The organism is Caulobacter sp. GW821-FHT11E11 (assembly GCF_058808315.1).
The window spans coordinates 607,098-662,208 of the sequence record NZ_JBXARO010000001.1 but is presented as its reverse complement, the minus strand read 5'-3'; the positions used below and the strand labels follow the sequence as shown (position 1 = coordinate 662,208).

54 protein-coding genes and 2 pseudogenes (1 of these 56 running past the window's edge) are annotated in these 55,111 nt (G+C 68.6%); 34 read left to right on the top strand and 22 right to left on the bottom strand.

Annotated features, from left to right (window positions below; all coding sequences use genetic code 11):
* From AC1RR5_RS03365 to AC1RR5_RS03345, 5 genes are all read left to right on the top strand, one after another.
* A protein-coding gene (locus AC1RR5_RS03365) for a M14 family metallopeptidase (RefSeq protein ID WP_492919673.1) crosses the window boundary here: on the top strand, positions 1 to 1,571 show its 3' portion. 259 nt of this gene lie to the left of the window's left edge; the window shows 1,571 of its 1,830 coding nt (coding positions 260–1,830); the start codon falls outside the window, past its left edge; the stop codon is at positions 1,569 to 1,571.
* An 86-nt stretch (positions 1,572 to 1,657) separates the two neighbouring features.
* Positions 1,658 to 2,059, top strand: coding sequence for an MAPEG family protein (locus AC1RR5_RS03360; protein WP_492919672.1), 402 nt, complete (start codon positions 1,658 to 1,660; stop codon positions 2,057 to 2,059).
* Positions 2,060 to 2,097: 38 nt separating this feature from the next.
* Positions 2,098 to 3,429, top strand: coding sequence for a TldD/PmbA family protein (locus AC1RR5_RS03355; protein WP_492919671.1), 1,332 nt, complete (start codon positions 2,098 to 2,100; stop codon positions 3,427 to 3,429).
* Complete coding sequence (locus AC1RR5_RS03350) at positions 3,426 to 4,205, top strand: 3'(2'),5'-bisphosphate nucleotidase CysQ (RefSeq protein WP_492919670.1); 780 nt, start codon at positions 3,426 to 3,428, stop codon at positions 4,203 to 4,205. Before AC1RR5_RS03355 ends, AC1RR5_RS03350 begins: the two co-directional genes overlap by 4 nt.
* 20 nt (positions 4,206 to 4,225) lie before the next feature.
* Positions 4,226 to 4,462, top strand: a complete 237-nt coding sequence (locus AC1RR5_RS03345; protein WP_291871969.1) for a DUF4170 domain-containing protein — start codon at positions 4,226 to 4,228, stop codon at positions 4,460 to 4,462.
* Between the two features lie 26 nt (positions 4,463 to 4,488).
* Here AC1RR5_RS03345 and AC1RR5_RS03340 read toward each other — a convergent pair whose 3' ends face one another.
* Entirely contained in the window at positions 4,489 to 5,154 is a 666-nt protein-coding gene (locus tag AC1RR5_RS03340; RefSeq protein ID WP_492919669.1) for a fused DSP-PTPase phosphatase/NAD kinase-like protein, read from the bottom strand.
* A gap of 144 nt (positions 5,155 to 5,298) precedes the next feature.
* Between AC1RR5_RS03340 and AC1RR5_RS03335 the strand changes: the two genes are divergently transcribed.
* Genes AC1RR5_RS03335 through lpxK form a run of 5 tightly spaced genes read left to right on the top strand, consistent with a single transcriptional unit; the run spans position 5,299 to position 11,083 of the window.
* Positions 5,299 to 7,104, top strand: coding sequence for an ABC transporter ATP-binding protein (locus tag AC1RR5_RS03335; protein ID WP_492919668.1), 1,806 nt, complete (start codon positions 5,299 to 5,301; stop codon positions 7,102 to 7,104).
* Positions 7,101 to 7,802 carry a lysophospholipid acyltransferase family protein gene (locus AC1RR5_RS03330; protein WP_492919667.1) on the top strand — a complete coding sequence of 234 codons (702 nt, stop codon included), beginning with the start codon at positions 7,101 to 7,103 and terminating at the stop codon, positions 7,800 to 7,802. Before AC1RR5_RS03335 ends, AC1RR5_RS03330 begins: the two co-directional genes overlap by 4 nt.
* A 31-nt stretch (positions 7,803 to 7,833) precedes the next feature.
* Positions 7,834 to 8,844 (top strand): cation diffusion facilitator family transporter, encoded by a 1,011-nt coding sequence (locus tag AC1RR5_RS03325; RefSeq protein WP_492919666.1) that lies wholly within the window; start codon positions 7,834 to 7,836, stop codon positions 8,842 to 8,844.
* Positions 8,841 to 10,079, top strand: coding sequence for a 3-deoxy-D-manno-octulosonic acid transferase (locus tag AC1RR5_RS03320; protein WP_492919665.1), 1,239 nt, complete (start codon positions 8,841 to 8,843; stop codon positions 10,077 to 10,079). The genes AC1RR5_RS03325 and AC1RR5_RS03320 overlap by 4 nt, the downstream gene beginning before the upstream one ends.
* Positions 10,076 to 11,083 carry a tetraacyldisaccharide 4'-kinase gene (gene lpxK / locus AC1RR5_RS03315; protein ID WP_492919664.1) on the top strand — a complete coding sequence of 336 codons (1,008 nt, stop codon included), beginning with the start codon at positions 10,076 to 10,078 and terminating at the stop codon, positions 11,081 to 11,083. Before AC1RR5_RS03320 ends, lpxK begins: the two co-directional genes overlap by 4 nt.
* Positions 11,084 to 11,087: 4 nt before the next feature.
* Here lpxK and AC1RR5_RS03310 read toward each other — a convergent pair whose 3' ends face one another.
* The gene (locus tag AC1RR5_RS03310) at positions 11,088 to 12,374 is read right to left on the bottom strand and encodes a metal-dependent hydrolase family protein (protein WP_492919663.1); all 1,287 of its coding nucleotides are present in this window, start codon (positions 12,372 to 12,374) and stop codon (positions 11,088 to 11,090) included.
* 7 nt (positions 12,375 to 12,381) lie between these two features.
* Positions 12,382 to 13,464 (bottom strand): phosphotransferase family protein, encoded by a 1,083-nt coding sequence (locus tag AC1RR5_RS03305; RefSeq protein WP_492919662.1) that lies wholly within the window; start codon positions 13,462 to 13,464, stop codon positions 12,382 to 12,384.
* A gap of 261 nt (positions 13,465 to 13,725) precedes the next feature.
* Here AC1RR5_RS03305 and AC1RR5_RS03300 point away from each other — a divergent pair.
* Positions 13,726 to 14,101: pseudogene (locus tag AC1RR5_RS03300) on the top strand (VOC family protein).
* Positions 14,102 to 14,123: 22 nt separating this feature from the next.
* Here the strand turns inward: AC1RR5_RS03300 and purD are convergent.
* On the bottom strand, positions 14,124 to 15,404 hold the full coding sequence (gene purD, locus AC1RR5_RS03295; RefSeq protein ID WP_492919661.1) for a phosphoribosylamine--glycine ligase: 1,281 nt from the start codon (positions 15,402 to 15,404) through the stop codon (positions 14,124 to 14,126).
* Between the two features lie 112 nt (positions 15,405 to 15,516).
* Between purD and AC1RR5_RS03290 the strand changes: the two genes are divergently transcribed.
* The 5 genes from AC1RR5_RS03290 (at position 15,517) to AC1RR5_RS03270 (ending at position 19,598) form a co-directional block, all read left to right on the top strand.
* Positions 15,517 to 16,191, top strand: a complete 675-nt coding sequence (locus AC1RR5_RS03290; protein WP_492919660.1) for a DUF2306 domain-containing protein — start codon at positions 15,517 to 15,519, stop codon at positions 16,189 to 16,191.
* Complete coding sequence (locus tag AC1RR5_RS03285; RefSeq protein WP_492919659.1) at positions 16,188 to 17,000, top strand: LytTR family DNA-binding domain-containing protein; 813 nt, start codon at positions 16,188 to 16,190, stop codon at positions 16,998 to 17,000. The genes AC1RR5_RS03290 and AC1RR5_RS03285 overlap by 4 nt, the downstream gene beginning before the upstream one ends.
* A gap of 143 nt (positions 17,001 to 17,143) precedes the next feature.
* Entirely contained in the window at positions 17,144 to 18,763 is a 1,620-nt protein-coding gene (locus AC1RR5_RS03280) for an ATP-binding protein (protein WP_492919658.1), read from the top strand.
* Between the two features lie 25 nt (positions 18,764 to 18,788).
* Positions 18,789 to 18,938 (top strand): hypothetical protein, encoded by a 150-nt coding sequence (locus AC1RR5_RS03275; RefSeq protein ID WP_492919657.1) that lies wholly within the window; start codon positions 18,789 to 18,791, stop codon positions 18,936 to 18,938.
* A 15-nt stretch (positions 18,939 to 18,953) separates the two neighbouring features.
* Positions 18,954 to 19,598: an ankyrin repeat domain-containing protein gene (locus AC1RR5_RS03270; protein WP_492919656.1), complete on the top strand. Its 645-nt coding sequence runs from the start codon at positions 18,954 to 18,956 to the stop codon at positions 19,596 to 19,598.
* On the opposite strand, the gene phoB is transcribed toward AC1RR5_RS03270, so the two are convergent.
* Genes phoB through pstC form a run of 5 tightly spaced genes read right to left on the bottom strand, consistent with a single transcriptional unit; the run spans position 19,595 to position 24,648 of the window.
* Positions 19,595 to 20,287 (bottom strand): phosphate regulon transcriptional regulator PhoB, encoded by a 693-nt coding sequence (phoB, locus tag AC1RR5_RS03265; protein WP_492919655.1) that lies wholly within the window; start codon positions 20,285 to 20,287, stop codon positions 19,595 to 19,597. The genes AC1RR5_RS03270 and phoB overlap by 4 nt on opposite strands.
* Positions 20,288 to 20,306: 19 nt before the next feature.
* Entirely contained in the window at positions 20,307 to 20,999 is a 693-nt protein-coding gene (gene phoU / locus AC1RR5_RS03260; protein ID WP_492919654.1) for a phosphate signaling complex protein PhoU, read from the bottom strand.
* Between the two features lie 23 nt (positions 21,000 to 21,022).
* Positions 21,023 to 21,865 carry a phosphate ABC transporter ATP-binding protein PstB gene (pstB, locus tag AC1RR5_RS03255; RefSeq protein WP_492919802.1) on the bottom strand — a complete coding sequence of 281 codons (843 nt, stop codon included), beginning with the start codon at positions 21,863 to 21,865 and terminating at the stop codon, positions 21,023 to 21,025.
* A 58-nt stretch (positions 21,866 to 21,923) separates the two neighbouring features.
* Complete coding sequence (pstA, locus tag AC1RR5_RS03250) at positions 21,924 to 23,222, bottom strand: phosphate ABC transporter permease PstA (protein WP_492919653.1); 1,299 nt, start codon at positions 23,220 to 23,222, stop codon at positions 21,924 to 21,926.
* Positions 23,215 to 24,648 carry a phosphate ABC transporter permease subunit PstC gene (pstC, locus tag AC1RR5_RS03245; RefSeq protein WP_492919652.1) on the bottom strand — a complete coding sequence of 478 codons (1,434 nt, stop codon included), beginning with the start codon at positions 24,646 to 24,648 and terminating at the stop codon, positions 23,215 to 23,217. The genes pstA and pstC overlap by 8 nt, the downstream gene beginning before the upstream one ends.
* A 397-nt stretch (positions 24,649 to 25,045) precedes the next feature.
* Between pstC and AC1RR5_RS03240 the strand changes: the two genes are divergently transcribed.
* Complete coding sequence (locus AC1RR5_RS03240; protein ID WP_492919651.1) at positions 25,046 to 26,800, top strand: methyl-accepting chemotaxis protein; 1,755 nt, start codon at positions 25,046 to 25,048, stop codon at positions 26,798 to 26,800.
* A gap of 4 nt (positions 26,801 to 26,804) precedes the next feature.
* Here AC1RR5_RS03240 and AC1RR5_RS03235 read toward each other — a convergent pair whose 3' ends face one another.
* Entirely contained in the window at positions 26,805 to 28,217 is a 1,413-nt protein-coding gene (locus tag AC1RR5_RS03235; protein ID WP_492919650.1) for a sensor histidine kinase, read from the bottom strand.
* 163 nt (positions 28,218 to 28,380) lie between these two features.
* On the opposite strand from AC1RR5_RS03235, the gene AC1RR5_RS03230 reads away from it, so the two are divergent.
* The 11 genes and pseudogenes from AC1RR5_RS03230 to AC1RR5_RS03180 all read left to right on the top strand — a co-directional run bounded on the left by AC1RR5_RS03230 (position 28,381) and on the right by AC1RR5_RS03180 (position 40,186).
* Positions 28,381 to 31,638, top strand: coding sequence for an autotransporter outer membrane beta-barrel domain-containing protein (locus AC1RR5_RS03230; RefSeq protein ID WP_492919649.1), 3,258 nt, complete (start codon positions 28,381 to 28,383; stop codon positions 31,636 to 31,638).
* 277 nt (positions 31,639 to 31,915) lie between these two features.
* Positions 31,916 to 33,376, top strand: a complete 1,461-nt coding sequence (locus tag AC1RR5_RS03225) for an OprO/OprP family phosphate-selective porin (RefSeq protein ID WP_492919648.1) — start codon at positions 31,916 to 31,918, stop codon at positions 33,374 to 33,376.
* A gap of 11 nt (positions 33,377 to 33,387) precedes the next feature.
* Positions 33,388 to 34,437: a sulfate ABC transporter substrate-binding protein gene (locus tag AC1RR5_RS03220; RefSeq protein ID WP_492919647.1), complete on the top strand. Its 1,050-nt coding sequence runs from the start codon at positions 33,388 to 33,390 to the stop codon at positions 34,435 to 34,437.
* 64 nt (positions 34,438 to 34,501) lie between these two features.
* A complete protein-coding gene (locus AC1RR5_RS03215; protein WP_492919646.1) occupies positions 34,502 to 35,551 on the top strand; it encodes a sulfate ABC transporter substrate-binding protein in 1,050 nt (349 codons plus the stop codon).
* Between the two features lie 248 nt (positions 35,552 to 35,799).
* Positions 35,800 to 36,435 (top strand): annotated as a pseudogene (gene lovK, locus AC1RR5_RS03210) (photosensory histidine protein kinase LovK); the annotation flags it as partial.
* A gap of 18 nt (positions 36,436 to 36,453) precedes the next feature.
* Entirely contained in the window at positions 36,454 to 36,921 is a 468-nt protein-coding gene (locus AC1RR5_RS03205) for a response regulator (protein ID WP_492919645.1), read from the top strand.
* Positions 36,921 to 37,193: a SemiSWEET family sugar transporter gene (locus tag AC1RR5_RS03200; protein ID WP_492919644.1), complete on the top strand. Its 273-nt coding sequence runs from the start codon at positions 36,921 to 36,923 to the stop codon at positions 37,191 to 37,193. The genes AC1RR5_RS03205 and AC1RR5_RS03200 overlap by 1 nt, the downstream gene beginning before the upstream one ends.
* Positions 37,194 to 37,269: 76 nt before the next feature.
* Positions 37,270 to 38,187 carry an acetylglutamate kinase gene (argB, locus tag AC1RR5_RS03195; RefSeq protein WP_492919643.1) on the top strand — a complete coding sequence of 306 codons (918 nt, stop codon included), beginning with the start codon at positions 37,270 to 37,272 and terminating at the stop codon, positions 38,185 to 38,187.
* Complete coding sequence (locus AC1RR5_RS03190; protein WP_492919642.1) at positions 38,184 to 38,849, top strand: pyrimidine 5'-nucleotidase; 666 nt, start codon at positions 38,184 to 38,186, stop codon at positions 38,847 to 38,849. The genes argB and AC1RR5_RS03190 overlap by 4 nt, the downstream gene beginning before the upstream one ends.
* A complete protein-coding gene (gene dapD / locus AC1RR5_RS03185) occupies positions 38,846 to 39,694 on the top strand; it encodes a 2,3,4,5-tetrahydropyridine-2,6-dicarboxylate N-succinyltransferase (RefSeq protein ID WP_492919641.1) in 849 nt (282 codons plus the stop codon). The genes AC1RR5_RS03190 and dapD overlap by 4 nt, the downstream gene beginning before the upstream one ends.
* A 51-nt stretch (positions 39,695 to 39,745) precedes the next feature.
* Positions 39,746 to 40,186 carry a DUF805 domain-containing protein gene (locus AC1RR5_RS03180; RefSeq protein ID WP_492919640.1) on the top strand — a complete coding sequence of 147 codons (441 nt, stop codon included), beginning with the start codon at positions 39,746 to 39,748 and terminating at the stop codon, positions 40,184 to 40,186.
* Here the strand turns inward: AC1RR5_RS03180 and AC1RR5_RS03175 are convergent.
* The gene (locus AC1RR5_RS03175; RefSeq protein ID WP_492919639.1) at positions 40,183 to 40,542 is read right to left on the bottom strand and encodes a cell surface protein; all 360 of its coding nucleotides are present in this window, start codon (positions 40,540 to 40,542) and stop codon (positions 40,183 to 40,185) included. The two genes, AC1RR5_RS03180 and AC1RR5_RS03175, sit on opposite strands and share 4 nt — an antisense overlap.
* 98 nt (positions 40,543 to 40,640) lie before the next feature.
* Here AC1RR5_RS03175 and fmt point away from each other — a divergent pair, with 98 nt between their 5' ends.
* A complete protein-coding gene (gene fmt / locus AC1RR5_RS03170) occupies positions 40,641 to 41,567 on the top strand; it encodes a methionyl-tRNA formyltransferase (protein WP_492919638.1) in 927 nt (308 codons plus the stop codon).
* Positions 41,567 to 42,310: a tRNA pseudouridine(38-40) synthase TruA gene (gene truA, locus AC1RR5_RS03165; RefSeq protein ID WP_492919637.1), complete on the top strand. Its 744-nt coding sequence runs from the start codon at positions 41,567 to 41,569 to the stop codon at positions 42,308 to 42,310. Before fmt ends, truA begins: the two co-directional genes overlap by 1 nt.
* Here truA and AC1RR5_RS03160 read toward each other — a convergent pair.
* From AC1RR5_RS03160 to dapE, 3 genes are read right to left on the bottom strand one after another with little or no spacing between them, the layout of a single operon-like run.
* Positions 42,307 to 42,705 carry a DUF3597 domain-containing protein gene (locus AC1RR5_RS03160; protein WP_492919636.1) on the bottom strand — a complete coding sequence of 133 codons (399 nt, stop codon included), beginning with the start codon at positions 42,703 to 42,705 and terminating at the stop codon, positions 42,307 to 42,309. The two genes, truA and AC1RR5_RS03160, sit on opposite strands and share 4 nt — an antisense overlap.
* Before the next feature lie 56 nt (positions 42,706 to 42,761).
* Positions 42,762 to 43,682 (bottom strand): glutaminase, encoded by a 921-nt coding sequence (locus AC1RR5_RS03155; RefSeq protein WP_492919635.1) that lies wholly within the window; start codon positions 43,680 to 43,682, stop codon positions 42,762 to 42,764.
* 17 nt (positions 43,683 to 43,699) lie between these two features.
* Positions 43,700 to 44,848: a succinyl-diaminopimelate desuccinylase gene (dapE, locus tag AC1RR5_RS03150; protein WP_492919634.1), complete on the bottom strand. Its 1,149-nt coding sequence runs from the start codon at positions 44,846 to 44,848 to the stop codon at positions 43,700 to 43,702.
* 107 nt (positions 44,849 to 44,955) lie between these two features.
* Here dapE and AC1RR5_RS03145 point away from each other — a divergent pair, with 107 nt between their 5' ends.
* From AC1RR5_RS03145 to AC1RR5_RS03135, 3 genes are read left to right on the top strand one after another with little or no spacing between them, the layout of a single operon-like run.
* On the top strand, positions 44,956 to 46,521 hold the full coding sequence (locus tag AC1RR5_RS03145) for a peroxidase family protein (RefSeq protein ID WP_492919633.1): 1,566 nt from the start codon (positions 44,956 to 44,958) through the stop codon (positions 46,519 to 46,521).
* Between the two features lie 60 nt (positions 46,522 to 46,581).
* Positions 46,582 to 47,061: a cupin domain-containing protein gene (locus tag AC1RR5_RS03140; RefSeq protein ID WP_492919632.1), complete on the top strand. Its 480-nt coding sequence runs from the start codon at positions 46,582 to 46,584 to the stop codon at positions 47,059 to 47,061.
* Positions 47,058 to 47,435, top strand: coding sequence for a VOC family protein (locus tag AC1RR5_RS03135; RefSeq protein WP_492919631.1), 378 nt, complete (start codon positions 47,058 to 47,060; stop codon positions 47,433 to 47,435). Before AC1RR5_RS03140 ends, AC1RR5_RS03135 begins: the two co-directional genes overlap by 4 nt.
* Here AC1RR5_RS03135 and AC1RR5_RS03130 read toward each other — a convergent pair.
* Positions 47,432 to 48,331, bottom strand: coding sequence for a LysR substrate-binding domain-containing protein (locus AC1RR5_RS03130; RefSeq protein WP_492919630.1), 900 nt, complete (start codon positions 48,329 to 48,331; stop codon positions 47,432 to 47,434). The genes AC1RR5_RS03135 and AC1RR5_RS03130 overlap by 4 nt on opposite strands.
* An 85-nt stretch (positions 48,332 to 48,416) precedes the next feature.
* Here AC1RR5_RS03130 and AC1RR5_RS03125 point away from each other — a divergent pair, with 85 nt between their 5' ends.
* Positions 48,417 to 49,115: an FMN-dependent NADH-azoreductase gene (locus AC1RR5_RS03125; protein ID WP_492919629.1), complete on the top strand. Its 699-nt coding sequence runs from the start codon at positions 48,417 to 48,419 to the stop codon at positions 49,113 to 49,115.
* Between the two features lie 2 nt (positions 49,116 to 49,117).
* Here AC1RR5_RS03125 and AC1RR5_RS03120 read toward each other — a convergent pair whose 3' ends face one another.
* The 7 genes from AC1RR5_RS03120 to AC1RR5_RS03090 all read right to left on the bottom strand — a co-directional run bounded on the left by AC1RR5_RS03120 (position 49,118) and on the right by AC1RR5_RS03090 (position 55,023).
* Positions 49,118 to 50,002: an AraC family transcriptional regulator gene (locus tag AC1RR5_RS03120; RefSeq protein ID WP_492919628.1), complete on the bottom strand. Its 885-nt coding sequence runs from the start codon at positions 50,000 to 50,002 to the stop codon at positions 49,118 to 49,120.
* Between the two features lie 89 nt (positions 50,003 to 50,091).
* The gene (def, locus tag AC1RR5_RS03115) at positions 50,092 to 50,613 is read right to left on the bottom strand and encodes a peptide deformylase (protein WP_492919627.1); all 522 of its coding nucleotides are present in this window, start codon (positions 50,611 to 50,613) and stop codon (positions 50,092 to 50,094) included.
* Between the two features lie 8 nt (positions 50,614 to 50,621).
* Positions 50,622 to 51,908 carry a DNA recombination protein RmuC gene (locus AC1RR5_RS03110; RefSeq protein ID WP_492919626.1) on the bottom strand — a complete coding sequence of 429 codons (1,287 nt, stop codon included), beginning with the start codon at positions 51,906 to 51,908 and terminating at the stop codon, positions 50,622 to 50,624.
* Between the two features lie 54 nt (positions 51,909 to 51,962).
* Positions 51,963 to 52,115 (bottom strand): hypothetical protein, encoded by a 153-nt coding sequence (locus AC1RR5_RS03105; protein ID WP_492919625.1) that lies wholly within the window; start codon positions 52,113 to 52,115, stop codon positions 51,963 to 51,965.
* A 111-nt stretch (positions 52,116 to 52,226) separates the two neighbouring features.
* The gene (recR, locus tag AC1RR5_RS03100) at positions 52,227 to 52,829 is read right to left on the bottom strand and encodes a recombination mediator RecR (RefSeq protein WP_492919624.1); all 603 of its coding nucleotides are present in this window, start codon (positions 52,827 to 52,829) and stop codon (positions 52,227 to 52,229) included.
* A gap of 4 nt (positions 52,830 to 52,833) precedes the next feature.
* The gene (locus AC1RR5_RS03095) at positions 52,834 to 53,163 is read right to left on the bottom strand and encodes a YbaB/EbfC family nucleoid-associated protein (RefSeq protein WP_454718197.1); all 330 of its coding nucleotides are present in this window, start codon (positions 53,161 to 53,163) and stop codon (positions 52,834 to 52,836) included.
* Between the two features lie 30 nt (positions 53,164 to 53,193).
* Positions 53,194 to 55,023 (bottom strand): DNA polymerase III subunit gamma/tau, encoded by a 1,830-nt coding sequence (locus tag AC1RR5_RS03090; RefSeq protein WP_492919623.1) that lies wholly within the window; start codon positions 55,021 to 55,023, stop codon positions 53,194 to 53,196.
* Positions 55,024 to 55,111 lie beyond the last annotated feature (88 nt).

Genomic DNA, 55,111 nt, shown 5'->3' with positions numbered 1-55,111 from the left:
TGATCCGCGTCGAGGACTTCGGCGTCTCGCCGCAGGGCCGCGAGATCTTCGCCGTCATCGCCTCCAAGGACGGCGACAAGCTGGATCCCAAGAAGCCGCTGCTGCTGGTCCAGTGCGGCATCCACCCCGGCGAGATCGACGGCAAGGACGCCGGCATGATGCTGCTGCGGGACATGGCTTTCCACGGCAAGGACAAGCTGCTGGACAAGGTCAACCTGGTCCTGATCCCGATCCTGTCGGTCGACGGCCACGAGCGCTCGGGCGCCTATTCGCGCCCCAACCAGCGCGGGCCGCGCATCCAGGGCTGGCGCAACACCGCCACCAACCAGAACCTCAATCGCGACTTCATGAAGCTGGACCAGCCGGAGATGCAGGCCCTCAAGCGCCTGCAGGCCAAGTACCGGGCCGATCTCTATGTCGACGTCCACGTGACCGACGGCATGGACTACCAGTACGACGTCACCTACGGCTTCAACGGTGAGAACGGCGTCTGGAACCGCTCGCCGGCCATCGCCAAGTGGCTGGACGACGTCCTCAAGCCGACCATGAACAAGGGCCTGGAGGCCGAGGGCCACATCCCCGGCGAGCTGGTGTTCGGCATCGACGAGCACAATCCGAAGGCCGGCTTCAACGATGGCGGCCTCGGCGAGCGCTTCTCGAACGGCTGGGGCGCGGCGGCCCACGTCCCGACCATCCTGATCGAGAACCACAGCCTCAAGCCCCACGCTCAGCGCGTGCTGGGCACCTACGTCTTCATCGAGACGGCCCTGAAGCTGCTGGCCGACAAGGGCGGCGATCTACGCGGCGCCATCGCGGCCGACAGCGCCCTGCGTCCGGAGCAAGTGCTGGCTAACTTCGTGGGCGACGACAAGCCGGCCTATATGCGCGACTTCAAGGGCATCAAGTACGAGACCTACGACAGCCCTGCCTCGGGCCGGAAGGAAGTGCGCTGGCTGGGCGAGGCCGATCCCGAAATCTGGAAGACGCCCTTCTACGGCTCGCACTCGACCCTCAGCCTCAAGCGTCCCGTCGCCTACTATGTGCCGAGCTACCGCGCCGACCTGATCGAGCGCCTGAAGCTGCATGGCGTGACGTTGGAGACCCTGCCGGCCGACAAGAGCGTGAACGTCGAGATGATCCGCCTGGTCGATCCGAAGCTCGCGACCCGCGCCAACGAAGGCCACGTCCAGATCAGCGTCGACAAGGTCACCACCGAAAGCCGCGCCTGGACCTTCCCCAAGGGCTCGGTGCGCGTGCCGACCGACCAGCCGTTGGGCGACCTGGTCGTGCTGCTGCTGGAGCCGCAGTCCAGCGAGAGCTTCTTCGCCTGGGGCATGGTCCCCGAGGTGCTGAGCCGGGTCGAATATATCGAGCCCTACGCCATCGCCCCGCTGGCCGAGAAGATGCTGGCGGCGGATCCGAAGCTGAAGGCCGAGTTCGAGGCCAAGCTGGCCGCGGAGCCCAAGTTCGCCGCCGATCCCGACGCGCGCCTGGCCTGGTTCTACAAGCGCACGCCGTTCTACGACGACCACCACCTGCTCTATCCGATCGCTCGCGAAATCGCGCGATAGGCGGGTCGGCTTGCCGACCGAGCACTGAAGGGCTCATATGAGCCCTTCGCCGGGGGGCGGGATAGTTACTAGGGCTTGAGTTACCGATGGATACGATTGCTTCCGGCCACGCCGCGGCGTTGTGGGCCGGCCTGCACCTTTTCCTGCTGCTGATCCTGTCGTTGCTGGTGGTGCGTCTGCGCCAGAAGCACAAGGTGGCGCTGGGCGACGAAGGCATCCCGGAACTGGCCCGCGCCATCCGAGCCTTCGGCAACGCCACCGAATATGTCCCGACCGGCGTCGGGGCCCTGGCCGTGCTGGCCGTGGCCGGCGCCTCGCCGCTGACCATCCACGTCGTCGGTTTCGTGCTGTTCGCCGGCCGCGTGATCCACGCCGTCGGCCTCTCCACCAACGGCGGCGCGTCGATCGGCCGATCGGTCGGCATGGTCGCCACCTGGCTGGCCTACATCTTCGCGGGCGTGGCCCTGCTGCTGTCGGCTATCGGCTAAAGCTTGCCCCTGCGGGGGAGCCTCGTCCATAAGACCGCATGGACGATAATCTGCTGCATGACGTGGTCGCCGCCGCGCGCAAGGCCGGGGCCGACGCGGCCGAAGCTGTCTTCGCCGAGCGCCAATCCCTCTCGGTCTCGGTTCGCCTGGGCGAGCTGGAAGAGGTCGAGCGCGAAGAAGCCCGCGACCTGGGCCTGCGCGTCTTCATCGGCCAGCGCAGCGCCACCGTCTCCGGCTCCGACGTCTCGGCCGAGGCCCGCGCCAAGCTGATCGAGCGCGCCGTCGCCATGGCCCGCCTGGCCCCGGAAGATCCCTATGCCAGCCTCGCCCAGCATGATCGCCTGGCCAAGGGCCCGTTCCCTGACCTTGATTTGATCGACGCCTACGAGCCCACGGCCGAGGCTCTGGAGACCCAGGCCCGCCAGGCCGAGGAGCACGCCCGCGCGGTCCAGGGCGTCACCAACACCGACGGCGGCTCTGCCAGCTGGAGCAAGTCGAGCTGGTCGCTGGTCACCACCGCCGGCTTCCACGGGACCCACGCGGCCACCGGCCACTCGGTCTCCGCTTCGGCCATCGCCGGCGAGGGCGCAGGTATGGAGCGCGGCGGCGAAGGCCGCTCGACCCGCCACTTCGGCGACCTGCCGGCCGCCGGCGACATCGGCATGGAGGCCGGCCGCCAGGCCGTCGCCCGCCTCAACCCGCGCAAGATCGCCTCGACCACCGCCCCGGTGATCTTCGAGAACCGCCTGGCCATGAGCCTGATAGGTCCGATGCTGGGCGCGATCTCGGGTCCGTCGATCGCCCGCGGCAGCTCGTTCCTGAAGGACAAGCTGGGCCAGGCGATCTTCCCGCGCGGCATCCGCCTGACCGAGGATCCGCACCGCGTGCGCGGTCTGGGCTCGGCCCCGTTCGACGACGAGGGCGTGGCCACGGAAGTGCGCAGCCTGATCGACGACGGCGTGCTGACCACGTGGCTGCTGAACACGTCATCGGCCAAGCAGCTGGGCCTGACCACCACCGGCCACGCCTCGCGCGGCCTGGCCGGCCCGTCAGGCGTCTCGACCCACAACCTGACCCTCCAGCCCGGCGAGAAGGATCTGGCCGGCCTGATGAAGGACGCCGGCACGGGCCTGCTGGTCACCTCGATGTTCGGGCCTTCGCTGAACGGCAACACCGGCGACTGGTCGGTGGGCTGCTCGGGTGTCTGGTTCGAGAACGGCGAGAGCACCGGCCCGGTGACCGAGATCACCGTCGCCGGCAACCTGATCGACATCTACGCCCGCCTGGTCCCCGGCTCGGACCTGGAATATCGCGGCGCCAGCAACAGTCCGTCGATCCTGGTCGACGCCCTGGCGATCGCGGGCAAATGAACGACCTGGACCTGATCCTTCAAGCCGCCAGGGAAGCCGGCGAGCTGGCGCTCTCGGCCCGTGAGAGCGGCCTGAAGATCTGGTCCAAGGAGGGCGGCTCGCCGGTCACCGACGCGGACTTGGCCGTCGACACCCTGCTGAAGACCGAGCTGACCGCCGAGCGTCCCGACTATGGCTGGCTGTCGGAAGAAACCGCCGACGATCCGGCCCGGCTGACCACCCGCCGCCAGTTCGTGGTCGACCCGATCGACGGCACGGTCGCCTTCATGAAGGGCAAGCCGTGGTTCGCGGTCTCGATCGCGGTCGTGGAGAACGGCCAACCGATCGCCGGCGTCGTCCACGCCCCGGCCCTGAACGAGACCTACGCCGCCACGATCGACGGCCCGGCGACCCTGAACGGCCAGCCCATCGCGCCCAGCACCACGAGCGAGCTCTTCGGCGCGGCCATGCTGGGCGACGCCAAGATGTTCGCTCACCCCGCTTGGCGCGAACCCTGGCCGGAGATGCGCATCGAGAGCCGCAACTCGATCGCCTATCGCATGTGCCTGGTGGCCGCCGGGACCTTCGACGCCGCCGTCGCCCTGTCGCCCAAGAGCGAGTGGGACCTGGCCGCCGCCGACCTGATCTGCCGCCGCGCCGGCGCCGCCGTCAGCGATCACAAAGGCCGCGATTTCGCCTATAATCGCCCCGTGCCGCTGGTTCCGAGCCTGGTTTGCGCCAATATGGCCCTGGCGCCATTGATCCTGTCACGCGTCGGGCATATCGAGCTGCCATAAACATAATTCCTCGCAGGAACATGCTTCAAATGGTCGATAAGCAGCTTCTTCATATCGTGGTCGGTGGCGAACTGAAGGATGTCGCCGGTATTGAATTCCGCGACCTGAGCAAGGTCGAGTTCGTCGGCGCCTATCCCAGCTACGAAGACGCCCACAAGGCTTGGAAGGCGAAAGCCCAGGCGACCGTGGACAACGCGCACGCGCGCTACTTCATCATCCACGCGCACAAGCTGCTGGATCCCTCCAGCGAGGGCTAAGGGCTCGGGGGCCGGCCTGCCGGCCCCTATTCCCGCCGCAGGATCTTGTCGGTCAGCATCTTCCCCAGCATCCCGGCGCGGAAGGTCTTCTTCATCTCGACAGGATTGTAGTCGTCGCTCTCGACCCACTCGCTGAACGTCAGCCCCTTGGGTTCGCCGACTTCCAGATATTGCTCGAACACGTAGTCCAGCACGCCGGTGTTGCCGTGCTTGATGTGCAGGTAGCGCGGTGACAGCTGCTCGACCGCCTCGCGGATCGGCAGGCCCAGGCGGTAGTGGGCGTAGAAGACGCTCATGATCCCGGCCCGGTCCGCGCCCGACTTGCAGTGCATCAGGGCCGGGTACTCGATCGTCTCGAATAACTCTTTCGCCCCCCGCACCCGCTCGCGGATCGGGACCTCGCGCGAGGTGATGGTGAAGTCGACGAAGTTCAGGCCCAGGCGCTCGCAGGCGTCCTTCTCCAGCGCGTAGAAGCTGCCGTCGAAGCCGCCGCGCAGGTTCACGATCGTCTTGATGCCTTGCTTCTTCCACCAGGCCAGCTGGAACGGCCAGGGCTGGTTGGCGCGAACCATTTCGGGGCTGATCCAGTGGGCGTTCGAGAAGCCCAGGCGCAGATAGGCGTGGTCGTTCCACAGATAGTGGAGATAGGTCTTGAACCGGCCCCAGGGCGTGGCGAGGTCGAACTTGGCCAAGAGGGCGCTTTCCTTCGGGATTTCGCCGCCTAGGTAAGGGTATCGGCCTCGAAAGGCAAAACCCGCCCTCATGGTGTCGCTTTTACCCGGCAGTGCGTCCCGCAAGTCATTGACAGTCCTCGCACGAAATCCGACCCCTCCCGCATGACCTCGCCGGACAACCAGCCCTCGAACCGCGCCCTGATGGGCCGGATGTGGCGCGAGTTCCTCAAGCCCCGCTGGAAGGGCCTGGCGGTCTCGATCGTCAGCGCGGCCATCGTCGCGGCCCTGTCGGTCAAGCTGGCCAAGATCATCGAGCCGGCCATCGACCAGCTGATCACCCATCCGCGCGCTGGCGCGATCTGGGCCATTCCGCTGACCATCGCGGGCCTCGCCTTGGCGCGTGGCGTGTTCCAGGTGATCCAGGCCCAGGTCATCAATCGCATCGGCAATGGCGTGGTCGGCGACATGCAGGTGCGCCTGTTCGGCCGCCTGGTCCGCTCGGACCTGCAGCGCTTGCGCGGCGCGCACTCGGGCTCCTACGTCGCCTCGGTGCTCTATGACGCCGGTCTGATCCGCGAGGCGGCGACCACGGGCGTAGTCAACTATGTCCGCGAGTTCCTGACCGTGGTCGGGGCGCTCGCCGCCATGTTCACCCTGGACCCGCTGCTGGCGGCTGGCGTGCTGGTCATCGCGCCGCTGGCCAGCCTGATCATCCGCAGCTTCTCCAAGAAGACTACCAAGGCCGCCAAGGGGGCCATGGGCGAGACCTCGAACCTGTCGACGGCGATCATGGAGAGCCTGGACGGGGTCAAGATCGTCAAGATGGAGAACCGCGAAGCCTATGAGGAGGCCCGCGTCGCCGCCGTGGTCGCGCGCCGTCAGCGCCACCTGATCAAGGGTAGCAACGCCCGCGCCATGGCCGCCCCGGCCACCGAGACCTTCACCACAGCCATCGTCGCCGTGGTCTTCGCCTATGCCGGCTGGCGGGCGACCAGCGGCGTGCTGAATCTCGGCCCCTTCACTCTGTCGCCGTTGACGGCCGGGGTGTTCTTCGCCTTCATGACCAGCCTCTTGATGGCCGCCCAGTCGCTGCGCCAGGTCGCCAATCTGCAAACAGTGTTCAGCGAGGGCCTGACCGCCGCTCGCCGGCTGTTTGCTGCTCTCGACGTCGCGCCGACCATCGTCGATCCCGCCGACGCAAAGGCCCTACCGGCCGGCGATAGCGCCATCGCCTTCGACCACGTCAGCTTCGCGTATGGCGACGACGCCCCCGCCCTGTCGGACGTCTCGCTGACCGCGCGCAAGGGCGAGACCGTGGCCCTGGTCGGCCCCTCGGGCGGCGGCAAGAGCTCGATCCTCAACCTGATCCCGCGCTTCTACGACGTGACCGCCGGCGCGGTGACCATCGACGGCCACGACGTCCGCGCCGTGACCCTGGCCAGCTTGCGCGACCGCATCGCCCTGGTCACCCAGGAGCCGTTCCTGTTCGACGACAGCATCCGCGCCAACATCGCCTATGCCCGCCCCGGCGCCAGCCAGCTGGAGATCGAGGCCGCCGCGCGCCAGGCCGCCGCCCACGACTTCATCCTGGACCTGCCCGAGGGCTACGACACCGCTGTCGGCGAGGCCGGGGCGCGCCTGTCCGGCGGCCAGCGCCAGCGCATCGCCATCGCCCGCGCCTTCCTCAAGAACGCCCCGATCCTGCTGCTGGACGAGGCCACCAGCGCCCTCGACACCGAGAGCGAAGCCCAGGTCCAGGCGGCTCTGGAGCGGCTGATGGCCGGCCGCACCACCATCCTGATCGCTCACCGCCTGTCGACCGTGAAGAACGCCGACCGCATCTACGTCATCGAGAAGGGCCGCGTCGTCGAGACCGGCGCCCACGCCGAATTGGCCCGTGCCGGTGGCCTCTATGCGCGCCTGGCCAAGGCCCAGGACCTCGACCACGTTCCGGAGACTTCCACTTGAGGCCTCTGCGTTCGCCGTTCGTGATCTGGCTCTTGTCCTCGATCTTCGCCGGCTATTCCAAGCTGGTGTTCCGCACCCTGCGGATGACCGTCGAGGGCGCCGAGCAGGCGGAAGCCGTCTGGGCCCAGGGCCGTGAGACCGGCGCCGGCGCGATCCTGTGCTTCTGGCACTCGCGCATCCCGATGTCGCCGCTCAGCTGGCCGCAGGACCTGGCCCGTCGCCAGGACATGCGCGCCCTGATCTCGCGCTCCAACGATGGCGAGTTCATCGCCCGCACGGTCGAGAAGCTGGGCTTCCCGGCCATCCGCGGCTCGTCGGCCAAGAAGACCGATCTGGCCAAGAACAAGAACGGCGAGCAGGCCTTCCGCGACATGGTCAAGTGGGTCAAGGACGGCGGCGGCATCGCCATCACGCCGGACGGCCCGCGCGGCCCGGCCGAGCACATGGAGAAGGGCACGCCGTCCCTGGCCCGCCTCACCGGCGCGCCGGTGATCTTCGTGGGCCTGGCCGCCAAGCCCTGCATCCGCTTGGGCTCGTGGGACAACACCATGGTCCCCCTGCCCTTCGCCAAGGCCGCCATGGTCTGGGACGGTCCGACCGGCGCCGGCCGTGGCGACGACCCCGACCAGCTGGTCGAAGCCTGGGCCGATCGCCTCTCGGCCGTCACCCGCCGCGCCGAACAACTGGTCGAAGATTGATCCGACCCGCCCTTGGTGGGATGTAGGACCCATGCCGCACGACGCTCACGGACACAGCCACGATCACAAGCACGACCATGATCACCACGATCATGACCATGCGCATGGTCACGGCCATCATCACGGACACAACCACGGTCCCGGCGGTCATCATCACCACGCCCCCAAGGACTTCGGCCGCGCCTTCGCGATCGGGGTGGCGCTGAACCTGGGCTTCGTGCTGGTCGAGGCCGGCGCCGGGCTGATCACCCATTCGCTGGCCCTGCTGGCCGACGCCGGCCACAATCTGTCGGACGTTCTGGGCCTGCTGCTGGCCTGGGGCGCGGCCGTGCTGGCCAAGCGCGCGCCCAGCGCCCGTCGCACCTATGGCCTGCGCAAGGGCACCATCCTGGCCTCGCTGGCCAATGCCGCCCTGCTGCTGCTGGCCGTCGGCGCCATCGCCTGGGAGGCCATCCGCCGCTTCGGCGCGCCTGAGCCCATCCAGACCGGTCCGGTGATGATCGTCGCCGCCATCGGCATCGCCATCAACACCGCCACGGCCCTGATGTTCATGAAGGGCGCAGAGGACGACCTGAACGTCCGGGGCGCCTTCCTGCACATGGCCGCCGACGCCGGTGTCTCGGCCGGCGTGGTGGTCGCGGCCCTGGCCATGGCCTTCACCGGCTGGCTGTGGCTCGATCCCGTGGTCAGCCTGGCCATCGTCGTCGTCATCGTGCTGGGCACCTGGGGTCTGCTGCGCGACTCGCTGGACATGGCCCTGGACGCCGCGCCGCGCGGCATCGATCCTGGAAAGGTGAGAGAATGGCTGGCGGCGCGCCCGGGCGTCAGCGAAGTCCACGACCTGCACATCTGGGCCATGAGCACGACCGAGACGGCGCTGACGGCTCACGTCGTCCGTCCGCTGGACGGCGATCACGACCAGTTCCTGCACGACGCCTGCGCCGAGTTGGCCAGCAAGTTCAAGATCGGCCACGTGACCATCCAGGTCGAGACCACCCACGGCGCCCACAACTGCTCGCTCGCCCCTGAAGGCGTCGTGTGATCCGCCCCGGCGCCCTGAACCTCTACCGGGTCGCCACGGGCCTGCTCGAACCCATCGCTCCCGCCCTGCTGGCCGGCCGCGCCCGCAAGGGCAAGGAGGACCCGTCGCGACTCGCCGAACGCCTCGGCCGCACTGAGGTCTTGCGTCCCGACGGTCCGCTGGTCTGGCTGCACGGCGCCAGCGTCGGCGAGAGCCTGTCGATCCTGTCGCTGGTCGAGCGCCTGCGGGCCGAACGCCCCGAGGTCACGGTGCTGGTCACCTCCGGCACCACCACCTCGGCGGCCCTGCTGGCCAAGCGCCTGCCGGCCGGCGCGATCCACCAGTACGTCCCGGTCGACGCCCCCGGCGCGGCGCGGCGGTTCATCGCCCGCTGGAAGCCGAGCCTGGCGGTCTTCGTCGAGAGCGAGCTGTGGCCCAACCTTCTGCTGGAAGCCAAAGCCGCCGGGACGCGCCTGGCCCTGGTCTCGGCCAAGCTGTCGGACCGCAGCTTCGCCAGCTGGCAGAGACGCCCCGACGCCGCGCGCCAGCTGCTGTCGGGCTTTGACCTGATCCTGGCCCAGGACTCAAGGGCCCACGACCGCTTCGAGGCCCTGGGCGGCAAGGTCGCCGGCGAGGCCGATCTGAAATTCGGCGCCGCGCCGCTGCCGACCGTGGCCGGCGACATCAGCTTCGCTCGTCCGCCCCTGCTGATCGCCAGCACCCATCCAGGCGAGGACGAGATCGCCCTGGACGCCATCATCGCCTTACCGGACCGTCCGCCCGTCGCCCTGGCCCCGCGCCATGTCGAGCGCGGTCCTGCGATCGTGGAGTTGGCTAAGGCTCGAGGGCTCTCCGCCGCATTGCGCAGTCAAGTAGCGCACCAGGCTGGGTCTGATGTGCTCGTCGCCGACACCCTGGGCGAGATGGGCCTGTGGTTCCGCCTGGCCGGGACCTCCGTCATCGCCGGCAGCCTGATCCCCGACATCGGCGGCCACAATCCGCTGGAAGCCGCGCGCCTCGGTTGCCCGGCGATCAGCGGCCCGTTCGTCGACAACTGGACCTCGGCCTTCGCAGGCCTGGAAGCTGCTGGAGGCGTGGTCATGGCGGCTCCACAAGGCCTGCGCGACGCGATCGCCGCCGACCTCGCCGATCCTGCCGCCGCCAAGGCTCGCGCCGCCCGCGCTCGTAGCTATGTCGACACCCGCGACGCCGAGGCCCGCGCCGGGCTCTTCCGAATCCTCGAGCTGGTCCCATGAAACTCGGCACGCCCCGCTGGTGGTACGTCAAGCACGGCGGCCCCGCCCCGCTGACCCGCGCCCTGCTGACCCCACTGTCGTGGATCTGGGCCGACGCCACGCGTCGCCGCATCGCCCGCGCGACCCCGGCCATTGTCGGCGCGCCGGTGATCTGCGTCGGCAACGTCACCATGGGCGGCGCGGGCAAGACCCCGATCGTCCGCGAGCTGCTGCTGACCCTGACCAAGCGCGACGTCAACGCCCACGGCCTGTCGCGCGGCTACGGCGGCAAGCTTAAGGGCCCGACCCAGGTCGACACGAGCCGCCACACCGCCAAGGACGTCGGCGACGAGCCGCTGATGCTGGCCCAGGACTTTCCGATGTGGATCGCGGTCGATCGCGTCGCCGGGGCCAAGGCCGCCGTCCGTCGCGGCGCCCAGGCGGTCGTCATGGACGACGGCCACCAGAACCCCAGCATCAAGAAGGCCCTGTCCCTGGTCGTGGTCGATGGCGAGACGCGCGGCGGCGAGTGGCCATTCGGCGACGGCCGGGTCTTCCCCGCCGGCCCGATGCGCGAGCCGCTGAAGGTGGGTCTGTCGCGCGCCGACGCGGTGATCGTGCTGCTGCCGGTCGACATGGAACAGCCCGACTTCGACCTGCTCGTGCAGTTCGGCGACATGCCGGTGCTGGTCGCGCGGCTCGAGGCGGCCGCCCCCGTCCCTGCGGGCCCGCAGGTCGGCTTCGCCGGCATCGGCAAGCCCTGGAAGGTCGAGAAGGCCCTGACCGCCGCCGGTTGCCAGCTGGTCGACTTCGCCCCCTTCCCCGACCACGGCGAATATGACGAAGCCACGCTGAAGATGCTGGCCGACCGCGCCAAGGTCTATGACGCCGGCCTGGTCACCACCGAAAAGGACTGGGTCCGCCTGCCGGCCAAGTGGCGCGAGAAGGTCACCCCCTGGCCCGTCCGCGCCCGCTTCGACGACGAGGCGGCGCTGGGAGAGCTGCTGGCGAAGGTGGGGCTGTAGCGGCCTATTTGTAGACCACCCCGCCCTTGATCACCGACGTCACGCGCTGCAGTTCGGTGACGTCCTTCAGCGGGTCGCCCTTCACCGCGATCAGGTCGGCGGACTTGCCGGCCGCGAGGCTGCCGATCTCGCTCGACAGCGAGAAGTGGTCGGCCGCGTTGACCGTCGCCGTCTGGATCGCTTCCAGCGGCGTCAGGCCCGCCTTGACCAGCAAAACGAACTCGCCGGCGTTGTCGCCGTGGGCGGAGACCCCGGTGTCGGTGCCGAACGCGATCTTGACCCCGCCCTCATGGGCGCGGCGGGCCATGGCGAGCATCTTCGGGCCAGCGTCCAGCGCCTTGGCGGTCTGGGCCGGGGTCAGGAAGTTGTTCGGCCCCGTGGCGACCCGATAGACGAAGTCGCCGGCCATCAGGGTCGGCACCAGGTAGGCGCCGTTCTTCTTGAAGGCGGCGATGCTGTCGGCGTCCAGATAGGTGCCGTGCTCGATCGAGTCGCCGCCGGCCTTCAGGAAGCTGTTGATGCCGTCTACGCCGTGGGCGTGGGCGGTGACCTTGCGGCCCATGCGGTGGGCGGTCTCGACGATGGCCGACAACTCGGTGTCCGAGAACTGCTGGTTCAGGCCGGCGGCGGTGTTGGAGAGCACGCCGCCCGTGGCGGTGATCTTGATGATGTCGGCGCCCAGCCAGACCTGCTCGCGCACGGCGCGGCGGCAGTCATCCGCGCCCGAGCACACCGAGGTCGGCCGCAGCACGTGCATGACCTCCTCGCTGTAGCCGTTGACGTCGCCATGGCCGCCGTGGACCGACACGGCCGAGCCGGCGGCCAGGACGCGCGGGCCGGGCACGTCGCCGCGCTTGATGCCCTCGCGCAGGGCGAAGATGGCCTTGTTGTCGGCCCCCAGGTCCGCGACCGTCGTGAAGCCGGCCATAAGGGTCTTGCGCGCAAAGCCCGCACCGACCAGCGCGTCGTCGGCGGGACCACGGGTGACGGCCTGCAGCCGGCCGTTCGGGTTCTGCTCGTGGGTCAGGTGGACGTGGCTGTCGATCAGGCCGGGCAGGACGAAGCTGTCCTTGAGGTCCACGACCTTGCCGCCGGGCTCGGAGACATAGCCGTCGACGATGCGCGTGACCTTGCCGTTCTCCAGCACCAGGGTCTTGGCCGTCTCGACCTTGCCCGAGGCGGGATCGGCCAGCAGGCGACCCGCCTGGACGAAGACGGTTTCGGCGTGCGCGACACCACCCAGCGCCCCGGCGATCGCCAGGGCGCAGACGCCCGACAGCAGTTTCCGCATGTAGCCCCTAAGCCCCCGCCTTCTGCGCGAAGGCCCAGGCTCCCTTGGCCAGGACCGGCACGCGCGCCTCCATCAGCTGCGCATGGGCGCTGGCGGCGGTGCCGTCACGGACGCGGCCGACGATGCCCTGGCAGATGCCGGCCAGTCTGAAGAGGTTGTAGCTGAAATACCAGTCCAGCTCGGGCAGGCCGTCGCGGCCGGTGGCTTTGCAATAGCGCTCGACCGCCTGCGGGATGGTCGGCACGCCATAGGCCTCCAGGTCCTTGATCTCGGCCAGGCCCCCGCGCTGGTCGGATGGCATCACCCAGTTCATCAGGAAGTAGCTGAAGTCGGCCAGCGGATTGCCCAGGGTCGACAGCTCCCAGTCCAGCACGGCCACCACCTTCGGCTCGGTGGCGTGCAGGATCATGTTGTCCAGGCGGTAGTCGCCATGGACGATCGAGGTCTTGTCGTCGACCGGGCAGCTCTGCGGCAGCCACGCCATCAGCTTGTCCATCTCGTCGATGGGCTTGGTCTCGGACGCCTTGTACTGCTTGGTCCAGCGATCGATCTGGCGGGCGAAATAGTTGCCCGGCTTGCCGTAGTCGGCCAGGCCCACGGCCGCGTAGTCGACGTTATGCAGGGCCGCCAGGGTGTCGATCTGGGCCTCGTAGATCGCGCGGCGCTCGGCCGGCTGGTAGTCCGGCAGGGTGCCGTCCCACAGGATCCGGCCCTCCACATTGTCCATCACGTAGAAGATCGTGCCGATGACCTCCTCGTCCATGCACAGGGCGTAGGCCTTGGCGACCGGGAAGTCGGCTTTGTTCAGGCCCGAGATCACCTTGTACTCGCGGTCGACGGCGTGGGCGCTGGGCAGCAGCTTGCCCGGCGGCTTGCGGCGCAGGACGTATTTCTTGGCCGGCGTGACCAGCTGATAGGTCGGGTTCGACTGGCCGCCCTTGAACTGGCGCACCTCCAGCGGACCGGCATACCCCTCGACATTGGCCTCGAGCCACGCCGCCAGCTTGGCTTCGTCGATCGCATGGCGCGGGTCGACCGGCTTGGTGCCCGAGTTCAAGTCCTGGGCGGACTGTTCGGCGGCTTCGGCCATGGCGCTTCTCCCCAACGCTTGTTTGAACGGCGAGTTTAGAGGCAGACGCAGCGGAGGCAACCCGCTACAATCCCGGCGTCGAAAAAGGGCCAAGGACCGGAACCAACCTAGGTAAGCCCGGTCGCTCCGCATCGCGGAGAACCTGTACCCAGCCTCCGGGCAGGGACCCGCGACGAGACGACGGCGCACTCCCGCGCCGTTGGCTCGGCGCATCTGTGGTCCTGTCGATGATATTCAAAGCCCCCGTGCGCCGCGCCCCTCATCAAGGAGAGCGCCCATGCGCCTGAACCACCTCGACCTGCCCGTTCCGGACATCGCCGCGACGCGGGACTTCTTCGAAACCTGGCTGGGCTTCACCCACGAGCGGACGCTGGGCCAGAACGGCCTCGCGATTCTGCGGGACAGCGCGGGGCTGGTGCTGGTCCTCAGCCGTCTGCAGGACACCGGCGCCGAGACCTGGCCCTACCCGTTCCACATCGGCTTCCATCTGGAGACCGAGGACGCGGTCAACGACCTGCATCGGCGCATGACCGAGGGCGGCGTCGCCGTCGGCGAGGCCTCGGTGCAGCGCGGGGCTTTCAGCTTCTACGTCACCGCGCCGGGCGAGATCCTGGTGGAGATCGCCCACCGGACCTAGCCGCCGGCAGCGGGCGCTCGGCCTATTGCTTGAGCGCCCGCCAGCCGATGTCGCTGCGGTAGAAGCCGCCTTCCAGCGAGATCGTCCCTAGCGCCGCATAGGCCACATCGCGGGCCTCGTGCAGGGTTGCGCCCAGGGCGCAGACGTTCAGCACCCGGCCGCCAGAAGCGCGCAGGGCGCCTTCGGCGTCGCGGGTCGTGCCGGCGTGGAAGACCACGGCCTCGTTGCCGAAGTCGGCTTCGGCGTCCTGGATCAGGCCGCCGGTCTTGGGGGCGTCGGGATAACCCTCGGCGGCAAGGACCACGCAGATCGCCGCTTCCTCGCGCCACTTGGGCGGCTCGGCGCTGGCCAGCTCGCCCTTGGCGCAGGCCAGCAGGATCGGGACGATGTCGCTCTCCAGCCGCAGCATCAGGGTCTGGCACTCGGGATCGCCGAAGCGGGCGTTGTATTCGACGAGCTTGGGACCCGTGGGCGTCAGCATCAGGCCGGCATACAGCACGCCGACATAGGGATTGCCCTCGGCGGCCATGCCCTCGACGGTCGGGACGATCAGTTCGCGCCAGGCCTGCTCGATCAGGGCGTCGGTCAGGACGGGCGGCGGCGAATAGGTGCCCATGCCGCCGGTGTTGGGGCCCTCGTCGCCGTCATAGGCGCGCTTGTGGTCCTGGGCCGCGCCGAACAGCACGGCAGTCTTGCCGTCGGAGAGGGCGAACAGCGAGGCCTCCTCGCCGTGCATGAACTCCTCGATCACCACGCGGGCGCCGGCCGAGCCGAAGCGGCCGCCCAGCATGTCGACCACGGCGGCGTCGGCCTCGGCCCGGGTCGCGGCGATGACCACGCCCTTGCCGGCCGCCAGGCCGTCGGCCTTGATCACGAACGGCGCTTCCAGCGTATCGAGGAAGGTCCCAGCCGAGGCCGCGTCCTCAAACACGCCATAGGCCGCCGTCGGCAGGCCGTGGCGCTGGCAGAAGTCCTTGGTGAAGGCCTTGGAGGTTTCCAGCTGCGCGGCGCGCTGGCTGCCGCCGAAGCAGGGAATGCCGACCTCGGCCAGCTTGTCGGCCAGGCCGACCTCCAGCGCCGATTCCGGGCCAACCACTACCAGGTCAGCGCCGATCTCCTGGGCCAGAGCCACGAGGCCGTCGGCGTCGGTGACCTTGACGGCGCGCAGCTCGGCGACGGCTTCGATGCCGGGATTACCAGGGGCCGCGACAAGGCGGCCGCACAGCGGCGACTGGGCGATCTTCCAGGCCAGGGCGTGCTCGCGCCCGCCGGACCCGACGAGGAGGATGGTCAGCTTTTCCATGAGCGCGGGGTGTGGCGTGCGCGCGCCCCCGGGTCAAGCGGTTCGCCCCTGTCGGCCGCCGTTCACCCCATCGCGATGGAGAGGCCGAGGACGCTCGCCGAAGCTGCGGTTCATGGAAACGCTCTTCTCCCCAACCCTGGCGCTGCACGTCGCCTGCGGCTTTGCCCTGGTCGTCGTCGGCCTGGTTCCGATCCTGGCCCGCAAGGGCTCGCGCCTGCATCGCTGGGCCGGGCGGACCTTCGTCGTCCTGATGAGCGGGCTGCTGGCCGCCGCCTGGGTGATGACCGCGATGCACTTCAGCGCCTATTTCGCGGCCCTGTCGGCGACGGCGACGATCACGGTCCTCTCCGGGACGCGGGTCCTGGGCCGCAAGCGGCCGGACCTGGATCCCCGCCAGCGGGCGACGGCGATGGACTGGGGCGTCACCCTATTCGTCATCGCCATCGGCGCCTGGGTGCTCTTCCTGGCCGCCACGGGTCAGACCGGCCGTAACGGCGCGGTGTCGATGGCCCTGGTCTATGGGGCCTTCACCCTGGGCGGCTGGGACCTGTGGCGTTTCGCGCGCCCGACCGACTGGCCGTTCTCGCCGAACCTCTGGACCTACGAGCATCTTGTGAAGATGCTGAGCGCCTACGGGGCGGTGATGAGCGCCTTCTCGGGCAACTTCCTGACCTTCCTGCCCACGCCATGGAGCCAGCTCTGGCCGACCCTGCTGTTCCAACCGATGGCGGTGATCTGGATCGTCGTGCTGGCCACGCGCCGGCGACGGGCCTCGGCGCCCGCTTGAGACGCGCGCCGACCTCGGCCTGGGTCTGGGCGTTCGCGGCCTATAGTTGGGCGATGACCACGGTCTGCGCGGCGTGGTTCGCGCGGCGGTTCTCGGCCGAGCGCGGGGTGGCGCTGGATGTCGCCACCTCACTGCTCTGGCAGGGCGCGGTCTATGCCGCCTGGCTGCCGGCGGCGGGTCTGGTCTGGCGGATCCTGCGAGGGTTCGGCGCCGGTCCTCGGGGTCTGCTGGCGGCGTCTCTGGCAGGCATCATCGCCGTGCCATTGGAGGCGCTGGCGTCCAGCCTGATCGACCAAGCCTTCATCGGCGGAACGGACCTGGCCGGACGGGTCGTAGGCCGGGTTCCCGTCTGCATCCTGCTCTACACCGCCATCGTCGCCGTCGGCCTGGCCGCCGTCCATCATCGCCGGGCCGCCGAGGCCCGCGCCCGCAACGCCCTGCTGGAGGCCGCGCTCGCCGAGGCCCGCGCCGTCGCCGCGCCGCCCGAGCGGCTGATGGTCATGGCCGGTTCTCGCCGCGCGCCCGTCGAGGCCTCGGCGGTCGAGCGGTTCGAGGCGGCCGATAACTATGTCGTCGTGCATTGGGCCGGCCGGGAGGGCCTGCTGCGGGCCACGCTCCAAAGCCTGGAGTCCCGGCTGGATGCGCGCGTCTTCGTTCGCGTCCACCGCTCGACGCTCGTGAATCTGGCCCATGTGCGCGAGGCCCAGCCGCTGTCAGACGGCTCGTGGCGGCTGACCCTGGCCAGCGGGGCCGAGGTCGTCACCAGCCGCACCTATCGCGAGGACGTGCTGCGGCGCCTGGGCCGCTGACGGTGCGTCCTATCGTCTCGTTTGGCTGATTACGACCTGCGGGCGCTTGCCAGCGTTGCCATCCATCGCCTGAATGCGTTTTGAGTTCACGCATTCATTCAAGGCCTTAAGGCCGCAGCGCCGCAGGAAAGCCGACGCCACGCATGGCCGCCGACGAACACGACCGCTCCTCCCACCCGACCAAGGCCCTGCACTCGCGCGCGTTCCTGGACGCCGTGGTCGAGAGCGTACCCGCCATGCTGGTGGTCAAGAACGGCAAGGACGGCCGCTTCGTGCTGGTCAACCGCGCCGGCGAGGAGCTGCTGGGCGTGCCGCGCTCGGCCTTGATCGGCCGCAACGACGCCGACTTTTTCCCCGCTGACCAGGCCGCCTTCTTCGCCGAGATGGACCGCAAGGTGCTGGAGAGCGACCGCGTCTGGGTCATCGACGAGGAGCCGCTGAAGACCCCGCACAACGGCGACCGCTGGCTGCAGACCAAGAAGATCGCCATCCCCGGCGAAGGCGACGAGAAGCTGCTGCTGATCATCAGCGAGGACATCACCGACCGGAAGAATTCCGCCGTCGCCCTGGAGGCCGCCCTGCAGAGCGCCCAGGCCGCCAGCATCGCCAAGTCGGAATTCCTGGCCAATATGAGCCACGAGATCCGCACGCCGCTGAACGGCGTGCTCGGCATGGCCCAGGTGCTGGCCCAGACCGAGCTGACCGCCCGCCAGCGCGAGATGATGGACGTGATCCTGGGGTCGGGCCGGGTGCTGAACGCCCTGCTCAGCGACATCCTGGACCTGGCCAAGGTCGAGGCCGGCGAGGTCGAGCTGGAGCCCGCGCCGTTCAACCTGCGCGCTGGCCTGACGGCGGCGGCGGCGACCTTCGAGGGCCTGGCCCACCAGAAGGGCCTGACCTTCTCGCTGGATTTCGCCGGCGACTTCCATGAGCGCGCGACGGGCGACGCCCTGAAGATCGGCCAGATCGTCAACAACCTGATCAGCAACGCGGTGAAGTTCACCTGCGAGGGTTCGGTCGCCGTGCGCGCCGCCACCCGCGAGGCCGCCGACGGTTCGATCGAACTGTCGGTCGAGGTCGCCGACAGCGGCGAGGGCTTCACGCCCGAAGTGCAGGCCAGCCTGTTCGAGCGCTTCGTCCAGGGTGACGGCTCGATCACCCGCCGCTTCGGCGGTTCGGGCTTGGGGCTGAACATCGCCCTGCGCTTCGCCAAGCTGATGGACGGCGACATCACCTGCGACTCAACGCCGGGCGAAGGCGCGACCTTCCGCTTCACCGCCCGCCTGGCCAAGGCGCAGGCCGAAGTCCCCGCCCCCGCGCGCCGGGCCGCGCCCGCGCCGTCAGCCGAGCGCCTGCGCGTGCTGCTGGCCGAGGATCACCCGACCAACCAGCGCGTGGTGGAGCTGATGCTGGGGGAAACGGCCGACCTGGTGGTGGCCGAGAACGGCGCGATCGCCCTGGAGGCGTTCGACAGCCAGCCGTTCGACGTGGTGCTGATGGACACCCAGATGCCGGTCATGGACGGGCTGACGGCGATCCGCGCCATCCGGGCCCGCGAACAGGCCGCCGGCGGTGGACACATTCCGATCATCTCGCTGACCGCCAACGCCATGCCGCATCAGGTGGAGGCGTGCCTGGAGGCCGGCGCCGACCTGCACCTGGCCAAGCCGATCACGGTGACGGCGCTGTTCGAGAGCATCGCGGCGGCCGTTGACATGGCCGCCCAGGCGGACGACGAGATCGAGCGTACGGCGGGAGCCTGAGGCAGCCGCCAGGCAGGAGGTCCTCGTGTCCACGCTTCGGGACCAGATCGTGGACCCTGTTCTGCGCCAAGCCGTCGAGGCCGTGGATGCGGGCGACGTCGCCGCCCTGCGCGCCTTGCTGGCCGCCTATCCCGATCTGCCAGGTCGCCGCGCGGCGTTCGAAGAGCCCGCCTAGTTCCGCAGCCCCGCCTTGCTGGCCTTCGTCGCCGAGAACCCGGTCCGCAACGCGCGCCTGCCGCCGAACGTGGTCGAGGTCGCGCGCGTCATTCTCGACGCTGGGACCGCGCCGGCCGACGTGCAGGAAACCCTGGCCTTGGTCGCCTCGGGTCGTGTCGTCCGCGAGGCCGGCGTCCAGGAAGCGCTGATCGACCTGCTGGTCGCGCACGGGGCCGACCCGGCCCAGGCCTTGGACGCGGCCCTGGTCCATGGGGAATTCGCGGCGGCCCGCGCCTTGTTGCAGCGAGGCGCGCCGCCGACCTTGCCGGCCGCCGCCGCCCTGGACGATGTCGAAGAGGCCTCGCGCCAGATGGAGACGGCGAGCCCCGCCGATCGCCACCTGGCCTTGGCCCTGTCCGCGCAGTTCGGCCGGACCGCGATCCTGGAGATGTTGCTGGACGCCGGCGAAGATCCCAGCCGGTTCAATCCGCCGGGCGCCCACGCCCATTCCACGCCCCTGCACCAGGCGGCCTTAGCCGGGCATGCGGACGCCGTCCGGCTGCTGTTGGCGCGCAGCGCGCGGCGCGACTTGCGCGATACGTTGTGGAACGGAACGGCGGCCGACTGGGCCCGCCACGCAGGCAGGCCCGAGATCGCCGCCTTGCTGGACGGGCTCTAGGCCGCGTCCAGGTCCAGCGAGTAACCGGCCGAGCGCACGGTGCGGATGGGGTCGCCATCCGACGAGCCGTTCAGCGCCTTGCGCAGGCGGCCGATGTGGACGTCGACCGTGCGGGCTTCGACATAGACGTCCGAGCCCCAGACGGCGTCCAGCAGCTGTTCGCGGCTGAACACCCGGCCCGGGTGCTGCATCAGATAGTCCAGCAGGCGGAACTCGGTCGGACCCAGGTGGATCTCCTTGCCGCTGCGCTTTACGCGGTGGGCGACCCGGTCGATGATGATGTCGCCGACCGTGATGCGGTCGTCGGCCAGGCCCGGACGAATCCGGCGCAGCACCGCGCGGACGCGGGCCGTCAGCTCGACCATCGAGAACGGCTTCACCACATAGTCGTCGGCGCCGGTGTCGAGGCCACGGATACGATCCGTTTCCTCGCCGCGCGCCGTCAGCATGATGATCGGCACGTTGCGGGTCTCGGCCCGGCCGCGCAGGCGGCGGCAGACCTCGATGCCCGAGACCTTGGGCAGCATCCAATCAAGGATGACCAGGTCCGGGGCCCGCTCGTTGGCCATGATCAGGGCTTCCTCGCCATCGCCGGCCACGCCAACGCGGTAGCCTTCCTTGTCGAGGTTGTAGTGCAGCAGGGTGGCGAGGGCGTCTTCGTCTTCCACCACCAGAACGTAGGGAGTCACTTCAGGTCGCCTCTATCGATTACTGCGCCACGACGTCGAGCTTGGGACGCTGGGAAATCAGTTCGTCGCCGGTCAGCTCAAAATGGATGATCTCGGCGATGTTGGTGGCGTGGTCGCCGATGCGCTCGAGGTTCTTGGCCACGAACAGCAGATGAGCGCAGGCGTTGATCGTGCGCGGATCGCCCATCATGTAGGTCAGCAGCTCGCGGAAGATCGAGTTGTAGTGCTCGTCGACTTCCTCGTCGCGGCTCCACACGCCGATGGCGCGTTGCAGGTCCGAGGTCGTGTAGGCGTCCAGGACGTCCTTCAGGCGGCTCTGCACCAGCTTGCCCATGCGCTCGATCGAGCGGGTCAGGGCGGTCATCGGGTCGGCTTCCGTGAGGATCAGCGCGCGCTTGCCGATGTTCTTGGCCATGTCGCCGCAGCGTTCCAGGCTCATCGAGATCTTCAGCGCGGCGACGGCGTGGCGCAGGTCCACGGCCATCGGCTGGCGCAGCGCGATCAGGCGGAAGGCCTTGCGCTCGATCTCGCCCTGCAGGGCGTCCAGGCGCTCGTCGCCGGCGACCACGGCCTGGGCCAGCGGCGCGTCGCGACGCGCGATGGCGGCGATGCAATCGGCGACCTGGCTCTCGGCGATGCCGCCCATGCGGGTGACTTCGGCCGTGAGGTGGGCCAGCTCTTCGCCGTACGACTTGACGGTATGTTCGGTCATGTCAGCTCTCTCCCGCTTCTCGATTAGCCGAAGCGGCCAGTGATGTAGTCTTGGGTGCGGCTGTCGCGAGGATTGGTGAACATCTCCTCGGTCGGGCCGCTCTCGACCAGCTTGCCCAGGTGGAAGAAGGCCGTGCGTTGCGAGACGCGGGCGGCCTGGGCCATCGAGTGGGTGACGATGACGATGCAGAACTGGGTCCGCAGCTCGTCGATCAGCTCCTCGATCTTGGCGGTGGCGATCGGGTCCAGGGCCGAGCAGGGCTCGTCCATCAGGATCACTTCCGGCGACACGGCGATCGCGCGGGCGATCACCAGGCGCTGCTGCTGGCCGCCCGACAGGCCAGTGCCCGGCTGGTGCAGGCGGTCAGCGACTTCGTTCCAGAGACCGGCCTTCTTGAGGCTGCTCTCGACGACGGCTTCCAGCTCGGCCTTGGACGAGGCCAGGCCGTGGATGCGCGGGCCGTAGGCGACGTTCTCGAAGATCGTCTTCGGGAAGGGGTTCGGCTTCTGGAACACCATGCCGACGCGCGAGCGCAGAACCACCGGGTCGACGCTCTTGAGATTGACGTCATTGCCGTCGATCTCGATCGAACCTTCGACGCGGGCCGAGGGGATCGTGTCGTTCATGCGGTTGATGCAGCGCAGGAAGGTCGACTTGCCGCAGCCCGACGGGCCGATGAAAGCGGTGACCGACTTGCCCGGGATGTCGATGTTGACATCGAACAGGGCCTGCTTCTCGCCGTAGAAGACCTTGACGTCGCGCGCCTTGATCTTGGCCTCGCCGACCGCCGCCGAAGCGTGGCCGTGCGGGACGGAGGTGTGGATCACCGGGGTGTGGGCGGTGTCGTCGGGGCTTTGGACGGTCATGGCGTGTCCGCGGAGAAGGGGCGAAGCGTTGGGGTTCAGGATCTGGGTCATGTGAAACCTACCAGCGGCGTTCGAAGCGGCGGCGCAGGATGACGGCTGCGGCGTTCATGACGATCATGAAGACGAGCAGGACGATGATGGCGGCGGCGGTGCGCTCGTGGAACGCTCGCTCGGAAGCGTTCTCCCAGATGAACACCTGGACCGGCAGCACGGTGGCAGCGCCTGTGAAGCCTTCCGGCACGCCGGGCACGAACGAGACCATGCCGATCATCAGCAGCGGAGCCGTCTCGCCCAGGGCGTGGGCCAGCGACAGGATCGCGCCGGTCATCACGCCGGGCATGGCCAGCGGCAGCACGTGGTGGAAGACCGTCTGGGTCTTCGACGCGCCGACGCCCAGAGCGGCTTCGCGGATCGAGGGGGGCACGGCCTTGAGGGCCGAGCGGGTGGCGATGATCACGGTCGGCAGGGCCATCAGGGCCAACACCAGGCCGCCGATCAGCGGCGAGGAGCGGGGCACGTTCAGCCAGTTGATGAAGAGCGCCAGGCCCAGCAGGCCGTAGACGATCGACGGCACGGCCGCGAGGTTGTTGATGTTGACCTCGATGATGTCCGTCCAGCGGTTCTTCGGGGCGAACTCTTCCAGGTAGGTCGCCGCCAGCACGCCGACCGGGACCGCGATCAGGGCGGTGATGATCAGCATCATGGCCGAGCCCACCACCGCGCCCAGCACGCCGGCCTGTTCAGGTTCGGTCGAGTCGGAGTTGGTGAAGAAGGCGGTGTTGAAGCCCGAGGTGACCGCGCCGGTCTTTTCCAGCTTGTCCAGCCAGTCCAGCTGCTGGTTGTCCAGCTTGCGGTCGCCTTCGGCCGTCGTGCGCTTGATCTCGCCCTTGAAGTAGAGATCGGCGTCGGCCTTGAGCGGACCCGTGAGGGTGATCGTCTGACCGATCAGCTTCGGGTCGGCCTTCAGCTTGTTCAGGATCTGGAAGCCGAAGTCGCGCGACACCAGGTCCTGGACCTTGGTCGAGACCGAGCCCAGGTCGTCGTCCTGGACATTCAACTTCTTCATCACCGCCTCGGCGACGATGTAGTCGTAGTTGACGCCCGAGAGGTCCGACGTGTCGATGCGGTCCGGGTTCAGATAGACTGGCACGCTGAGCGTGTGGGTTTCGAAGGTCGTGTAGCCTTGGCTCACGATCCGGCCGACCAGCACGACCAGGAACACCAGCGCCACGATGATGGCGGCCATGCCCTGGGCCTTGAAGGTCCGTTCGGCGGCGTGGCGCTTCTTCAGCCGGGCTTCCATGGCTGTCGAGGCGGCGGAGCGCGGGGCGGCCGCGCCAAGAGTGGCGTCAGTCATATTGTTCCCGGTACTTCTGGACGATGCGCAGGGCGACGATGTTCAGCGTCAGGGTCACCACGAAGAGGGTGAGGCCCAGGCCGAAGGCCGACAGCGTTTTCGGGCTGTCGAATTCCTGGTCGCCGGTGAGCAAGGTGACGATCTGGACGGTGACGGTGGTCACCGTGTCGAGCGGGTTGACGGTCATCTTGGCCTGCAGGCCGGCGGCCATGGTCACGATCATGGTCTCGCCGACGGCGCGGGACACGGCCAGCAGCATGGCGGCCATGATGCCCGGCAGGGCGGCCGGCAGGACGACCTTCTTGACGGTCTCGGACTTGGTGGCGCCCATAGCGTAGCTGCCATCACGCAGGGATTGCGGCACGGCGTTGATGATGTCGTCCGACAGCGAGGAGACGAACGGGATCAGCATGATCCCCATCACCACCCCCGCCACCAGGGCCATCTGGTTCTGGACTTCCATCAGGTAGGTCGCCAGCGGGCTGGCCGGCAGGGCCGCGCCGATGGCGTTGAAGCCGGCGCGGAACAGCGGGCCCACGGTCAGGGCGGCGAAGAAGCCGTAGACCACGGTCGGCACCCCGGCCAGGACTTCCAGCAGGGGCTTCACCACGCCGCGCACGGTGCGGTTGGCGTATTCCGACAGGTAGATCGCCGAGTAGAGGCCGACAGGCGCGGCGACCAGCATGGCGATCAGCATGATCAGGAAGGTGCCGGCGAACAGCGGCACGGCTCCGAACGCGCCCGCCGAGGCGACCTGGTCGGCGCGCATGGCGATCTGCGGGCTCCACTCGGTGCCGAACAGGAACGCGATCGGGTTGACGCTCTGGAAGAAGCGCCAGCTTTCCCAGACCAGCGAGAGCACGATGCCCAGGGTGGTCAGGACGGCCGCGACCGAGCAGCCGATCAGCAGGACGCTGACCCAGCCCTCGACCCGGTTGCGGGCGCGGAATTCGGTGGAGATGCGCGGGAACGCCAGCAGGAACCCGGCCAGGGCCAGGACGCCGGCGCCGGCCAGCATGCCGATGTTCAGCACGGTCTCGATGCGGCGGGCCTCGGCGACCTTGGCGTCGAGCGCGACCTTGATCTCGCCTTCGTAGGTCACTTCCGACGGAGCCTGCTTCGAAGCGATCGCGTGGGCGTCGCTATAGAAGACGGCCTGGCGGTCCGGCTCCAGCGCCTGGACGGCGGCGGGGCGGCTCGACTGCAGGATCGCGTCCTCGACGCGGCCCCCGAAGGCGGCGCCCAGCAGCAGCAGCAGAGCGGCGGGCACGCCGGCCCACAGGGCCGCGTAGGTCCCGTAGTAGTCCGGCAAGGAGTGGAGGACGCGCTTGCGGCCTCCGGCGGAAGCGACGGCGCGGCGGCGTCCGGCGGCGAAAGCCAGGCCGGAGAACAGCGCCAAAACAATGAGCGAGAGCCAGGTCAGCATGCGTGAGGCTAATCTTGCGCGAATGTGTCGAAGGCCCCGCAGGATCGCCGGCCTTCCCCCGCCGCGATCTATGCCGGGCAGGCGCTGTGCTTATGCGACGGATCTGTGACAGTTTGACGACAGCGCCCGGTCCTCCCTCCGCTCACTGTCGAAAACCACCGGCATCCTGACGCCGGGCGATATGCCGCGCCTGACCGCACGCCCTGCGCGACCCGCACCGAGCTTCTAAATTTCCGCGTTATTTCAAGGCGCTAGAAAGGTCAAATAGATCGCGAGCGATTACATCGCCCCAAAACGGGTGAGATGCGACCTCTGCGCACCTGTTCATTTAGGAGTTGGTGAAGAGCTGCGCCCACAGGTTCGCGTCCAAGCCCCACCGCCCTAGGAAGACGGCACCATGTTCAAGCGTTCGCACGCCCACGCCGTGGAAACCCTGGCCGCCCTCGACAAGTCGCTGGCGACCATCGAGTTCGACACCAGCGGCAAGATCCTGTCGGCCAACGCCAACTTCTGCACGGCCATGGGCTACGGCCTCGACGAGATCGTCGGCCAGCATCACCGCATGTTCGTCGAGCCGGCCCACGCGGTCAGTGAAGAGTATGCGAACTTCTGGCGGAAGCTGGGTCGCGGCGAGTTCGACGCGCGCGAATATCTGCGCCTGGGCAAGGGCGGCGTCGAGATCTGGATCCAGGCCTCCTACAACCCGATCCGCGACGGCCGCGGCCGGGTCTCGCGCATCGTCAAGATCGCCACGGTGATCACCGACGAGAAGCGCAAGAGCGCCGAGGAACGCGGCAAGATGGAAGCCATCTGCCGCGCCCAGGCGGTGATCGAGTTCACGCCCGACGGCCAGATCATCACCGCCAACGACAACTTCCTGGGCGCGTTGGGCTACGCCCTGTCGGAGATCCAGGGCAAGCACCACCGGATGTTCGTCGAGCCGGCCTACGGCGCCTCGGCCGACTACGCCGCCTTCTGGCGCAAGCTGAACGCTGGCGAGTTCGTCGCCGCCGAGTTCAAGCGCCTGGGCAAGGGCGGCCAGGAGGTCTGGATCCAGGCCTCGTACAACCCGATCTTCGACCACAAGCACAACATCACCAAGGTCGTGAAGTTCGCCACCGTCGTCACCGGCCGGGTCCATGCGGTCAACGAGATCGCCCAGGGCCTGGAGCATCTGGCCCACAACGACCTGACCTATCGCATCGAGCAAAGCGTCGATCCGCAGTTCAGCAAGGTCCGCGACGACTTCAACACCGCCATGTCGGTGCTGGACGAGGCCATGGGCGTCGTCGCCCACGCCACCCAGAGCGTCGGGGCCGGCGCCCAGGAGATCTCCACCGCCTCGGAGGACCTGGCCCAGCGCACAGAGCAGCAGGCCGCCAACCTGGAGAAGACCGCCGCGGCCCTGGACGAGATCACCGCCACGGTCGGCCGCAGCGCCGAGGGGGCCAAGCAGGCTTCGGAAGCCGCCACCGCCGCCCGCGCCGACGCCGCCCGCTCGGGCCAGATCGTCGGCGACGCCGTGGCCGCCATGGGCGAGATCGAAGCCAGCTCGACCAAGATCACCAGCATCATCGGCGTCATCGACGAGATCGCCTTCCAGACCAACCTTCTGGCCCTCAACGCCGGTGTCGAGGCCGCGCGGGCGGGGGAAGCCGGTCGCGGCTTCGCGGTCGTGGCGTCCGAGGTGCGGGCCCTGGCCCAGCGCTCGGCGGAGGCGGCCAAGGAGATCAAGATCCTGATCGCCAGCAGCACGGCCCAGGTCGCGCGTGGCGTCCGCCTGGTCGGCGACACCGGCGAGGCCCTGTCGACCATCGCCCTGAAGGTCGGCCAGATCGACGGCCTGATCTCCGAGATCGCCGAGTCGTCGCGCGAGCAGTCCGCCGGCCTCTCGGAGGTCAACACCGCCGTCAACCGCATGGACCAGGTCACCCAGAGCAACGCGGCCATGGTCGAGGAGGCCAATGCGGCTTCCGCCAGCCTGAAACAGGAGTCAGCCGAGTTGTCGGCGCTCGTCAGCCGCTTTGCGACCAGTTCCAACGCCCGGGCGCCGGTCCAGCACCGCCCCGCGCCGGTTCAGGCCCGCATGCCGATCCAGCGGCCAGGCTCGGCCGCCGTGGCGATCAAGACGAACGCCTGGACCGAATTCTAGGGCCCTAAGCCTCGGCCGTGGCCGGAGACGGCGGCGCGACGGTCGCGCCGGCCTTGGCCATCGGCAGGTAGACGCCGAAGGTCGCGCCCTCGCCCTGGACGCTCTCGACCGTCAGTCCGCCGCGGTGGCGGTTCATGATGTGCTTGACGATGGCCAGGCCCAGGCCGGTGCCCGAGCGGTCGCCGCTCTTCTGGCCTTCGACTCTATAGAAGCGCTCGGTCAGGCGCGGCAGGTGCTCGCGCGCAAGGCCCGGCCCCTTGTCGGTGACGCGCAGCACGGCATAGCGCTCGACCAGATCGTGGTCGGGGGTCAGCAGCGACATGCGCTGGGCGGCCGGGTCGCGGGCGGCGGCGGCGGCCTCGGCGGCCAGGCCGGGGAAGATCTCGACCCGCACCGTCTCGCCCTTGGGCGTATATTTGATGGCGTTGTCGACCAGGTTCTGGATCACCTGGATGATCTGGTCGCGATCGCCCTCGACCACGGCCCCCCCGCGCGGCGGCAGCACCGGATCGAAGGTCACGCCCTTGTCGCGGGCCTGCGGGGCCAGGGCGTCGATCACGTCGATGGCGGCCATGGCCAGGTCCACCCGTCCGGCCGGGGCGATGTGCTCGTTCAGCTCGATTCGCGACAGGCTCATCAAGTCGTCGATCAGGCGCGACATCCGCTCGGCCTGGGCCAGCATGATGGCCAGGAACTTGTCGCGGGCGCCCGGATCGTCCTTGGCGTGGCCGCGCAGGGTCTCGATGAAGCCCGACAGCGAGGCCAGCGGCGTACGCAGTTCGTGGCTGGCGTTGGCCAGGAAGTCGGCGCGGGTGCGCTCGCTGCGGCGGGCGTCGGTCTCGTCGCGCAGGGCCAGCAAGGCCAGACGCGAGCGGCCGACGCTTTCCTTCAGCGGCCGGGCATGGGCCAGCCAGGCGCGGCCCTGGGTTCCACCGGTCTCGAACTCGACCACGCCCTCGACATTGCCGAACAGGGCCTCGTCGACGGCCTCCAGCACGCGCGGATTGCGCACGGCGGTGACCAGGAGAGCGCCCTGGTGCTGAATCTTGAAGAGTTCGCGGGCCGCAGCGTTGGCGAACAGGAAGCGGCGGCCGGTCAGGTCGTCGGCCTCTTCGGCGGCGATGACCATCAGCGGATCGGGCAGGCGGTCGAGAATCGCCGCGAAAGGCGGCGCCTCGGCGACGGCGGCCACCGGAACCAAGCCTCCGGAGACCGGAATCACCGCCGACACGGCCGCGCGGCGCGACAGCCACCAACCCGCGCCGCCCGTCGCCAGGGCCGCGATCACGGCCGGAACAGGCTGGGCCACGCCGACCACGGCCAGGCCCAGAATGACTCCAGGTCCAATCATTGAAGGCCAGAAAGCGCTCGCGGGGCGTGTTTCGGACCCGTCCGGGGGCGTGTTCGCCAGCGGCATGTGGAGGCTCACCGATTCAAGCGAGAGGCGATTCGTCGATCCAGATATGGCGCCCCGCCAAGCCATGCGATAGACGGATGACGTTTCAGTACGTGTCACGAGCGAGATGCACCGCATTTTCGCCGCAACGTGACCCGAATTAGGTGCGCCGGTTTCCGTTGGGGTGTCATACGTAATGCAGCGCAAGGTCCTGGTCGCGACAGTCGCGGCCGCTCCTCTCTTGGCCATGGGTTTCGCCGCGATGGCGGAAACCTCGGTCTCCACCGCGCGTACGACGCCCATTGCCACCAGCACGGCAACGGGTTCGGCGGCGGATGATCTGAAGATCACCACGGACGGCTCGATCAAGACGACGACGTCTGGCGCGCTGGTCACGATCGACAGCAACAACAAGGTCACCAACCAGGGCACGATCTCGACGACCGGCGTGAACGACGGCGTCGGCGTGCTGATCATCGGCGGCAAGACCGGCGGGCTGACCAACACCGGCACGATCTCGCTGATCGAGGACTACACCGCCACCGACAGCGACTCGGATGGCGATCTGGACGGCGTGTTCGCCCAGGGCAACAACCGCTTCGGCGTCCGCCTGACCAATGCCGGCACGTTCACCGGCAATATCGAGAACAGCGCCGGCGGCACGATCACGGTCGAGGGCAACAACTCGGCCGGCATGCTGCTGGAAGGCCCGATCGTCGGCAACGTCACCAATCTGGGCACGATCAGCGTCGTTGGCGACAACGCCTATGGCGTGCGGATCGCAGCCCCCGTCACCGGCAAGGTGACCCTGGGGGGCACGATCAACGTCCAGGGCCAGGGCGCGGTCGCCCAGGCCATCGATTCGACGATCGACGGCGCGCTGGTGCTGCAAGGCTCCACCGCCGCCACCGGCTACCGCTACACCTCGCGCCCGACCACGGTCGACGCCCTGAACAAACTGGACGCCGACGACCTGCTGCAAGGCGGCCCGGCCGTGCGCGTGGCCGGCGACGTGACCGGCGGCGTGCTGCTGCAGGGCGCCAACTACTCGACCAAGGTCGGCGCCGACGGCAACACCGTCACCAGCACGACCACGTCCAGCACCTCGGGCTCGTCCAGCATCAGCGTCTCCGGCGGCGCGCCGGCCCTGCAGATCGGCTCGGCCGACAAGAACATCACCCTGGGCGCCGTGGGCGCGGCCGACAACGCCTACGGCCTGGTGGCCAAGGGCGCGATCAGCGCCGCGGGCGTCTATAACGGCATCGCCTCGACCGCCCTGTCGGTCGGCGCCGGCGGCGGTCGCACCACCACCGTGACGGGCGGCATCCGCAACGACGGCCAGATCCAGGCCACCAGCTTCGAGGCCAACGCCACCGCCGTCAGCCTGAACGCCGGCGCGATCGCCAACGAGATCCTCAACCGCGGCGCCATCGCCGCCAGCTCGTCCTCCTATGCCGGCTCGGGCGTCACCGCCTCGGCGCGCGGCATCGTCGTGGGGACGGGCGCGACCAGCACGTCCTTGCGCAACACCGGCTCGATCACCGTCGGCCGCGTCGGCGAGACGGGCGACGCCGTGGCGATCCTCGACCAGTCGGGCACGCTGAAGACGATCACCAACACCGGCTCGATCCGCGCGGCCATCAGCGCCCCGGCCTTCAAGGCCGACGGCACTTCCGCGACGACCACGGCCACGGGCCAGGCCATCGCCCTGGACCTGCGGGCCAACAATTCGGGCGTGACCTTCACCCAGTCGGGTCCGGCGGACTATGCGTCGACCACCACCTGGCCGACCACCGACACCGTGACCAGCAGCGACGCCACGACGGTCACCATCGCCCCCAGCATGGTCGGCGACGTGCTGTTCGGCGGCGGTAACGACACGCTGAACCTTTGGAGCGGCACCCTGCTGGGCAACATGTCGTTCGGCGCGGGCCAGGACCGCCTGTCGATCGACGGCGGCGCCGTGGCCCTGGGCAAGCTGAGCGACAGCGACGGCAAGCTCGACATCGCCATCGCCAACGGCAGCCTCGGCATCGTCAACACCGACGCCATCAACGTCTCCAGCCTGACGATGGGCGCCAAGTCCAAGCTGTTGTTCTCGGCCGATCCGGCCGCGGGCCAGAACACCAAGCTGGTCGTCTCGGGCGCCACCAACATCGCCACCGGCGCCGAGCTGGGCATCCGCCTGGCCAACATCGTCAAGGCGCCGACCAGCTTCCTGGTGATCCAGGGCAGCAACATCAATGTCGGCACCATCGGCAGCGGTCTGCTGGCCGAGTCGCCGTACCTGTACGTCGCCACCAGCCGCGCCGACACCAACAACGTCTATATCGACGTGCGTCGCCGCACGGCCGCCGAGATCGGCTTCAACAAGGCCGAGACCTCGGCCTATGACGCCGTGTTCTCCGCCCTGAGCGCCAACAGCGACGTGGCCACCCAGTTCCTGGGCCAGAACACCCGCGACGGCTTCCGCGACCTGTACGACCAGATGCTGCCCGACCAGGGCGAGGGCCTGTTCGCGGCCCTGCAATCGGTCAACCAGCAGATCTCGCAGGCCACGATGTTCCGGCCCGATCCGGGCGACCGTTATGGCCCCGACAGCATCTGGGTCCAGGAAATCAACTCGCTGACCCGCCGCGACACCGACCAGACCCTGGGTTCGGACACGCAGGCCTTCGGCTTCGTCGGCGGCTATGAAGCCATGGGCGACGCCGGCGGCGCGCTGGGCCTGACCCTGGCCTATGTCAGCGTCGAGGAACACGACACCGTCGCCAAGGTCGGCGAGCAGACCACCGCTTCGTTCGTCCAGACCGGCGCCTACTGGCGTCGTTCGGTCGGCGGCTGGCGCTTCAACACCGGCGGCGGCCTTGGCTACGGCTTCTTCCAGGGCGATCGTCGCTTCATCGCGCCGGACAACAACGGCGACGGCCTGGCCGACCTGGTGCTCAAGAACACCGCCGACTGGAAGGGTCTGACGGCCAACGCCTATGCGGGCGTCGCCTACGAGCAGAAGTTCGGTCGCTTCTTCGCCCGCCCCGAAGGCCGCCTGGACTATGTCTGGCTGCGTGAAGGCAAGCGCACCGAAGCCGGTGGCGGCGACGGCTTCGACCTGACCGTCGACAAGCGCACGTCCGACAACCTCAGCGGCGAACTGGGCGTGGTGTTCGGCGCCGACTTCGGCAAGAATGTCTGGTGGCGTCCGGAAGTGCGGGTCGGCTATCGCCAGACCCTGGCCGGCGCGACCGGCGACACCATCGCCCGCTTCAAGGGCGGCAACCCGTTCACCCTGGCGGCCCTGAACGACAAGGACGGCGCCCTGACCGCGGGCTTCGCCCTGCGCGCCGGCACGCCGATGTCGTACCTGGCCCTGGAAGGCGGCGTCGAAGCCACCAAGAAACAGAAGCGCTACAACCTGCGCCTCGCCGGACGTGCGATGTTCTAACGCATGCCGCAAAGGCCCAGCCGGGCCTGAACTTGAGCGTTTGAAATATGGAAAGCCGCCCCGGGAAACCGGGGCGGCTTTTTCCGTATACGGATGCTTAACCGTTCAAGTGTCTGATTTGATGGAAGTTTCGCAGCGTTTTTCGCGACATTTCGCCGCGCCTCCAGAAAAACTCACGGCCGGTTTTCCTAATCTCGATTTGGGAACTAGGGATAATCGTTTTCCCTAGCTCTTGCAGGTTCGGCTCCGCCCAGGCGGCGTCGAGAGGGGAATACACATGACAAAAACCACACTCGCATTGCGCGCCGCGTTGATCGCCGGCGTGTCCCTGCTGGCTACGGCCGGCGCCGCGTCGGCTCAGACGGCGCCCACCAGCCCGGACGAAGCCGCAGCCCGTATCGCCGCCTTGGAGGCTCAGCTCCAGACGCTGCAACAACAGGTCGCCGACCTGAAGGCCGCCACCGCCGCCAGCCTGAAGGACGTGCGCGCTGCTCAGAGCGTCACGAACGTCAGCATCGCGGCCGGCCGCCCGACCATCTCGTCCGGCGACGGCGCCTACAGCGCCACCCTGCACGGGGTGATGCAGTTGGACGCCGCCCAGTACTTCCAGGACAAGGGCCTGCCGGCCGTGCTCGGCAACGCCCGCGACCTAAACAACGGCACCAATTTCCGCCGCGCCCGCCTGGGCGTCGACGGCAAGTTCGCCAAGTATTTCGACTACTCGATCCTGCTGGACTTCGGCGGCGCGGGCACCGACGGCGCCGGCCAGCTGCAGGAGCTGTTCCTCCAGTACAACTACGCGCCCTTCAAGGTCCGGGTCGGCGCCTACGCCCCGAACCTGGGCCTGGAAGACGCGGCCTCGACCAACGGCTCGCTGTTCCCGGAACGTCCGTCCGCCGCCGAAGCCGCTCGCGGCCTGGCCGGCGCCGACCGCCGCATCGCGTTGCAAGGCCAGGTCGTCCAGGAACGCTGGATCCTGTCGGGCGCGGTCACCGGCGCCAAGGCCGGCGACGGCCAGACCTTCGACGAGCAGCTGGGTTATCTGGGCCGCTTCGCCGCCGTGCCGCTGAAGGGTTATGACTGGCTGGTCCATGTCGGCGCCAACGCCAGCGTCGTGGCCACTCCGGCCCAGACCGCGGCCCTGACCGGCGCCTATGGCGTCACCATCCAGGATCGCCCGGAACTGCGCGTCGACGGCACCCAGCTGATCACGACCGGCGCCATCGACGCCAAGGGCGCCCGCCACTTCGGCCTGGAAGCCGCGGCCCAGAAGAAGGGCCTGCTGATCCAGGGCGAATATTTCGACTACAAGATCGACCGCCGCAACGCGGCCGCCGGCGTCACCGACCCGAAGTTCACGGGCTGGTACGTGGAAGGCGGCTGGGTGCTGACGGGCGAGGCCCGCAAGTACAACCCCAACACCTTCGCCTTCGACGCTCCCGCGATCGCCAACCCCTTCGACCCGAAGGCCGGCAAGTGGGGCGCCTGGGAACTGGCCGGCCGCTACTCGGTGCTGGATCTGAACCACCACGAGAATGCGACCCTGGCCGGCGACCGCGTGCGCGGCGGCGAGCAGACCATCTGGACCGTCGGCCTGAACTGGTTCCCCAACTCGGTGACCAAGTTCTCGGTCGACTATCTGGACGTCGACATCGACCGCAAGGATCCGGCCGGCGGCCTGCTGCCGCTCAGCCAGAGCTACCAAGCGATCAACTTCCGCAGCCAGTTCGCTTTCTAAGGTATCAGACGATGACGAAGTCCCGCGACGTACGGTCCTTCGCTCCCTCCCGCCGCGACATGGTCGCGGCGGGGGTCGGAACGGCGGGCCTGGTCCTGGCCGGCGCCGCGCAGGCCAGGGCGCCCAAGGCCGCCACCCTGCTCAATGTCAGCTACGACCCGACGCGGGAACTCTACAAGGAGATCAATCCGGCCTTCGCCAAGTACTGGAAGGCCCGGGTCGGTCAGGACCTGACGATCAGCCAGAGCCATGGCGGCTCGGGCAAGCAGGCGCGCTCGGTGATCGACGGCCTGCAGGCCGACGTGGTCACCCTGGCCCTGGCCGACGATATCGACCAGATCGCCAAGCGCGGCCTGATTAACAAGAACTGGAAGTCGCGGCGGCCCGCCAACTCCGCGCCCTACACCTCGACGATCATCTTCCTGGTCCGCAAGGGCAATCCGAAGAAGATCGCCGACTGGGGCGACCTGGTGAAGCCGGGCGTCAGCATCATCACGCCCAACCCCAAGACCGGCGGCGCGCCGCGCTGGGCCTATCTGGCGGCCTGGGCCTATGCCCTCAAGCGCCCCGGCGGTTCGGACGCCTCGGCCCAGGCCTTCGTCAAGCAGCTGTATTCGCAGGTTCCGATCCTGGACAGCGGCGCGCGCGGCTCGATGACCACCTTCGCCCAGCGCGAGATCGGCGACGTGCTGCTGACCTGGGAAAACGAGGCCCACCTGGCCCGCGAGGAGTTCGGCGCCGACAAGTTCGAGATCGTCTATCCGTCGCTCTCGATCCTGGCCGAGCCCTCGGTCGCGGTGGTCGACAAGGTGGTCGATCGCCGTGGAACACGGACCATCGCCGAGGGTTACCTGAATTTCCTGTACAGCCCGCTGGCCCAGGACCTGATCGGCAAGAACCACTACCGCCCCCGCAACCCGGCGGCGGCGGCCAAGTACGCATCCAAGTTCCCCAAGATTCCGCTGGTGACGATCGACAAGCAGTTCGGCGGCTGGGCCAAGGCCCAGGCCCGGCACTTCGATGACGGCGGCGTGTTCGATCAAATCTACAAACCCGCCTGACGGCGGACGGCATATCTCAAGCTCGCTTTAAAGCGAGCAGCCCGAAAAAACAGAGGCTTCAGTGATGACCCAAGACCTGAACAAGACCACCCGCCGCGGCCTCCTGGCCGGCGCCGGCGCGGGCGCCGCCGCCCTGGCGGCGGGCGGCCTGCCGACCCTGGCCAACGCCCAGGCCGGCAAGACCATCACCCTGCTCAACGTCAGCTACGACCCGACGCGCGAGCTGTACAAGGACATCAACACCGCCTTCGCCAAGTACTGGAAGGACCGGGTCGGCCAGACCCTGGTGATCAACCAGAGCCACGGCGGTTCAGGCAAGCAGGCCCGCTCGGTGATCGACGGCCTGCAGGCCGACGTCGTCACGCTCGCCCTGGCCTATGACATCGACGAGATCTCGGCCAAGGCCAAGCTGCTGCCGGCCAACTGGCAGTCGCGCCTGCCCCAGAACTCGACCCCCTACACCTCGACCATCGTGTTCCTGGTCCGCAAGGGTAACCCCTGGAAGATCAAGGACTGGGGCGACCTGGTGAAGCCGGGCATCGACGTGATCACGCCGAACCCGAAGACCTCGGGCGGCGCCCGCTGGAACTACCTGGCCGCCTGGGCCTGGGCCCTGAAGCAGCCGGGCGGCAATCCCGCCAAGGCCGAGGCCTTCGTGAAGAGCCTGTTCGAGCACGTGCCCGTGCTGGACACCGGCGCCCGCGGCGCCACCACCAGCTTCACCCAGCGTGGCCTGGGCGACGTTCTGCTGGCCTGGGAGAACGAGGCCTACCTCGCCCAGGACGAACTGCCGGGCAAGTTCGACATCGTCTATCCGTCGCTGTCGATCCTGGCCGAGCCACCGGTGGCCCTGGTCGACAAGAACGTCGACCGCCACAAGACCCGCACCATTGCGGAAGGCTATCTGAACTTCCTGTACAGCCCGCTGGCCCAGGAGCTGATCGGCAAGAACTACTACCGCCCGCGCAACGCCGACGTGGCGGCCAAGTACGCGGCCCGCTTCAAGAAGATCCCGCTGGTGACGATCGACGACACCTTCGGCGGCTGGAAGAAGGCGCAAGCCACGCACTTCAACGACGGTGGCGTGTTCGACAAGATCTACCAGCCGAAATAGGCCTTCCTGACGGCCCGCACGTTCCGGGAAGCACGGACGGACCATCAGACAGCACGGCGGGAATCCCTTGGATTCCCGCCGTTTTCGTTTTCAGCGCCCACCTATGTTGGGAACCCGACAAGTTGGCGTACGTTGAGCGTCCACGGGGTGGTGAGAGCTTGACCGCAGGCATGGACGACTATTCGGAATCTGTACGCGATGTCAGCCAGGCCACAGGGCGCAGCCCCGCGGATCTGGAAGCGATCATCGAGGCGCGGACGCACGAGCTGAAGGAAGCCCTGGAGCAGAAGACCGCCCTGCTCCACGAGGTGGACCACCGGGTCAAGAACAACCTGCAGCTCATCTCCAGCCTCTTGCTGCTGCAGAACCGCCGCGTGGCCGATCCGGCGCTGAAGGCGTCGCTGAAAGGCATGCTAGGCCGCGTCAACGCCATCGCCACCGTCCACCGCCGCCTGTTCCAGAGCGAGGACGTCGAGCGCTTCGACGTCTCGGCCTTCATCCGCGACATGGTCGCCGACCTGATGGGTTCGGCCAATCGCGACGATATCCGCATGGAGCTGGATCTGGAGCGCGTCGAGATCCCCGCCTCAAAGGCCGCGCCGTTCGCCCTGGTGGTCAACGAGCTGCTGACCAACGCGCTACGGCACGGTTTCTCGGAGGAGCGCGGCGGCCGGATCTTCGTCGGCGTTCGCCGCGAAGAGGGAAATTTCAGGATCGAAATAACCGACGACGGCGTTGGTTTCGACAAGGACGCCAAACCATCGGGGTTCGGTCTGACCATTGTTCAACTGCTGTGTCAGCAGCTGAAGGCCAAAAGTGAGACGACCGATGCGGCGCCTGGCGTCCGTGTAGTCGTTCTCCTGCCCGTGAACGGGGCGAACTAGGAAGGTTGAGTTATCTTGATGAGCGGTCGTGCGCTCGATGTGCTGATAGTCGAGGACGAGATGCTTCTGGCGATCGAGCTGGAGTACCTCGTCGAGGAAGTGGGTTGCCACTCGCTCGGCTGCGCGATGAGTTCCGACGAGGCGGTGGATCTCGCCGAGAAGCTTCACCCTGATCTGGCCCTGGTCGACGTCCACCTCAGCGACGGCCCGACCGGCGTCGACGTGGCCCGCAAGATCTCGCAGGACTGCGGCGGCGTGGCGCTGTTCATGACCGCCAACGTCAAGCGCTTGCCCGACGACTTCGCCGGCGCCTGCGGCGTGATCGGCAAGCCCTATTCCGAACACGGCGTGAAGACCGCCCTGTCCTATCTGCGGTTCTGCCTGCAGCAGGGCCATGTGCCTGGCCCCGTGCCGGTCGGCCTGACCCTGGCCCCCGCCTATGCCGCGCTATGGGGCCTGGACGACGTCCTGCCCCGAACCGCCTAGTGGCGGTCTCGCCCGTCGCGGCCTTTGTCGGCACCGCAGCCGCCCTGCTGTCGATCACCAGTTTCGCGCCGCAGATTCTTAAGATCTGGAAGGAGAAGGACGCCTCGTCCGTCTCGCTGCGCACCTATATTGTCACCGTTACCGGCTTTGCCTGCTGGATCGTCTACGGCGTGCTGATCAAGGCTTGGCCGGTGATCGCCTCCAACGTCGCCTGCCTGCTGATGTCCGGCGCGGTGCTGGCCATGAAATGGCGGTTCGACAAGCGGCCGTAGGGTCCCTTTTTGATGACAGGGGAGGCGGGGTCCGCTATCGAGGCGCCGCCTATTTCCCCTTCGAGGACAGCAGCCCTTGACCGACGTCGCCGCCGAGGAAGCCGGCTGGGCCACAGCCAAGACCCTGGCCGAGGCCCTGCCCTACATCCAGATCTACGATCGCGAGACGGTCGTGATCAAGTACGGCGGCCACGCCATGGGCCAGGAAGAGGTGGCCAAGGTCTTCGCCGCCGACGCGGTGCTGCTCAAGCTCCTGGGCGTCCACCCGGTGGTCGTGCACGGCGGCGGTCCGCAGATCAGCCGCATGCTGGACAAGGCCGGCGTCAAGTCGACCTTCGTGGACGGCCTGCGTGTCACCGATGAAGCGACCATGGAAGTCGCCGAGATGGTCCTGTCGGGCGCCATCAACAAGGAAATCGCCAGCTGGATCACCCAGGCCGGCGCCGAGGCCGACGTGCGCGGCGTGGGCCTGTCGGGCAAGGACGCTCGCCTGATCACCGCCGAAAAGGTGACCCGGACCAAGAAGGATCCGGACAGCAATATCGAGCAGGCCGTCGACCTGGGCTTCGTGGGCGAGCCGACCAAGGTCGATCCGCACATCATCCAGACGCTGCTGGCCTCGGAAACCGACTACATCCCGGTCATCGCGCCGATCGGCGTCTCGGCCGGCGGAGAAACCTTCAACATCAACGCCGACACCGTGGCCGGCGCGCTGGCGGGCGCGCTGAAGGCCAAGCGGATGCTGATGCTGACCGACATCAAGGGCGTCCTCGACGGCAATGGCGAGCTGATCCGCGAGATGACGGTCGACCAGGCCCGTGAGCTGATCACCTCGGGCGTCGCCACCGGCGGTATGATCCCCAAGCTTGAGAACGCCATCCACGCCATCGAGGCGGGCGTCGAGGCCGTGGTCATCCTGGACGGCCGCCGGCCGCACGCCATGCTGGTCGAGCTCTTCAGCGAACACGGCGCGGGTACGCTCATCTCGCAATGAGCGCCGACCTTTCCCACGTCGACACCTGGCTGTTCGACCTCGACAACACCCTGTACCCGCTGGAAAGCGAGTTCATGGGCCTGATCGAGGTCAAGATGACCGACTTCGTCGAGCGCCTGACCGGGCTGCCCCGTGAAGAGGCTCGCGCGCTTCAGAAGCAGTATTTCACCGAGCACGGCACCACGCTGTCGGGGCTGATGATGAACCACGGCCTGGAGCCCAAGACGTTCCTGGACGAGGTGCACGACGTCTCGATGGATGGCCTCATCCCCAGCCCCGAGCTGCGCGCCGCGATCGAGCGCCTGCCCGGCCGCCGGCTGATCTTCACCAACGGCTCGGTCGGCCACGCCGAGCGGGTGCTGAAACACCTGAACCTGCGCGACCTGTTCTCCGAGATCTTCGCCATCGAGACGGCGGACTACATCCCCAAGCCCTCGCTGAGCACCTTCGACAGGATCAGCAAGCTGCACGCCATCGATCCGCCGAAGACCGCTTTCTTCGAGGACAGCGAGAAGAACCTCGTGCCGGCCGCGCGACTGGGCATGACCACCATCCTGGTCGGGGCCCACGCCAAGGACTCGACCTCCGAACACGTCCATTTCCGCACCAACGACTTAGCCGAGTTCCTGAACTCGGCCCGCCTGCAAGGAAGCCCGCAATGACCGCGACCGTCAGCCTCTCGGATCTGCAAACCGAAGTCGAAGCCGCCTGGGAAGCCCGCGCCGACGTCTCGGCCGCCACCACCGGCCCGGTCCGCACCGCCGTGGAAGAGTCGCTGCTGCTGCTCGACAGCGGCAAGGCCCGCGTCTCGGAGAAGGTCGACGGCGAGTGGATCACCCACCAGTGGCTGAAGAAGGCCGTGCTGCTGTCGTTCCGCCTGAATCCCAACACCGTCATGCGCGCCGGCGCCATGGGCGGCGGCGTCGGTCCGTGGTGGGACAAGGTGGCCAACAAGTTCGACGGCTGGGACGCTCCGCAGTTCGAGGCCGGCGGCTTCCGCGCGGTGCCGGGCGCGATCGTCCGTCGCGGCGCCCACATCGGCAAGAACGTCATCCTGATGCCGTCGTTCGTGAACATCGGCGGCTATGTCGACGAAGGCACGATGGTCGACACCTGGGTGACCGTCGGCTCGTGCGCCCAGATCGGCAAGAACGTCCACCTGTCGGGCGGCGTCGGCATCGGCGGCGTGCTGGAGCCCCTTCAGGCCAACCCGACCATCATCGAAGACAATTGCTTCATCGGCGCCCGCTCGGAAGTCGTCGAGGGTGTGGTCGTGGGTGAGGGCTCGGTCCTGTCGATGGGCGTGTTCATCAGCGCCTCGACCCAGATCATCGACCGCGCGACCGGCCAGGTCCACATCGGCAAGGTGCCGCCCTACAGCGTCGTGGTCCCGGGCAATCGCACCGATCCGAAGAGCGGCCTGGGTCTCTACTGCGCGGTGATCGTGAAGACGGTCGATGCGCAGACGCGGTCGAAGACCTCGATCAACGACCTGCTGCGGGACTAGTCTCCGCGCAAGCACCACCTTAAGGTTGTCCCCGTTCGACGGGGACGACCGATGGGTTCTTTGAATAGCTATTTCACGCTCAGCGGTCGCCTGACGCCGTTGCAGTACTGGCGGATCCAGCTGCGCCTGGCGCTGGCGGCCGCCGTGGTCGTCATCGTGACCTGCTTCGCGACCATCGCCGGCGGCTGGCTGGGCGCGGTTCCCCTGCTCTTCGTGATCCCCGTCGTTCTGGCCGGCTTCGTCGCCGGCCTGCGGCGGCTGCATGACCGGGGCAAGGGCGTCGTCTGGCTGGCGATCTTTACGTTCGGCCCGCTCGCCCTGGTTGCGCCGAGCCGACTGCTGGACCGAAGCGCCTCGACCGGCCTGCTGCTGGGCGCGCTGCTGCTGGCCCTCGCCAGCGTGGTCCTGGCGATCTGGGGCTGGATCGAGATCGGCTTTCTGCGCCAGAAGGGTCCGAACCGCTACGGGCCGGACCCCAAGACCGCCGCCTAGTGCGTCGCCTCGTTCAGCTGCTTCTTGCTCTCGGCCGCGCCCTTCTTGGCGTCCTGCTTGAGCTCGGAGCCGGCTTCCTTGGCCTTGTCGCCGGCCTTTTCGCCCAGCTCCTGGGCCTTGTCGGCGGCGTCGCCGGCGGCTTCCTTCAGCTCGCCCGCGGTCTCCCTGGTGCTTTCCTTGATCGCCGTGCCGGCTTCCTTGACGTCCGGGTCGTTGGCGATGGACTTGGCGGCGTCCTTGATGTCGGAGGCGGCGGCTTGCGCGCCTTCCTTCACCTCGGTGGCGTGTTCCTGCGAGCAGGCGGCTAGGGTCAGGGCCGCGCCGGCGGCGGCAATCAGCATCAGCTTGGAACGCATGGTCGTGCTCCTTGATAAGTCGGCTGGATAACGAAGGCCCACGGCCTAGGTTCCGACTCGCCTTTGCGTCCGGGCGCGCGGGCGTCTAAACCCCCGCCATGCGCATCGCTTTCCTCGGCACGCCCGACTTCGCCGTGACCTGCCTGGCCGAACTGGTCGCCTCCGGCCACGAGATCGTCGCCGTCTATTCCCAGCCGCCGGCCCCGCGCGGGCGCGGCCAGGAGCTGAAGCCCTCGCCGGTCCACGCCTTCGCCGAGGGCCTGGGCCTGCCGGTCCGCACGCCCGTCTCGATGAAGACCCCCGAAGAGATCGAGGCCTTCCAGGCCCTGGAGCTGGACGCCGCCGTCGTGGTCGCCTTCGGCCAGATCCTGGTCAAGGCCGTGCTCGACGCGCCGCAATACGGCTGCTTCAACCTGCACGCCTCCTTGCTGCCCCGCTGGCGCGGCGCGGCCCCGATCCAGCGGGCGATCATGGCCGGCGATCCGGTTACCGGCGTCCAGGTCATGCGGATGAGCGAGGGCCTGGATGAGGGTCCGATCCTGATGTCCGAGCAGGTGGTGATCGCCGCCGACGACACCGTCGCCTCGTTGCACGACAAGCTGGCCGAAGTCGGCGCGCGCCTGCTGCCCGTCGCCCTGGCCGCCATCGCACGCGGCGGCGCCCGCGAGACGCCCCAGGCCGAAGACGGCGTCACCTACGCCAAGAAGATCAAGTCCGCCGAGGCCCGCATCGACTGGACCCGCCCCGCCGCCGAGATCGACCACCACATCCGCGGCCTGTCGCCCTTCCCTGGCGCCTGGTTCGAGGCGCCCTCGGAGAAAGGTCCCGTCCGTGTGAAGGCCCTGCTATCGCGCGTCGAGGCGGCCTCAGGCGCTGCCGGGACCGCTCTGGACGACAGCCTGCTGATCGCCTGCGGCGAAGGCTCCGTGCGCCTGCTGAAGGCCCAGCGCGAAGGCAAGGGCGTCCAGGACGCCGAGACCTTCACGCGCGGCTTCCCGATCGCCGCCGGAACCGTCGTCGCCTGATGCCCCGCTACCGCCTCCTCGTCGAGTATGACGGCCGGCCCTATAACGGCTTCCAGGCCCAGGCCGTGCTGCCCAGCGTGCAGGGCGCGATCGAGGCGGCGGTGAAGGCCTTCAGCGGCCAGGACGTGCGCATCGCCGCCGCCGGCCGCACCGACACCGGGGTCCACGCCACCGGCCAGGTGGTGCATGTCGACCTCGAGCGCGACTGGTCGGCCCAGACGGTGCTGAACGCCCTCAACGCCCACCTGATGCGCGAGGCCGTCTCGATCCTGGAAGCCGAGGTCGCCGAGGGCGACTGGCACGCCCGGTTCTCGGCCAATGAGCGCCGCTACCTCTACCGGATCCTCAACCGCCGCGCCCCGCCGGCCCTGGACAAGGGCAAGGTCTGGCACGTGAAGAAGGATCTGGACGCGGACGCCATGCACGCGGCGGCCCAGCACCTGATCGGCCTGCACGACTTCACGACCTTCCGCGACATGCACTGCCAGGCCAAGAGCCCGGTGAAGACGCTCGACGTCGCCCGCGTGCGGCGGGTGGGCGAAGAGATCCACCTGGATTTCGAGGCCCGCAGCTTTCTGCATCGGCAGGTGCGGTCGATGACGGGGACCCTGGTCGAGGTCGGTGCGGGCCGCTGGACACCCGACGACGTCAAGACGGCGCTGGCGGCCAAGGACCGGCGCGAATGTGGACCCGTCGCGCCGGCCGATGGCCTGTATCTGGTGGGCGTCGGCTACGGCGCCTAGTCGACCAGGTCGGCCGGCACCTTGCCGCCGTTCTCAGACAGCTTCTTGATCACCTGCTTGTGCAGCCAGATGTTCATCGAAGCGCTGTCGCCCTTGTCGCCGGTGAAGCCCAGCTCGTCGGCCAGTTCCTTGCGCTCGGCCAGCGAGCTTTCCATGCCGACCAGCTTCATCAGGTCGACGATCGAGTGGCGCCAGTCCAGCTTCTGCGGATTGGCGGCCGCCAGGTCGTCGAGCACGGCGGTGACGTCGACGGGCTCTGGCGGCGGCGCGACCGGCGCGACGGCGGTCGCGGTGGGCGGCGCTGGGGTCGGCACAGGCTGAGCCGCGCCGGGGGTCGGGGCGGCCTTGGGCTTGTGACCGAAGATCTTGCCCATGATGTTGCTGAGAATACCCATGTCGCGCTCCTGAAGGTGGGACGCGATCAACGCCCCGGAGTCAGGGCGGTTCGAAGCTACAGCACCGAACAGTTGGTGATCTGGCTGAACGCTTCCAGCGCCGCCGTGCCGACCACGCTCGTCCCGTAGCGGTCCAGCTCCGGCGACCACACCGCCACCGTCGCCTTGCCGGGGATCACCGAGACGATGCCGCCGCCGACGCCGCTCTTGCTGGGCAGGCCCACGCGATAGGCGAAGTTGCCGACGCTGTCATAGATCCCGCAGGTCAGCAGCAGCGCGTTCAGCCGCCGGGTCAGGCGCTCGGGGAACACCGTCTCCTGCGCCACCGGCGAGAAGCCGCCCGCCGCCAGGGGCAGGAAGGCCCGGGCCAGCTGGCGGCAGCTCATGGTCAGGGCGCATTGGCGGCAATAGGCGGCCACGACGCTCTCGGGATCGTGGGTCAGCGTGCCCTTGCCGCGCATCAGGCTGGCGATGGCGCGGTTCTGCCAGGCGTTGGCCAGCTCGGACGCCGCCACCGTCGGATCGATCTCCAGCCGCTCGTCACAGAGAAAGCCGGCGAAGTCGCGGACCAGGGCGGCCGGGTCCTTGGTGACGTCCATCAGGATGTCGGTGATCGCCAGCGCTCCGGCGTTGATGAACGGATTGCGCGGCACGCCCTGCTCGGCTTCCAGCAGCGACAGGTGGTTGAACGGCGTGCCCGAGGGCTCCTTGCCGACGCGGGTCCAGGTCTCGTCGCCCAGGCGGTTCAGGGCCAAACCCAGGGCGAAGACCTTGGTGATGCTCTGGACCGAGAAACCCTCGTCGGCATCGCCGATCACGTGCTCGCCGCCGTCGACCGTACGCACGGCCATGCCGAACTTGGCGCCCGACACGCCGGCCAGTTCAGGGATGTAGTCGGCCGTGCGGCCCTTGCCGAAGTGCGGCTTCACCAGCACCGCCACCTCGGCCAGCACGTCGGGGATCGAGAGCGCCTTCATCGCCGACGCTCCCTCTCTTACGCGAAGGCCGCGAAGTAGCGGTTGATCAGCGCCTCATAGGCGTCGGCGAGATAGCGGATCTCTTCCACCGGCACGCGCTCGTCGACCTGGTGCATGGTCGAGCCGACCAGGCCGAACTCGACCACTGGGCACAGGGCGCGGATGAAGCGGGCGTCGCTGGTGCCGCCGGTCGTGGAGAGCTCCGGCACCCGGCCGGTGGCGTCGCCGACAGCGGCCACGATCACGTCGGTGAAGTCGCCTGGTGCGGTCAGGAAGGCCTCGCCGCTGATCTTGCACAGCGCCTCGACGCGGCCGGAGAAGCCCCCGGCCGCCTCGCGGCACTCCTGCTCGATCCAGCTGGCCAGCTCGTGGCCCTTGTGCGCCGGGTTGAAGCGGATGTTCACGCGGGCCTTGGCCGAGGCCGGAATGACGTTAGTGGCGGTGTTGCCGACGTCGACCGTGGTCACCTCCAGGTTCGACGGCTGGAAGCCGGTATAGCCGTCATCCAGGATCCGGCTCTGCAGGCGCGAGAGGATGTCGACCAGCACCGGGATCGGGTTGGCCGCGCGGTGCGGATAGGCCACGTGGCCCTGTTTACCGTCGACGGCGATCCAGGCGTTGATGCTACCGCGCCGGCCGATCTTGACCATGTCGCCCAGCAGGTTCGCCGACGTCGGCTCGCCGACGATGCAGTGGTCGATGATCTCGCCCTCGGCGGCCAGGGCCTCGACGACCTTGACGGTGCCGTCCTCGGCCACGCCCTCCTCGTCGCCGGTGATCAGGAAGCTGATCGAGCCGGCGTGCTCGGGGATCTTGGCGACGGCGGCGACGAAGGCGGCGATGGCCGACTTCATGTCGACCGCGCCGCGGCCGTAGAGGATCCCGTCCTTGATCTCGGCCTCGAACGGCCCGGCGGTCCAGGCCGCGTCGTCGCCGACCGGCACCACGTCGGTATGACCGGCGAAGCAGAGGTTCGGCCGCGCCGTGCCACGCCGGGCGTAGAGGTTCTCGATCTCACCGAACTTCATGCGACGGCAATTGAAGCCGAGCGCTTCCAGCTGGCGCTGCAGCGTGTCCATCGCGCCGGCGTCGGCCGGAGTCACCGACGGACGACGGATCAGGGCCTGGGCGAGCTCGACGGGGTCGATGAGGGCGGAGCTGGTCATGGCCCTGCCTTTAGGCCCGGCGTCCGCGCGACGCAAACTTGATCCGTCGACAATTCCCGCCAAAGCTGTACCGTCTAAAAATTCAATCGGATCTGGGGAGGCCCGATATGTTCGCCACGATCGTCGCTGTGCTGGAACCGTTCATCGCCTGGCTGACCGAGCGCTGGCCCGCCTTCCACCGCTGGGTCAGCGGCCTGCTGATCAACGGCATCGTCACCCAGACCCGGCCCCGCCCGCACCCCTGGAGCACCAAGACCCCGTATATCAGCTGGGCGGCGTTGACCGACCGCACCTACAGCGCCCGCCAACTGCCGGCCAAGGATCTGGGCCCCTATCCCAGCCAGGGAGACACGACGGCCGTGTTCACGCGTCCGGACGGCGCGCCCCAGGCCTCGTGCGCCAAGTCGACCATGCTGTTCCCGGCCTTCGCCCAGTACCTGACCGACGGCTTCATCCGCACCATGGTGTTCGCCGCGCACGAGGATCGCCGCCGCACGACCTCGAACCACGAAATCGACCTGTGCACGCTGTATGGCCGCACCGAGGCCCAGACCAAGGCCCTGCGCTCGACCGGCGGCCGGCTGAAGTCGCAACAGCTGCCGAGCGGGGAATATCCGCCAGCGCTCTACGACGCGGCCGGCCAGATCCTGGCCGAGTTCGCGGAACTGGACCCGCCGCTGGGCGCCGACTCCGCGCCGATCGAGATCAAGCGCCAGCTGTTCGCCCTGGGCGGCGACCGCGCCAACGCCACGGTCGGCACGATGATGATGGGGACCCTGCTGCTGCGCGAACACAACCGGCTGGCCGGGGTGATCGCCGCGGCCCATCCGGACTGGGACGATGGCCAGGTGTTCGAGACCACCCGCAACGCGGTGATCGTGCTCTACATCAAGCTGGTGGTCGAAGAGTACATCAACCACATCTCGCCCTCGCGCATCCGCCTGCTGGCCTATCCCAACGACGGCTGGAAGCGGCCATGGAACAAGCCCAACTGGATCACCGCCGAGTTCAGCCTGCTCTATCGCTGGCACTCGCTGGTGTCCGAAGACATCACCTGGGCCGGCCAGCCGGCCAAGACCGGCAATCTGCGCTTCGCCGGCGACCAGCTGACCACCCACGGCCTGGCCAACGCCTTCGCCTGGATGAGTGCCCAGCCCGCCGCGCTGCTGGGGGCCCGCAACACCGCCGACTATCTGCAGGATGTCGAGTGGAAGGCCATCCAGCAGGCCCGCGACAACCAGATCGACGGCTACAACGCCTATCGTGTCGCCAATGGCCTCAAGCCCGTGACGACCTTCGAGGAGATCAGCACCCGCCCCGGCGTCGCCGACCAACTGAAGACGCTGTACGGCCATGTCGACAAGATCGAGCTCTATGTCGGCCTGTTCGCCGAGGATACCGCCGCCAACTCGCCGCTGCCGCCGCTGATCCTGCGCATGGTGGCCATCGACGCCTTTTCCCAGGCCCTGACCAACCCGCTGCTGTCGCAAAACATCTGGGGGAACGAGCAGAACCAGAAGGCGGCCTTCACCGCCGAGGGCCTGGCGGCGATCACGTCGGCCAACAGCCTGCGCGACCTGCTGGTTCGCAACGGCGCCGATCCCGGCGTCGCCTTCGTCGGCATGACCCGTCCGGCGTGGAAGCGAAACGCCAAGGTGCAGCGGGTCGGTTGAGGCTCTCTCCGTTGAGACGGACGGCGGGCGTGCTTAACTGCTTGGGCGGAGGAGACGCCCTTGCCCAAGATCGACCTGACCACGGCCCCGACCCGGATCGGCACGGCCTATCCCGCGCCGTTCAACGAACCTTGCCTGCGCCGCCATCGCACCAAGCTGGGTGACGCCGTAGGGCTCGACCAGTTCGGGGTGAACCTGCTGCGCCTGGAGCCCGGCGTGTGGTCCAGCCAGCGCCACTGGCACACGGCCGAGGACGAGTTCACCTGGGTGGTCGAGGGCGAGGTGGTGCTGGTCGACAATGACGGCGAGACGATCCTGCGGGCCGGCGAGTGCGCGGGCTTCAAGGCCGGCGTCGCCAACGGCCATCACTTCCAGAACCGCTCGGACCGCGACGTGCTGCTGCTGGAGATCGGCTCGCGCAGGCCCGCCGAGGACGGCTGCGACTATCCCGATATCGACCTGGTCCTGCGCGATGGCGAGGACGTCTATCGCCACCGCGACGGGACGCCCTACGAGACCGACCAGGGCCGCAAGCGATGAGCCCGCGCCTGGCCCGCGTCACGCCGATCCTGTTCGTGCGCGACGTCGCGGCGGCGGCGAACTTCTACGCCTCGGTGCTGGGCTTCACGATCGACTTCCTGTATGGCGAGCCGGTCTTCTACGGCGCGGTCAGCCGGGACGAGGCCTGCCTGCACCTGCGCCATGTCGACGAGCCCAACTTCGCTGACCTGGCCGCGCGCGAGGAGTCGCTGATCCTGGCGACGATCGAGGTCGTCGACGTGCGGGCGCTGTTCGCGGAATATGAGGCGGCCGGCGCCGACCTGATCCAGCCGCTGATCCAGCAGCCCTGGGGCGGCCTGGACTTCCAGGTCCGCGATCCCGACGGCAACCGGATCTCGTTCGTGCAGGTCTAGGCCCTCAGCTCGGCCAGCAGCCAGTCATACACCGCCAAGACGGCCGGCGAGGCCGTGGGCAGGCGCAGCAGGTTGTAGGGCCGGCCTTCGATGACCGGGCCGAACGGTTGGACCAGCAGGCCTGAGTCCAGCTCATTCCGCACCAGGCTGAGACTGCCCATCGCCACGCCCAGGCCGCCGACCGCCGCCTGGTAGGCGTGGCTGTCGTCGGTGAAGACCAGGCGCGGGGTGGTGTCGAGGTCGACGAGGCCCGCCGTCTGGGCCCAGCGCGCCCAGGTCGGGGTGTCCGCCGACGGGTGCCGCCACTCGCAGTGCAGAAGGGCTTGGCCGCGTACGTCTTCGGGCGAGGCCAGCACCAGCTGAGGGCTGAACACTGGCGCGAAGGTCTCGACGAACAGCGGCTCGGAGACCAGACCAGGGAACGGGCCATAACCGTAGCGGATGGCGAGGTCCGCCGCGCCCGAGCGCAGGTCCACCGGATCGTCGGAGGCGTGCAGCCGCAGCTGGACCTTGGGGTGGTCGCGGCGGAAGTCGGCCATGCGCGGCAGCAGCCGGCGCGCGGTGAAGCCGACCAGGGCCGACAGGGTCACCACGGTCTCGCCATCTTCGGGCTTGAGCCCCCGCAGCGCCTCGGCGAAGGCGTCGAAGCCGTCGCGTAGCACCGGGAACAATCGCTTGCCCGCGACGGTCAGGCTGACCCGCCGCACCTGGCGGTCGAACAGCTTCAGGCCCAGCGTCTCCTCCAGCTCGCGGATGCGGTGGCTGATCGCCGTCGGCGTCACGGCCAGCTCCTCGGCGGCCAGGCGGAAGCTCTCCAGCCGCGCGGCGGCCTCGAAGGCGCGCAGGGCGCCCAGCGGCAGGCGGCGGCGTGTGAAAGATGAACTGATCTCATCCATGGCCTGATGATTACGCGTTCGTCAGCGCCGCGTCACGCGCGCAGAACGTCTCCACGGATGATCCTTCATCAGCTCGGAGATGCTCATGACCACCCTCCTGCAGATCGACGCCAGCGCCCGTTCGGGCCGCTCGGGCGAGGCCCGCCACGGCTCGCACACCCGCCGCCTGACCCACCGCTTCGTCGACCGTTGGAGCCAGCTGCGGCCCGGCGACGAGGTCCGCTATCGCGACGTCGGCGTCCGCCCGCCGCGCCCGGTCAGCGGCGACTGGATCCACGCGGCCTTCACCGCGCCCGCCCTGCGCGAGCCGTGGATGCATGAGGTGCTCTCAGAGAGCGACACCCTGGTCGCCGAGTTGAAGGCCGCCGACGTCATCGTCATCGGCGCCCCGATGTACAATTTCGGCCCGCCGGCCCCGCTCAAGGCCTGGATCGACAACGTCGTCCGCGTGGGCCTGACCTTCGGCTTCGACCGCGCGCGCGAGGGCGAGCCCTACTGGCCGATGCTGGCGGGCCAGGGCAAGACCCTGGTGGTCCTGACCGCGCGCGGCGACTACGGCTACGACCCCGGCGAGCGGATCGCCGACCTGGAACTGGTCACGCCCAGCCTGGCCAAGCCCCTGGGCTATCTGGGCATCACCGACGTCCGCACGGCGGCGGTCGAGTATGACGAGTTCCAGGACGAGCGCCTGGCCGCCTCGCTGCTCCGCGTGGAGACGGCGGTCGACGCGCTGGCGGAGACGCTCGCGGCCGAGCGGGAGGGCGACGCCTCCCGCGCGGCCTGAGGCTATTTCAGCGGCAGGAACAGCTCGACCACCACCTCGTGCGCCGGCGTGTTCGGGAAGAACGAGAAATGCCGCTGGCAATAGATCGGGAAATCCCGCGCCTCCTCGCCGCTGGCCGGGAACCACTCGCGATAGAGATAGAGCGCGGCGGGCTCGAGGTTGTGGGTGTTATGGGCGACGCGAAGCACCGCGCAGCGCCCGCCGGGGATCAGCCCGGCCTTCACCCGCGGATCGTCGGGATCGATCGGCCGGTCGGTCCCGACACATATGTCCATGCTGTAGTGGTCGGGGTTCTCCGGGATCCGCTCCGACCGGAAGATGTTGAAGGTCGCGTTGGTCTGCGGCGACAGACCGGCGGCTTTGCGCCAGGCGATGAACCGCTCGATCGTGTCACCCAGCGCGGCTCGGTCGCCACGATGCTCCATGACCGCCACCGGCGTGGGGGCGACGTCGCGGATCGTCACGTCGGCGGGTTCGTAGATAATCTGCATCAGCTTGCTCCTGGCGTTGTCCAAGGGCCCGAAGGCCGCAAGCCACGGCGCCCAGTCGGGCGTTTTCCGGAACGATGACGGCGACTGCTTGAACCGTCGCCGGAAGGCGCGCGCGAAGGCGTCCGGCGCGTCGTAGCCGGCCTCCAGCGCGATCTCCGTGACGCTCCGGACGTTGTCCGCAGCCAGTTGGTGCGAGGCGCGCTTCAGTCGGGCCAGCTGGACGTAGCGATGCACGGACAACCCGAAGGTCGCCATGAACTGCCGATGGAAATGGAATTTGGAGAAGGCGGCCACGCGGCTCACCGTCTCCAGGTCCAGATCGCCGTCCAGGTGCTGGTCGATATGGTCCAGCACCCGCTGCATCCGGGCGTTATAGTTCGCAAGCGCCGCCTTCATCGTCTCCCCGTCTCCGTGGCGAGGGACAGTTAGTCGCTGGCCGCCGAAGCGTGCTCGACCGATCTTGCGGTTATGGCCAGGCGCGGGCCTTAAGCCGCGCGGCGGGCCTTCTTGACCTTGGTGATGGCGCGGTCGCGGCGCAGGCGCGACAGGTGGTCGATGAACAGCACGCCTTCCAGGTGGTCCATCTCGTGCTGGATGCAGACGGCGAACAGGCCCTCGGCTTCCTCGACGACGGTCTCGCCCTGGTAGTTCAGATAGCGGATCGTGACCTTCGACGGGCGCTCGACCTCGTCGAAATATTCCGGCACCGACAGGCAGCCTTCCTCGTAGCCGAGGGTCTCTTCCGAGGTCGACAGGATCTCGGGATTGACGAAGTAGCGCGGGGCCGGCTCCTCGCCCTCGCGGGCCAGGTCCATCGTGATGACGCGGATCGGCTCGCCGATCTGCACGGCGGCCAGGCCGATGCCGGGGGCGTCGTACATGGTCTCCAGCATGTCATCCATCAGCGCGCGCAGCTCGTCGGTGACGGTCTCCACCGGGGTGGAGATCTTCTTCAGCGTCGCCAGATCGGCGGCGTTATCGACGGTGAGGATGCGACGGATAGCCATGATCCCACTCAGGTAGTGGGGTCATTTCCGAGCGTCAAGGTGGGAGATTGCCCCACGGCCAGCTTCGTGAGAGGCCGAACGCCCTGCTCCACCATCGCGGGCTCGGCGATGTCCTTGCCCTCGTGGTCGACCGACAGCTCCTCGAAACGGCGGGCCTGGGTCAGGACCTGGCTCTCCAGCGAGCCGACGAACTGGTTGTACTTGCCCACCGCGCTCTCCAGCGCCTTGCCCATGGCCCCGGCGTGGGCGCCCATGACCGAGACACGCTTGTAGAGCTCGCGGCCGACCTCGACGATGCGGGCGGCGTTCTTGGCCTGGTCCTCGGCCCGCCAGCCGTAGGCGACGGCCTTGCACAGCGCGAACAGGGTGGTCGGCGTCACCAGCACCACCCGGCGGTCCATGGCCTCGGCCATCAGCTCGGGCAGGCGGTCGAGCGCGGCGGCCAGGAAGCCGTCGCCGGGCACGAACATGGCCACGAAGTCGGGCGAGCCCTCGCCCGCGAACTGGTCCCAATAGGCCTTGGACGACAGGCCCTGCATGTGGCTGCGGACGCTCTGGGCGTGGCGGACCATGGCCGCCTCGCGCAGTACATCGTCGGTCGCTTCCTGCGATTCCAGGAAGGCGTTCAGCGAGCACTTGGCGTCGATCACGAACACCCCGCCGCCCGGCAGGGTGACCTTGACGTCGGGGCGGCGGCGCCCCTCCTCGCTGTCGACGCTGAACTGCTCCTGGAAGTCGAAGCGGCTGTTGAGGCCAGCGGCCTCGAGCACGTTCCGCAGAGTCTGCTCGCCCCAGCGCCCCTGGACGCCCGCCCCGCGGCGCAAGGCGGCCGACAGCTTGCGGGCCTCGGCCTGGGTGGCGGTCGAGGCCTCCAGCAGGGCGGCGATCTGGGCCTTGAGGCCGCCGTTCTCCTCGGCGCGGGCCTTCTCGACGGCGGTGACCTGGGCCTCGAACTTGGCCAGGGTCTCGGCGACCGGCTTCAGCTGCGCTTCCAGGCGGGCCTGGGCCAGGTTGTCACGGCTCTTGGCGTTCTCATCGGCGCGCTTGATCAGCTGCTCGGCGATGGCGTTGGCGCTCTGGGCGGCCTGGGCCTTGATCAGTTCGATCTGGGTGGCGCTCTGGTCTTCGAGGAGGCGATGGCGCTCCTCGGCCTGGGCCACGCGCTCGTTCAGCATCCAGGCCTGGGCCTCGGCCTTGGCGGCCCGACGCTGGGCGGCGAAGGCCCACAGGGCGCAGGCGATCGCCGCCAGGGCGAAGACGATGGTGAGGATCAGGAACGGATCAGAGAAGTTCATGCTCCGTTCCTACCGGGAGTCGGCGGCGGCTTAAAGGCCGCCGCTTCATCATGATCAGTCGTCGCCGTCGGCGAGGTCGGCGATCATGCCGCTGATCGGTTCGCCGCCGAAACCGGTGACGTTGTGGCCGCGATCGACCACGCCGACCTTGGCCGGGTGCGGCGCTTCGGTTTCGACTTCGGGGGTTTCGTCCTCGGGAGCGCTCATGGGGATGTCCTCACGCTGACGTCAGGCGATCATCGCCGACGTGACGCTGGAGCTTGCCACCGTCTTCGCGGTCTTGTCAGGGCGCTATTGCTTCGCTTCGGAGATTTTGCGTCAGGCCGGGCGCCGAGCGCGCAGCGCCTGGGCGATGGTGCCGTCGTCCAGCCAGTCGAGGTCGCCGCCGACGGGCACGCCGCGCGCCAGCATGGTCACCGGCACATTGGTGCGGGCCAGGCGGTCGGCGATGTAGTGGGCGGTCGTCTGGCCGTCGACCGTGGCCGGCAGGGCCAGGATCACCTCGGACACCTCGCCGTCGGCCACGCGGGCCGCCAGCTCGCCGATGCGCAGGGATTCCGGACCGACGCCGTCCAGCGCCGAGAGCAGGCCGCCCAGCACGTGGTAGCGGCCCTTGAACGAGCCGCCACGCTCCATGGCCCAGACCGAGCCGACCTCCTCGACCACGCACAGCAGCCGCCCGTCGCGGGTGGCGTCGGCGCAGATCGCGCAGGGGTCGGTGACGTCCAGCGAGCCGCAGACCCCGCAGGTGCGGACCTTGGCCTGCGCTTCCGCCATGGCCAGCGCCAGCGGCGCCAGCAGGGTGTCGCGCTTCTTCAGCAGGGCCAGAGCCGCCCGCCGACCCGAACGCGGTCCCAGCCCTGGCAGCTTTGACAGCAGGGCGATCAGGCGCTCGATCTCGGGTCCGGCGGAGGCTCCCAAGTTTTTAGAACTTCATCCCAGGCATGCCGCCCATCAGGCCCGCCATCGGACCGGCGGCGTCCTGCATCATCTGGGCCTGCTTGGCGTCGAGCTTCTTCTTGGCGTCGGCGTGGGCGGCGACGACCAGGTCGGCGATGACCTCGCCCTCACCCGGCTCGATCAGGCTCTCGTCCAGCACCACCTTGGCCAGCTCGCCGGTGCCCTTCAGGGTAACGGTGACCATGCCGCCGCCCGAGGTTCCCTCGACGGTGCTTTCGGCCAGGCGCGCCTGAGCGTCGGCCAGTTTCTGCTGCATGGCCTGGGCCTGCTTCATCAGGCCGCCGAGGTCTTTCATCTTAGAACTCCAACTTAAAAACGTGGGCGCTCAGCCCTCTTCCTCGTCCGGCTCCAGAGGCGCCGCCTCCGGGGTGAGAAGCTTGCGGATCTCGACGATCTCGGCGCCGGGGAAGGCCGTCAGCACCGAGGACACGAAGGGATCCTTCTTGATCTCCTCCAGCGCCTCGCGCTCCTCGCGCTTCTGGCGCTCCATCAGGCTCTCGGCCCCGCCGCCGCCTTCGGCCGCGACCAGCCAGGGCTGGCCGGTGGCCTCCTTCAGGAAGCGAACCAGGCGGCCGGCCAGGTTGCCAGGCGCGCCGGGGGCGGCCTCGAAGGTGATGGCGCCGGGCCGGAAGCTGATCGGGCGGATATACTGCTCGGCGTCGAGCCGAAGCCCAATGTCGCGCTTGGCGGCGATCAGGGCCATGACGTCGTCGAACGAGGCCACCACCGGCATGGCCTGGGCGCCCGGCGCGGCCATGGTCATCGGGGCATGGGCGGTCGCGCCGCCACCGCTCGAACCACCGCCGACGGAGACGCCGCCGCCGGGACCACCGCCGCCGATCGGCGAACCGTCGCGCAGGGCCTTCAGGGCCTCCTCGGGGCCCGGCAGGTCGGCCGCGTAGCACAGGCGGATCAGGGCCATCTCGGCCGCGGCCATGGCGTCGGGGGCGCGGCGCACCTCCTCATGGGCCTTCAGCAGCATCTGCCACAGGCGCGACAAGGTGCCGGCCGAGGTGTGCGCCCCGATCGCGGCCAGGCGCGCGGCCTGCTCCTTGGGCATCGACAGCGCGTCGGGACCCAGGGCCTTGGACACCGCCGAGCTGTGGCAGTGGTCGAGGACATCCAGCATGATCACGCCCGGATCGGCCCCGAAGCCCCACAGGGCGCGGAAGCCCTCCAGGGCGTCCTTGGTCTTGCCGGCCATGACGTTTTCGAACAGGGCGATGGTCTGGCCGCGGTCGGCCAGGCCCAGCATGTCGCGGACGACGGCCGAGGTGACGGTCGCGCCGCGATCGGTCTGGACGATCGCCTGGTCCAGCAGCGACAGGCCGTCACGCACCGAACCCTCCGCCGCGCGGGCGATCAGGGCCAGGGCGTCCATCTCGATCCGCGCGCCTTCCTTGGCCGAGATCTTGTCGAAGTGCTTGACCAGCACGTCCGGCTCGACCCGGCGCAGGTCGAAGCGCTGGGTGCGCGACAGGATCGTCACCGGCACCTTGCGGATCTCGGTGGTGGCGAAGATGAACTTGGCGTGCGGCGGCGGCTCTTCCAGCGTCTTCAGCAGCGCGTTGAACGCCGCCGTCGACAGCATGTGCACTTCGTCGATGATGTAGACCTTGTAGCGCGCCTCGACCGGGGCGTAGCGCACCCCGTCCAGCAGCTCGCGCATCTCGTCGACCTTGGTGCGCGAGGCGGCGTCGAGTTCCAGCACGTCCATGTGCCGGCCTTCGATGATGGCGCGGCAGTGGTAGCCCTCGGTGGTCAGGTCGACCGAAGGCCCCTTGACGGTGTCGGTCTCGTAGTTGAGCGCGCGGGCCAGCAGGCGGGCGGTCGTGGTCTTGCCGACGCCCCGCACGCCGGTGAGCATGAAAGCGTGGGCGATACGGCCCGTGGAGAACGCATTGGCCAGGGTGCGAACCATGGCCTCCTGGCCGATCAGGTCCTCGAAGGTGCGCGGACGGTATTTCCGCGCCAGCACCGTATAGGCGTCGCCGGTCTCGGGCGGCGGGTCCTGAACGACGGGGCGGGCGTCTTCGACCACAGGCGCGGGCGCGGGGCCGCCGCCGAAGATATCGGCGGTGTTCTCGTCGCGCTCGGCGGGAGCCTCGTCCCACGGCGGCGCGGAATCAGGCGAGAGGTCGTCGTGGTCGGCCATGGGTCCGAGTGTAGTGGCGCAGAGCGCACAGCAAAAGCCTCGCCCCGACCGGAGCGCGTATCTGCTGACAAATTTCAGGGGAAAGAGA

Coding starts and splice junctions, on each gene's coding strand:
- AC1RR5_RS03205 (WP_492919645.1), top strand. CDS start 36,454: ATGAGCGGTCGTGCGCTCGATGTGCTGATAGTCGAGGACGAGATGCTT.
- purD (WP_492919661.1), bottom strand. CDS start 15,404: ATGGAAAAGCTGACCATCCTCCTCGTCGGGTCCGGCGGGCGCGAGCAC.
- AC1RR5_RS03175 (WP_492919639.1), bottom strand. CDS start 40,542: ATGCGTTCCAAGCTGATGCTGATTGCCGCCGCCGGCGCGGCCCTGACC.
- AC1RR5_RS03335 (WP_492919668.1), top strand. CDS start 5,299: ATGACCTCGCCGGACAACCAGCCCTCGAACCGCGCCCTGATGGGCCGG.
- AC1RR5_RS03350 (WP_492919670.1), top strand. CDS start 3,426: ATGAACGACCTGGACCTGATCCTTCAAGCCGCCAGGGAAGCCGGCGAG.
- AC1RR5_RS03120 (WP_492919628.1), bottom strand. CDS start 50,002: ATGAAGGCGGCGCTTGCGAACTATAACGCCCGGATGCAGCGGGTGCTG.
- AC1RR5_RS03145 (WP_492919633.1), top strand. CDS start 44,956: ATGTTCGCCACGATCGTCGCTGTGCTGGAACCGTTCATCGCCTGGCTG.
- AC1RR5_RS03280 (WP_492919658.1), top strand. CDS start 17,144: ATGGCCGCCGACGAACACGACCGCTCCTCCCACCCGACCAAGGCCCTG.
- AC1RR5_RS03090 (WP_492919623.1), bottom strand. CDS start 55,023: ATGGCCGACCACGACGACCTCTCGCCTGATTCCGCGCCGCCGTGGGAC.
- AC1RR5_RS03130 (WP_492919630.1), bottom strand. CDS start 48,331: ATGGATGAGATCAGTTCATCTTTCACACGCCGCCGCCTGCCGCTGGGC.
- def (WP_492919627.1), bottom strand. CDS start 50,613: ATGGCTATCCGTCGCATCCTCACCGTCGATAACGCCGCCGATCTGGCG.
- AC1RR5_RS03305 (WP_492919662.1), bottom strand. CDS start 13,464: ATGGCCGAAGCCGCCGAACAGTCCGCCCAGGACTTGAACTCGGGCACC.
- pstC (WP_492919652.1), bottom strand. CDS start 24,648: ATGCTGACCTGGCTCTCGCTCATTGTTTTGGCGCTGTTCTCCGGCCTG.
- AC1RR5_RS03180 (WP_492919640.1), top strand. CDS start 39,746: ATGGGTTCTTTGAATAGCTATTTCACGCTCAGCGGTCGCCTGACGCCG.
- pstB (WP_492919802.1), bottom strand. CDS start 21,865: ATGACCGTCCAAAGCCCCGACGACACCGCCCACACCCCGGTGATCCAC.
- phoU (WP_492919654.1), bottom strand. CDS start 20,999: ATGACCGAACATACCGTCAAGTCGTACGGCGAAGAGCTGGCCCACCTC.
- pstA (WP_492919653.1), bottom strand. CDS start 23,222: ATGACTGACGCCACTCTTGGCGCGGCCGCCCCGCGCTCCGCCGCCTCG.
- AC1RR5_RS03325 (WP_492919666.1), top strand. CDS start 7,834: ATGCCGCACGACGCTCACGGACACAGCCACGATCACAAGCACGACCAT.
- AC1RR5_RS03135 (WP_492919631.1), top strand. CDS start 47,058: ATGAGCCCGCGCCTGGCCCGCGTCACGCCGATCCTGTTCGTGCGCGAC.
- AC1RR5_RS03155 (WP_492919635.1), bottom strand. CDS start 43,682: ATGAAGGCGCTCTCGATCCCCGACGTGCTGGCCGAGGTGGCGGTGCTG.
- AC1RR5_RS03160 (WP_492919636.1), bottom strand. CDS start 42,705: ATGGGTATTCTCAGCAACATCATGGGCAAGATCTTCGGTCACAAGCCC.
- AC1RR5_RS03345 (WP_291871969.1), top strand. CDS start 4,226: ATGCTTCAAATGGTCGATAAGCAGCTTCTTCATATCGTGGTCGGTGGC.
- AC1RR5_RS03125 (WP_492919629.1), top strand. CDS start 48,417: ATGACCACCCTCCTGCAGATCGACGCCAGCGCCCGTTCGGGCCGCTCG.
- AC1RR5_RS03095 (WP_454718197.1), bottom strand. CDS start 53,163: ATGAAAGACCTCGGCGGCCTGATGAAGCAGGCCCAGGCCATGCAGCAG.
- lpxK (WP_492919664.1), top strand. CDS start 10,076: ATGAAACTCGGCACGCCCCGCTGGTGGTACGTCAAGCACGGCGGCCCC.
- AC1RR5_RS03220 (WP_492919647.1), top strand. CDS start 33,388: ATGACGAAGTCCCGCGACGTACGGTCCTTCGCTCCCTCCCGCCGCGAC.
- AC1RR5_RS03290 (WP_492919660.1), top strand. CDS start 15,517: ATGGAAACGCTCTTCTCCCCAACCCTGGCGCTGCACGTCGCCTGCGGC.
- AC1RR5_RS03355 (WP_492919671.1), top strand. CDS start 2,098: ATGGACGATAATCTGCTGCATGACGTGGTCGCCGCCGCGCGCAAGGCC.
- AC1RR5_RS03225 (WP_492919648.1), top strand. CDS start 31,916: ATGACAAAAACCACACTCGCATTGCGCGCCGCGTTGATCGCCGGCGTG.
- AC1RR5_RS03240 (WP_492919651.1), top strand. CDS start 25,046: ATGTTCAAGCGTTCGCACGCCCACGCCGTGGAAACCCTGGCCGCCCTC.
- AC1RR5_RS03105 (WP_492919625.1), bottom strand. CDS start 52,115: ATGAGCGCTCCCGAGGACGAAACCCCCGAAGTCGAAACCGAAGCGCCG.
- dapD (WP_492919641.1), top strand. CDS start 38,846: ATGACCGCGACCGTCAGCCTCTCGGATCTGCAAACCGAAGTCGAAGCC.
- truA (WP_492919637.1), top strand. CDS start 41,567: ATGCCCCGCTACCGCCTCCTCGTCGAGTATGACGGCCGGCCCTATAAC.
- AC1RR5_RS03360 (WP_492919672.1), top strand. CDS start 1,658: ATGGATACGATTGCTTCCGGCCACGCCGCGGCGTTGTGGGCCGGCCTG.
- AC1RR5_RS03190 (WP_492919642.1), top strand. CDS start 38,184: ATGAGCGCCGACCTTTCCCACGTCGACACCTGGCTGTTCGACCTCGAC.
- AC1RR5_RS03110 (WP_492919626.1), bottom strand. CDS start 51,908: ATGAACTTCTCTGATCCGTTCCTGATCCTCACCATCGTCTTCGCCCTG.
- AC1RR5_RS03235 (WP_492919650.1), bottom strand. CDS start 28,217: ATGCCGCTGGCGAACACGCCCCCGGACGGGTCCGAAACACGCCCCGCG.
- dapE (WP_492919634.1), bottom strand. CDS start 44,848: ATGACCAGCTCCGCCCTCATCGACCCCGTCGAGCTCGCCCAGGCCCTG.
- AC1RR5_RS03215 (WP_492919646.1), top strand. CDS start 34,502: ATGACCCAAGACCTGAACAAGACCACCCGCCGCGGCCTCCTGGCCGGC.
- AC1RR5_RS03310 (WP_492919663.1), bottom strand. CDS start 12,374: ATGCGGAAACTGCTGTCGGGCGTCTGCGCCCTGGCGATCGCCGGGGCG.
- fmt (WP_492919638.1), top strand. CDS start 40,641: ATGCGCATCGCTTTCCTCGGCACGCCCGACTTCGCCGTGACCTGCCTG.